Source organism: Mycobacterium sp. smrl_JER01 (assembly GCF_048513595.2).
Taxonomy (GTDB): Bacteria; Actinomycetota; Actinomycetes; order Mycobacteriales; family Mycobacteriaceae; genus Mycobacterium.
The window spans coordinates 1-57,671 of the sequence record NZ_JBLXXK020000005.1; the positions used below are offsets into that span (position 1 = coordinate 1).

The window sequence follows — 57,671 nt, forward strand, 5'->3', positions numbered from 1 at the left end:
CGTTTGATCGGTACAGCGTTTGATCGGTACAGCGTTTGATCGGTACAGCGTTTGATCGGTATCTCAATGCTTCGATAGAAAGACACAACAAATGGCGAAGATTCTCGTCACCCACTCGCGAAAAGGTGGCGTCGGAAAAAGCACGAGCGCATACGAGGTGGCGTACTCGCTCGATGCCGTCTTGGTGGACCTCGAACACGACATCGCCGGCGTCACGTCGATATGGGGGGACCGGCCACTGGACCGAGCCAAGGTCCCGATCCTGGATGCCCTTGCGACGGGGCGCACTCCGAAACCTCTTAAGGGGTACCGCAAGCCTCGGCTAGTGCCAGGGCATCCGCATCTCGACAAGGAAGCGCCTAGCCGCGAACAGATGTCCGAAGCACTGCTGAAATGGGCAGCCGAGTGGGACACCGAGTGGGTCGTTGTCGACACGCACCCTGGAGCCGGCGAGCATACGCATGGTGCTCTTGCCGTGGCTGATGTTGTCCTGGCGCCCACGACCCTGGATCTGCTCGATCTGCGAGGGTTGGAGCAGCTGGTGGACGAAATGGTCGACTACCCGATTGTGGTCTTGCCGACCAAGGTCCGCGCAGTCCCGGCCGCCGTCGGGCTGAAAAAGCTTGAGCAGATCACCGCCGGAACTCCCGTGCAGATCGCACCGCCGATTCCATTGGTCGCTGACCTGCCCAAACGAACCAAGCGGATTGCTATCACCTCGGAAGACCCGCCGGCTAAGCCCTTCCGGCTCCTGGCTGAGCGCTACAAACTGGTGTGCGAGTTCGTGAAGGAGTACGTGAATGGGTAACGGGATGGACATGCTCAAGGCGCAGCGCGACAAACGCAAGCCAGTGGGCAACGAAATGCCCAAGCCGCTGCACGGCCCGCGCGCTACGCCGGTCAGCATCCCGGCCGCCACTGAGGGGGCGGGGGAGTCGGAGCCGTCCTCTGCGCCAGCGGCCACCGACACGCGTACCTCGTCAGCGGCGCCAGCGGCTGAGCCCGCCGTGACGCCGAGCACCAAGGCGAAACGTCCAGCGGTAGGCAAGAAATCGGACAAGGCTGAGGCGAGTCAACCCGCTGGCAGCAGCTCCGAGCTGTACCCGACAACGGCGTACCTGGAACTGGAAGAGGACAAGTACATTCGCCGCGCACTCGAAGCCGGTCGATACGGCAAGCCCAAGGTCACCTCGGCAAGCGCGGTCATCCGCTACGCGGTGCGTCACTTGGCCGAGCACATGACTCCCGAACAGGTTGTCGCCGCGATCCGCGAAGCTGCGCCCGAAACGTCCAACCAGGGGAGAATCCGCCTTTAATCGCTCTACCGTTCTATCGATAGAACGAACCCCCGGGTGATAGGCGTGCCCCGACACGCCACGATCATCCATTGTGCGATGTTGACCTATATGTATGCCAACAGTGCATGTAAACTCTGCGGCAACGTGGCCGGGCGTAGTCGCTCACCGCCACGTCAGTAAGTGACCACCGCACGAGGGGACTGGGAGGCGATCATTACGGCCGTCGTGGACCAGGAGCACCCCGGCGACCCCGATGTCGCCCTCCTCGCCCGCCACGTTAAGGCACGCCTACGTCGGCTGGGAATGTCGGTGCTTGCTGCATCCGAGTACGGAATTCTGTCGCGCTCGACGCTGACCGCGATCACTCAGGGTGCCGACCGGGTACCGAGCTACCGAACTCTGGCCAAGCTCGATGACCTGCTGAGCTGGGAGCCTGGATCAGCAGAACGGGCGCTGCATGGCGGTGACCCGGTACCGCGCGAGGATGGCGTCTACGGCAAATTGCCGGCCCCACCGGCCGACGCACCAGAAGAGGACGTCGCTGCGGCGACGGCAGCGCTCAACGATGTCTTTGATACGGCGTTCGAAGATCCTGCAGGCTGGGACTACGACCATCTCCTTCGGTGGATTGATAAGCGCCTGCGCGAGCTCAACATGACCAAATCGAAGTTCGCCGCCATTGGGGGACCGGCCCGCGCGACGCTGGCGACTCTGGGTAAGCGAGGCTTCGGCCCGAGCGCAGAGACCCTCGATCGCATCGACACCTTTTTGCTGTGGGAGCGTGGATCTGCGCTCACCGCGCTGCGCGGCGGTACCCCAGTGCGCAAAGGCCCCAAAGTGGCGCCCAACCCGGCGCTGGTTCCACTCAACGGTGCCCTGGACACACTCAATGCTGTGAAGGTGCGTCTGACCCGCCAGAGTCAGAGCCTTACTCAGTTACATTCGGATGTAGACGAGGCGCTGGAGCGTGTCAGTGTCGCGATCAGTGAACTTGGTGACAGAGAACGCCTTGATGCGTTGCTGTTGTCGGAGATGGGCGACCCCGAACAGGGTGATGCCGCAGGAACGGGAGAAATCCATGACTAGCGGTATTGCAGTAGGGGAGCGCCGACTATGGCCGACACCGAGGACCAGGGTCTGTTCAGCGTCGAGGAATCGGAGCACAGTCGCAGTGACCGAGTGGATGCGCCAAGCCGTCGACCAGGTGTATCACCGCCAGATCGGTATACCAGCGCAGTGGTCCCCGGAGCAGACAGAGCTGTTCCTGAGCCTGGTGACCCAGCGGCTGGACGATCAAGCCGCGACGCTGGCGCTGGAGCTGGGGGAGCAGGCCGTGCAGAGCTGGACCCAGCAGCACCACGGTCAGCCCGACCACGCGACGACAGTCGGCCTGCACGAGACGGCGTTGCAGAACGCACGCGAAGCGATCGTGCGGCAGAGCCTGTACGACTTGATTCCGCAGCCACCGGAGGGCCACGACAGCCCGCCGCCAACACCGGCCGATATTCCCTGGACTCAACGGTGGCGGCACCTGACGTATCGGGCCGAGCCGAGCGAACAGATCGAGGATCTCGCAGACCATCTGTGGCCGGACCGCAGCGCGATGTTCCGGGTCAAGGCGGCATATCTGCTGGCAACCCGGCTGGAAGAAAACCGGGCGATTCCCACCGCCCCGGGCCATCGCCTGACCCACGACCTGGGAGTCGAAGTCGCCGAAGCGATGACGGCCGAGGGGTACCCGCCCGAGTAGCCCGCAAGCGTAAAGCTCAACCTCTCGCCGAAGACGATCCACAGCTGGCGCTCTTCGCCGAGGACAGCTTTGACCTGCCGACCGATCCTCGCGTCATCGACCCCGGCGGTGCCCCACTGCCGCCGCTCATCCCAGCAGCGCCCGACCACGACAGCGCCCAACCCGACCAGGTGCCTTCGGCAGCTATCGACGCGCTAACCCTCAAGCGACCCCAACGCACCGCACCGAGCCGCGACGACACGACCCAGACTCCACTGGCCGCAACTACCGACGCCACCGCGCCACCGGCCCCGGTCAGGCCACCGCAGTCGATGCCCGACGCAGATACCAGCGATACCGCCCAGCGTGAGAACGAGACCCCGGCAGTGCCCTCACCGCCGGCCATCGACTACCGTCCCGGAACCACCATCGCGGTCCCGTCCGGGGCGAAAGCCCGGCTCACCGCCAACCTCGCCGCCATCGACACGCTCATCGAGCTCCAAGGCCAAGCCCGCCATGCCACCGCCGCTGAACAAGACATCCTGGCCCGCTGGTCGGGATGGGGTGCGATCCCCGAGGTCTTCGACACCCGCAGCGACACCTACGCGGCGCAGCGCGACTACCTCAAGGAGGCCCTGGGCCCCGACCAATACCAAGCCGCGTCCAGAAGCACACTCAACGCCCACTACACCGACCCCGCCATCGCTGAGCAGATGTGGAAAGCGTTGCAGCACGCCGGTTTTACCGGCGGTCGGGTCCTGGAGCCCGGGTGTGGCGCGGGAACGTTCATCGGCCTGGCGCCCGAGGCTGCGCAGATGGTCGGCGTCGAGAAAGACCCCATCAGCGCAGCCATCGCCGCCTACCTCTACCCCTCTGCACAAGTTCGGGCCGAAGGCTACGAAACAACCAACGTCCCCAACGGCTCCTTTGCCGCAGTGATCGGCAACGTCCCGTTCGGAAACTTCGCGCTACGCGACCCCGCCTACAACCCGCGCCGGCTGTCCATCCACAACCACTTCATCGTCAAGTCGTTGGACCTCACAGCACCCGGCGGCTACCAGATCGTTCTCACCAGCCGCTTCACCATGGACAACGCCGACCCGAAGGCTCGCCGCGAAATCCTTTCCCGCGCCGACCTGCTCGGCGCAATACGCCTGCCCTCCAACGCCTTCCGGAGAGTCGCAGGCACCGAAGTGGTCACCGACATTCTCGTGCTGCGCCGCCGCGAAGCCGACCAGGTTATCGAAGCCGGTGCTGACGACTGGCTACACACTGCACCGCTGACTGTGGCTGTCGATGACGGCACCGACACAGAGATCGACATCAACTCCTACTTCCACAATCACCCCGAGAACATCCTCGGACGGCCCAGCCTTGGCCACGGAATCCACGGCCACCAGACCCTCAACGTCACTGCCGACGAATCGAGCCCCTTGGCTCTGCAAGTCGGGCACCGCCTGCGCACCATCATCGACGCTGCCCGGGATCGCGGGCAAGGACTCACGGCCACCGCCGCATCGCTGACCGAGGTTACCGATGTGAGCTTCGATCCCGGCCTCATCACTGCTGTCACCACGAGACTCCCGGCCCGCGACACCCTGCGCTTCGATGAAGCATCCGATGAGTTCCAGACCTGGACCGGGGACACCTGGGCCACCGCGAAGGTCTTCAACACCCGCAAGCAGGAAACCATTCACCTGCTCAAACTGCGTGATGTTGCCAATGCGGTCGTGTCATCACAACGGGCCGGCCAGCCCAGCGATGTCCGTGAACAACTGCGCGGTGAACTCAACCGGCTCTACGACACCTACGTGGCCAAACACGGTCCTATCCAACGCTTCAAGTGGAGCAAGCCCTCCATCATCACCCAAGACCGCCACGACAAGTCCTTGGCGAAATCCATTGAGCGGTGGCGTCTGAAGAACCCAGAGCAGCACACCGTGCCCGCCGAACTCCTCGAAGCGTGGGACGAGCAGGCCTGGGAAACTCCCAGCCAGTACAAGATGCGTCCGCACATCGTAACCGCTCTGCGCAACGATCCCGGCTGGACCACAGTGCTGGCTCTGGAAGGCTACGACGAACTCACCGGGCAGACCCGCAAGGCACCCATCTTCTCGGTAGACCTGCTGAGCCCACCTCAGGTCCGCGATCGTGCTGAGACCGCCGAAGAGGCCCTCGCCATCAGCCTGGACCACAACGGTGGCGTCGACATTGCGCATATCGCCACACTGCTGAACACCGACCCCGCTGACGCACGAGAAAAGATGCGCGGACTGGTTTTCCCGTCGCTACGCGATCCAGACATTCTCATCCCCGCCGCCCAAGCACTGTCGGGCAACGTTCGTCAACAGCTACGACACGCAGAGGTCGCCGCCGAACACGACCCGCGCTACCACGAGTACGCCGCCGCCCTACGCGAAGTCCAGCCCGTCGACCGCGAAGCCAGCCAGATCAGCGCTCGCCCGGGATCGCCCTGGATCGACGCCAAGTACGTCGCGCAGTTCGCCAGTGAGACCTTCAAGGCCGCCGATGCCGCGCCAGTGCACGTGAAAGCTGACCACGTGCAAGGGGTCTGGTCGATCGAGTGCCAGAGCCGCAACACCGCCGCTATGACCGAAACCTGGGGCACGCGTTTCCCCAAGCGCGACGCCATCTCGTTGCTGGAAATGGTCTGCAACAACCAAGAAATTGCCATCCGCTACACCAAAGAGGAGACCGAAACCACCGGCCGGACCGGTGTCAACCGCAACGCCACCGTGGCGGCGCAAGCCAAAGCCACCAAGATCAGTGAGGCATTCCAGAACTGGGTGTTCGCCGACGACACCCGCCGCACGGAACTGGTCGCCACCTACAACGAACGCTTCAACAGCCTGCGCGCCCCCAAATACAGCGGCGCCGCGCTGACGCTGCCCGGCCTGTCGCACCGGTTCACCCCCCACACCCACCAACGCGACGCGGTAGCCCGCATCATCGCAGAACCCAACGTTCTTCTCGATCACGTTGTGGGAGCAGGTAAATCGGGCACCATGTTCATGGCAGCCATGGAACTGCGCCGCCTCGGACTGGCCCGCCAACCCTGGATCGTGGTCCCCAACCACATCATCGAGCAGGTAGGCAAAGAAGCCAAGTGGTGGTACCCCGGCGCAGAAATCCTGCTCGGCACACCCGGCACAGATCCTGCCGGCCGCCGCCGATTCGTGGCCCAATCAGCAACCTCGGACTGGGACATGGTGATCGCCCCGGAATCGTTGTTCATGGGCATTCCCGTCGGCCAGGATGCCCAGCGCGATTACATCGCCCGTGAATCGAAGATGCTACGCGAATCACTGGAGAACATCACCGGAGATAACGCCACCGCCGCCACCGTCAAACGGCTGGAGGCAGCACTGCAACGCTACGAATCGAAGCTGGAAAAGCTCACCGACCAAGACGGCAAAGACACCGGACTTCTGTTCGAACACACCGGGTGTGACTACCTGATGATTGACGAAGCCCACATGTACAAAAACCGGACCCGACTGAGCCCGGTCAAGGAACTGGCCTGCCCGGATGGCTCCGAACGCGCCGACGACCTCGCCATGAAAATGGAAATGCTGCGAGGCCGCCGCCGCGAAGACGCTATCGCGGCCGGCCGCACACCCACACCCGCCGACGAGCGAGTCGCCAGCTTCGCAACAGGAACCCCGATCGCCAACTCACTGGGCGAGCTTTATGTCATGCAACGCTATCTGCGCCCCGATCTGCTCGACGACGCCGGAGTCCTGCATATCAACGACTGGGCGACCACCTTCACCGCCACCGTGAACACCGTCGAAGTCAACGCCACCGGCACACAGCTACGGCCAGTCACCCGAGTCGGCAAATTCTGCAACCTCCAAGAGCTACTTCGCATTTCGTCGGTGTTCACCGATGTCATCACCCGGGATCAGATCGGGCTGAAGCTGCCCGAACTCACCAACAACGGCAAGCGCACCATCGTCAGCATCCCGGCCGATCAAACTCTTCGAGACTTCATCACCGACCTCGGCTACCGGTCCGGCGACCTTGACCCGAAAAACCTTGCCCGCGACAACATCCTGAAAATATCCAACGATGGACGCGAAGCCAGTCTCGACCCGCGCATGGTCCATCTGCCCGAACCCACCCACTCGCGCACCGCGGCGGTCGCTGAGAACATCATGGCCGTGCACCGGCAGTACGCCGACACCATCTACAAAGACCCCCAGTACGGCCACGACATGCCCACCCCCGGCGGCCTGCAAATCGTTTTCTGCGACCGCGGCACACCCAGCAAGGGCGGCAAGAAGAAGAACGACTTCAACATGTACGCCGCGATCCGCGACGACCTGATCGCCCGGGGGATGCCCGCCGAGAAGATCCGCTTCATCCACGACGCCGAGAAAGCCGAAGACAAGTTACGCCTGTTCGATGAATGCAACCGCGGCCAAGTCTCGGTGCTCATCGGCTCCACCGAGAAAATGGGCACCGGAACGAACGTCCAAACCCGCGCTGTCGCACTACACCACGTCGATGTACCGTGGCGGCCAGCCGATCTCGAACAGCGCGAAGGCCGCATCATCCGGCAGGGAAACCAGAACGAGACAGTCAGCATCTTCAACTACGTCGTAGAAGGCTCCTACGACGTCGTGATGTGGCAGAAGATCGAAGCGAAATCACTGTTCATCGCACAGGTCAAACGCGCCGACATCAGTGTCGATGAAGTCGATGACATCGGCGGAAACGAGATGACCGTCGCGGCCGCAGAAACCAAGGCGCTAGCCACCGGAGACCCCCGCTACGTTCGCCAGGTCCAGCTCCAAGACGAGATCGAACACCTCACCGCGCTGGAGCGGGCCTACCACGACGGTATGGCTGCCCGCGACCGCGATATCCGCCAACGCCAGCGCCAACTGGACATCACCACCGCCCAACTCGACACCCTCACCCCAACCGTGGAGGCCATCGCATCCCAGCCCGGCGACGCCCCAGCCGACATCGTGGTCGAAGGACGCCGCTACCCCGAACGCAAAGACTGCGCGGTGCCCTTCGCCGAAGTCTGCCGGCGCGTCTACGGCTCCCTCAGTAACGCCGCGTCCCACGACAGTCGGCCACTGAACACCGCCATCAACGGCATCGCTCTACATGCCCGCCGCGACCACGTAGGAGATCGACTCTGGGTCACCCTCGAAGGACCCTCAGCCGAAATCCCGTTCACCATCCAAGACCTACACGACAGCGCACCCAAAGTGGGGGAGACCAACGGGGCAAGCAGCGCCAAGGCCCGCGGGCTGCTGACCCGAGTGGAAAACCTCTACAAGGACCTTCCTTCCCACCATCAGCGCCTCCAGATCCAGCATGACCACCTCACCCACGCGCTGGCCGACCTGACCAACACCGAGGTCGAGCCATTCGACCGTGGCGAAGAACTAGCAGCCAAACGCGAAGAACACACCACCTTGACCACGCTGCTACAACTGGAAGCCCAGTCCGAAGCGGCCAAAGCCAAAGCCGCCGAAGCACAGCAGAGACTGCTGGCCGCCGGCCGCCAGCCCGGCTGGTCACTGCACCTGAACCCCACCCCATTCCTGATCGAACAATCCGGGCTGGCCACCGCCGACCAATACCGATTCGCCCAAGGCCTCGCCGAACAGGCCCGCGCCAGCGAGTTCCGCGACACCCAACGCGAGGACGAACGCGACCGCGGCGATGACGGGAGGACGCTGTGAGCACCCCAGCAGCGCCCCCAGCCGACCCGTGGTGGAGTTACGCGGTCGGAACCGCCACCGCGCTGCGTTCAGGCAAAGAACCGCCCACCGTGGCCGTCCACGGGCCCTTCCTGGCCTCCAACGAGGTAGCGCGACTGAGCAGCCCCGCAACCTACAGCCGCCTGGCCGCCGGCAACGGGCACTACGAACGCGCTCAAGCCCCCTTCATGGTCAACCCGGTCCTGATGGCTGCGGCCATGGCCGGCCAAGGCGTCGTCAACAACCGCCGCCGCCGCGAGGCCGACCGCAGCAGCCAACCCCAATGGACCAACTACCGCGAAGCCGCTGTCCTGACCACCAATCAGCGGCTGATGTGCAGCCGCCCCCAAGGCGGGTGGACATCGTTCTGGTACAGCGAAATGGCCGAGTTCTACCCCGATCCCCACCAACGGGCAGTCACGATGTCCTTCGCCGACGACCACACACCGCCATTACAACTCGCCGGGCCCGCCGCCCCCGCCATCGCGCTGTGGATCGGCCACTCCGTCTACGGCGACCGATGGCACGAAGACCCTCGCCTGGCCGCCCTGCTGCCCAGCCAAGCATCCCAGGACACCACCACGGGCCGGCAGGCCGCTGAGCACACGACCACCGCCGCCGGTACGGAGGGGCTCACCCCCGAACAACACGCCTGGTGGGAGCGCAACCGCCCCCGTCACAGCCGCCATCACAGCTCCGAGAGCGGGATGGAGCTATGAGCACCCACACCGCGCCGACGCTGGTAACGGCCACTGACCTCACCCACTACGCCCGGTCGCGGCTCGACCACCTCACCGACGGCCGGCCCCTCTATATTCCTGGCTTCGGTACCGAAGCAGATCCCGTGGTGGCCTCTATGCCAACGACGCTCCACCGTCACCCCTATAGCGTCATCCAACTGCCGCTGCTCGCAGTTCAATTAGAGACAATGCTCGACGCCGAGCCCGCCACGACGTGGCTGATCAGCCTTGCCCACCTTGCCCACCACGACTGCCCCGCATGTGTGAGCACCTGGACAGAAGCCGAGCGCTGCGCCCAGGAGTTGCCTGCCAGCAGTCCGCAATTTCACCTCGTCACACTGCGGGCCGCGACGCTCCTGGTGCATTACGAGGACCACCCCTAGTTAGCGGTTCCCACCGTAGGGAAGACCCACCGAATGCGACTCAGGACCAAGCGCCGTGAGCGGCGACATACTGGGCACCGATCTGCTGGTGCGCACCTGGTGACCCTGGTGATGACATCGGCATCACAGCTCGCTTCCCTCGCTGTTCACCGCCAGCACCACATCGATTGGGGTGCGGGGAACGGTCACGCTTCGCGAGGTAGCGGACATCCCGCGATCGTCCACTTCTACGATGCTAGAAATGCACCCCGCCGCGGTCGCAAGCCAGGGATCTGCCTCGATCTGCCGGACGTTGAGCACGGTGTGAATGTCCAGGCTCCGGCCCTGCCGCAGCAGGCGATTGAGCGCGGTCACCGCCTCCTCGTCAGCCGGCCGCGTCGCAGCGGTTTCCCTCTCTTCAACCGGCGATAAACCATCGCGCACATCATCACCGTCGACAATCACGACTACCGCACGGCCGTCGTCACCGAGGTCACGCCTATCGCCAGCACTATTCTTCCTGTGTAGTTCAGCGAAATCCCTGACGCCACAATGCTTTAAGAAACTAATTCGCTCATCTATCAGGCTGCTGATACCTCCAATTCCCCCTCGTACCGTCGCCAGCACCTCAACCCCACGATGAGGCGGCCTCTCGGCCAACGATTTCGTCATCAGGTCGATTACCCGGCTACGTCCAACGGTGGAGGAACCGACGACGGCCATATGTGGGCCCTCGCCTCCGTAGGCAGCTTCCTCGATGTTAAGCCAGTGCGGGCGACCAGCGGCCACGCCGATGACGACCTGTAAGGAATTCTGAGAGTGTGAAACGGCGCGCAACGCAACCGGATACGGTGTACCCGGGAACTGCCGCTGGTAGTCACGCGCGGCCTGCTTGCGCGCATTTGAAGATGCCATGGAAATCACGAGTCCCTTCAAAGACATATGCCCGTAGTCGCCCACATCGACACCGTGCGATCTTTGTTGGGAGCGCGTGACCCGGTGAGCCTGGTCCTCGGAGAGATCTTCGGTAGCAGTATCCCAATGTGGGCGGGAGCTGCAACGCGACCGAGGGAGTCCGCCTTCGCGCAATGGCGTTGCCTACCAGGATACCTCATCGACTGGCCCCTAGTTGGCGCTATGCGATGGAGTTGTTGAGAGTCTGTTCAAGTTCGGCGGCGTAGTCGGTGATCTTGTCGCGTTCGGCGCCCATCGCCCGCATCACGGCGCGAGCTTCCGCGCTCTTAAGAACATCGGGCATCCGTGTCACCACGGCTCCCAACTGTTGGGCAGCGTTGCGCAGTCGGTACGAGCGCATCTGCGGGTCGGTCGCTAGCGGGAATACGAGGCTGTTCACCGGGTCCACCTCGAACTCGATGGGTGTCTCCTCGTGGTGCTGAGGGTCATCGCTACCGGTGATGATCCGTGCGTACGTATGATCGAGGACAATCAGCCGCCGCATCTCGGACTCCATCCGCGCGACGAGGATCAGTAAGGTTCTCGGAATCTGCACGTAGACGTCACTGACGGGATTTCCAGGTGAAAAGCCATATGCCCGAACCGTTTCCGCCGCCTCTCGTACCTCAGCGATCAGGTATCGCACACCAGCGACGTCGCATCGAATGACATTCCCGCCTTCGCGATCTCGGCGGATCTGCTCCACCGTCTCGCGACTCCACCCCTGAAAGCGACCACCGACGACAGCATCCGGGGCAATAAAACTGCCAGCCCTGATCTCCGAGTTGAGCGCATCCCTGCTAATCCCCAGCTCATCAGCTACTTGCGTACTACTCAAATATTCCTGCATGAGACTGAGTGTAGAGCGGAACACATTTGTGTGCCACATTTGTTGGATGGTGTCGGGAGTGTCGCGTCTTGGGTGCACGCCGTCAGTCGACGGCGCATCGCTTCACGGCCGCCACTCACGCACCACCGCCGGGAGGGCGTTAAGGATGACCCGCGAAGGGCTTATCTTTTGTCACAGTGACGTATTGACCGTAACCTATTGTGGGGCAGAGGGTTTTGGAACTGCCCGTTGACAGGCGATCTGGAGGCATTGTCATCGGATCTGAGGAAACCGCAGAACAGACAAGAACTTAGCCGAATGATGCTGACAGGGTTAGCCGGCGTTGGCCAACGGCTCGCAAGCGACCGGCGTTGCGCTGCATGAACAAACTCAGGGCGACTTTTTAACGTGTCTGAGTGCGGTCTGGACCACTAGTGCGGCATACTACGGATAACCGACTATGGCAATTATCTAAGCCGAATCATCTTGTTGCACAAGGCTTTTGCCGATAAGCCCCGTTATGTCAACTAGTCGAGCTAGCGCGACTAGCGCGACTAGCGCGACTTGGGGTACGATGCTGACATGTCGACCCCCACCACGGTTACCAGTACCGAGGCCAAGAACCGGCTCAACGCGCTGCTCGCCGAAGTCGAACGCACCGGAGTAGCCATCACCATCACCAGCCACGGCCGGCCCGTTGCGCGACTTGAACCTGTGAACCCCGTGCGGCGAACCTTTGGTCAACTGCCTGGGCTCACCGTCGCAGACAACTTCGACGACCCGCTGCCCGAGTCGGAACTCCAGCACTGGGAAGCAGCTGGCAGTTGAAAAGAATCCTACTCGACACCCATACCCTCATCTGGCTTGTGACTTCGCCGGAGAAGCTCAAAAGTGCTGCTGTCGAACACCTTTCAGACCCCGGCATCGAACTAAGCGTCTCGGCTGCCTCGGCTTGGGAAATTGGCATCAAGACCCGGCTTGGCCGTCTCGACGGTGACCCGCTGCTAGGTGCCTGGTCCGAAGTCCTTGCAGACATGAGCATCACCGAGCTTCCCATCGATTCCGCGGACGCGATCGTTGCCGCGCGACTGCCATGGGAGCACCGCGACCCCTTCGACCGGATGATTGTCGCCCAAGCGCTACGGCGATCCCTCACGATCGCCACCAGGGACCAGCACGTGCTCGCCGCGGCCCTGTCGCCCACGCTCACCGTCTAAAAACCCGCCGTTCGAAGTGGCCGACAGATCCGGTAGCTCGATGCATCTGGCGGTTTTCGCAAGAGATCTGGCGGTGGGGATCTGGCGGGTTGCTCGACAACGCTCGCGGTCAAGGCCCGGGCGCAACTTCGAGGCGCACGATATACAATCGCACAGGTGTTCGAGTTGTGGCCGGTCGGGATGAACCCGCCAACCCGCCAAGTGGTCGAGCCGCCTCGAGCCGTGCTGGTCGACCTCGGCCGCCTCATTGTCAACCCTGCCGACAAGTTTCGCTCCGATGAAGTATCGATGCGAATCAAAATGGAAGGCTTGGCTTTTCGCGGCCAAGTATCCGGCAGTCTGCACGCATGGGCGCAATCAACCCAAGGCGGTTGGCTGGCACTGGTTACCTGTACCGTGCCCACGGGCAACGGGGCCGGCAGTCTCACCATGACCCAATGGTGCCCCGCCAACGCCGTCACCCCTGATCAGGACGCCAGTCGGTAGATACTGTCCGCCGCCGTCCGGGGCGGGCCGCCGATAGGGTCAACCGCGCGATGCGGGGCATCTGCGCCCCAGTAGTCATCCCCTCGCGGACTGTGAAGGACTCATCGGATACACCCCCGAGTGGAGCTGTGTCCCTGCACGCCGCCGGCCCACAGGCCAACTAGCGTCGTACCTCCACAGGGAAATCCGAAAGGCGGGACGCTGGTGCCGGACACGCAGGCTTGGTTAGCGGAACGCGCGGCAGTCCTGGTTGCCCGCATCAATGACCGCGGCATGGTCCTCTCCCACGACGCGGCCGCCACGCTGCTTGCCGAACGGCACGCCACCGTGGCCCGGCAACTGGGTGTCAGCGAGCGGTCCGCTGCGCCTCTGCTCGATGACGCCGCCCTCGATGGGCTGGCCGACGAGATCGTTGCCTCCTTCACCGATGAAGAACCGGGCGAGAACCTGTTCGACCTTGCCCGCACGGCGCACATCAGCGTGTCGGTGTTCGGCCGCTTGATCAGCGGCCTGGCCGAGACACTGCTCTTCTACCAGAGCACAACAGCCACCAACGCCGCAGAACGCGCCGCCCGCCAACGTGAGACGGCGCAACTCCTGTCCACCGCGGGCATGATTCAAGCCGAGCACACCCAAGGGCCGATTGCGGCTCCCCCAGCGCTGTTCGCCCGCATCGCGCGGACGCTGACCACCGCCGCCGATCTGACCGACAACGACGCATTGACCCAGGCCCTGCGCCGCGATGCCACCCGAGCACGCACGGCGGCCACCGCAGCGCCTCCCCCGCACTGAGCGTGCAGGAGACCATTGTCGAGGAGAAGCCGTGCAACGTAGACCGGGCTTCCGGCGGGTCGCTGTGCACAACCGAGCCCTATGGAAGAGTCGCCTGACATGAGCCAGCCACGCGTGGGCCACAGCGACGACCACACGCCCGTCGATCCACCCGAGCTGGCCCGACGCATCAACCGGCTCTTCGACGTCATGCACGCGCGAACGGCACCACCTACATCAACCTCTGCGGCCGCCGCAGCCATCACCGCCCGTGGCGCCGTTCCCATGAGCCCGAGCACCCTGGAACGGCTCCGCTCGGACTGTGGGGCTACCTCCAGCCACGCTGAACTCACCGCAATCGCCGAATTCTTCGGCGTTTCTACGAGCTACCTCACCGATGCCGCCGCCGGCACTGGGATCGACGCCCAGCTCGATACCCTTCGCGCTCTGCGCGATGCAGGCGTAGGCGGCCCGATCAGGACCATTCATGCCTGTAGCAGGCCACCTGCTGCATCGATCTGATTCGGACAACCTCAGCCTGCTCTCCCCGGCCACACCGGGTTTGACGCGAAGAAACCGTTAGGGGTCCCACCGCGGCCCTCTGGGTCCGTCCCTGCGCCTCTTTGCCCCCGGCCAGCCGGGCGCCTGCGTGGTGGCTACCGAAGCCCCCTTTCCTGGCGCAACGGCACATCGTGTTTTGTTACGTTTCGTTATGTTTCGTCTTTCGTCATAACGCCGACCGTTGGTGACGAAAGTAGTAGACTGGAGCCATGACTGAAGAGAGCGCCGCCGCGGTGACGGCCGTGGACCACTGCCACTACCCGGGCTGTTCGCGTCCTCGCCGCCCAGACCCGGCCACTGGCCGCCCTTCCCGCTACTGCGAACGGGCCGACGACGGTGGCGGACCAGTTCATAACCGCGCCAACGCCTGGAAAGCACGTCGCGCGAACACACCAACGGCTGACGCGCGGCCCGGCGCCGAGCAGGCGGCGGATGCACCTGTCTCGATGGCACGGGCGACCCTGGAACAACGTCTGGACGAGCTGCCGCAGAGGGTCTCGGAGTTCCGCCAGTATTTCGATGACCTGCTGGCCGGAATCCGCGCGGCCGGAGACGTCGAAGCCGCCGGCGCGGAGGTCGAGGACGCCCACCGCGACGCCCTTGCCAAAATCACCGAAGCCGAACGCCGTGCCAGCACCGCCGAGCGCTCAGCACGGGCCGCCGATGAGCGAGCAGCTCAGGCACGCCAGGAACGCGAGGAAGCCGACGCACTCGCCGAAGAAGCCCTTGCCGAGGTGGAGCGCATGCGCACCACCACCGAAGCGGACATGGCCGAACTGCGCTCTCGGACCGAGGCTGCCGTCACGGCGGCAGAAGCACGCCTTGCCGATGCGCGCACCCGGTTCGGTGAGCAACTTGCCGAACGGGACCGCCACGTCGAAGCCGCCCGCGAAGCCGCCAATGCCGCGCACATCGAGGCCAGCGCCGCCCAAGCCGCTCTGGCCGCGGCCAATGACTCTGCCGAGCGTGAACGGCAGACCACGGCCCAGTTGCGCGGCCAACTCGACCACGCCCGAACGGATTCCGAGGAAAAGCAGGCCGCGCTGCACAGCCAGATCGACACCGCGCGCGAGGAAGCTCGCGCCGCCACGGCCGACGCCGCGGCACTGCGCGTCGACCTCGCCACCGCGCATGCGCGAGCCGAATCGGCGCAACAATCAGCCGAGGCCGAGCGGGCCACCGTGGCCACACTCACCGCCGAGCTTGAGCGTGTACGCACCGATCAACGATCAGAACGTGAGCGCCTGGAGTCGGCCCACGCGCAGCAGCTCGCACTCGTGCAGCGCAACGCGGACGAACGCGTGCAAGCCCTTAACGACGCACTGACCCATGCGCGACAGACGGCTGGGACTGACCGCAGCGATAGCCCCGTCCCCGGCGAGAAGGCGACCCGGAAACGTCCTGCGAGCAAGAGGTCCACCACCGCGGAGCCCCCGAGCCGGTAGTGACGCCCGGCCCCCTACCGCAGGAAAGGTGCGTGACCCGGCACATGATCCCGAATCAGTTGCCTAGCATTTGGCTCGGCGAGGCCCGCGCACACCTGCACGCGGCGGTGCGAGTAATGGCTCAACCGCGGCTGCGGATCGTCCATGCCCGTAAAGCCTGGACCTTCGCCATGGGCGTCCTGATCAACGAGGCCGACGACGCCCAACCCTCCGAACTCGACGCAGCCGCTGTTTTTGCTGACGAAGCGGTCGGCCACATCACCGCCGCGCGTGCAGAACTGAACGGTTCGCAGCCTTCGTTCCCGCAGTGACGGACCCATGGACCCACAGCCGTGCCAGCGGTTCTCTCAGCTCCGCGCCTGTGAGTGGTTGATGGGTACAGCTAATCAGCTTCTGGTCGGCCCCGAGACCGCCTGCGGGCCGCGGCAAGTGCGCGATCACGGACCCACGCGGACACGGCCTGTCCATCAGCCTCGGCAGCGGCCTCAATGATGTCGCGCTCATCCTCGGTGAACCGGACCGGCACCACGGCGTTGCGGCGCTGCCCCGCCTTGAAAGGCGGTCTTCCGGGAGGCATACCGACGATGATAATCGACTACAACAATTCGTGATCCCACAACTCAATTAATCGACTACACTAAAAGGTATGAACGCAGCCGACCAAGACGACCGTGCCGTGGGTCGACTCACCGTGACCGACCTTGCTGGCGTGGTCTATTCGTCGGGCAGAGTGTTCGACGGCCTGTCCACCGGTCGTCTGGACACCGAGAACTTCCTGCGCACCGGCAGCCTGGAGGGAGTGGCATCGCGGGCCGATCTGGCGCTGCTCGAAGACCTGCGTGACGCGGCCCAATTCGTGATTGACCACGCCGCCCATCGCATCGACGCCGGCTTCGTGCGGGCCATCAACGCCACCATCACCCGCAGCGGAGCCCTGCATCCCGGGCAGCTGCGCACTCAGGACCAGGCCATCGGCGTCACGACACCGTACGGTCGGCACTCCCCCGATGCCGTCACCGAAGACCAGCTCCAAACCCTGCTCGACAACGCGACCCGTAGCCCTGAGCCCGACGAAAACGCACTCGACCTGTTCATCAACCTCGCCAAAGCGCAACCGTTCGAGGACGGCAACAAGCGCACCGCCGTCTTCGTCGCCAACAGCCTGCTCATCGGCGCCGATGCCGGTGTTTTGCTCACCATCCCGGTCGATGACAACGACCCCGGTGTCGCGAGAACGTTCAACGATCTGCTGGCCAGGGCCTACCTCTATGACGAACACGAGGCAGTGAAAACACTGCTACGGCGTGCCGGGCTCACCCGGATCAGTCGATAACCCAGCTCGAAGCGTTCCTTCGCCACGCCGATAGCCGACGCAGCGACTCACACACCAACGGAGACAAGGACACTCACGACAATGCGAACCGACCAAGCCACGTCACTACTGACCTTTGAAATCGAGGGGCCGGGATATCCCGGCGGCTACTACACCCCGGCCGAGGAATGGGTGCGAGCAGAGCACGCCGCACGGTGGCTCGCGCTGGCACTTTATGACTTCGGCGCCATTAGAGGTGACCGTGAGGCTGAAACGAAGCGAAAGGCGCAGGAGTTTGCGCCGCTGATCGAGCAGGTGAGCACGACCCATTCCTGGGTTGAGGGTGGCCACACGGTCACCGTGATCCGCATGGATGCCGCAGCGAGCGACCCCACCAATATGGGGACCATGGACGTTCGCCGACGGATTCGTCAGCGACAACGAGATCTGACCAGCGCAGCCGCCGCAGAAAAGGGTGCCGGCAATGGCTAGTAATGCGATCACGCGCGGGTTGGACCAAGCAGAACGCTGGACGCAGCGCTGGCTCTCTACCCGCATCGGAATGCTCGTTTTCGTCGCGATCGTTACGGCATGGGCGATTACGTATGCCGGCACGCTCAAAGGCAACTGGAGTCCAGCGCTCATGATCGCCGCGACGCTGATCGTGATGGCGTTGGGGTGGATAGCCTTCGTGCGGCGCATCTGGCGCTCCACGCGGTGGACGCCCGAACCGCACGAACGTCGATCGTAGGTTCGCACCGCCAGGCTCCCGCATGATCAAACCCATAGCCGAAGACTCGTCGCGCCCGATGGGCGAGCTGATTGAGGACTTCGACGTGATCGCTGACCAACTAATCCCCTACAGCCAGCTCCCACCACGCCTGGCCACCTACAGCGAGGTATATCCCTACTGGCGCGATATCGGTGCGCACACGTCGAAACGCCTTACCGCACAACCAGGCATCGGCCTCAGCGCACTGACCGCGATCACCGACACCGCCCGCCGCGCCATTCGTAGCACAACAGCAAGCCACCCAGACACCGCCGCCGGTGCCGCCGCCAAGCTACTCGACCAGCTCGACACCGAGACCCGCACCATCCTCACTACCCGAGTCCTCCCACTGGACCCCACACCCACCGCCCAGGTGGCAGCGATGCTCGGCTGCGCCAAAGCCAGCGTGTCGCGCGGGACCCGCCGCGCCGAACGCAAACTCGCCGGCCTGCTTGCCCACCCCGAACACGAGGCCCTGCACCGTCACGCCCAGCGGATCGCGCAGCGACTCGGCCCCTACCTACCGGCCCAGGTGGCCGCCGCTGAACTCGCCCAGACCGGTCAGACACTGACCTGTGACACCGCAGCGTTACTGCTGCATACCGCCGGTCCCTACCGTCGCCACCTGCACTGGCTCGAAAACACCGGAACACGCGGCCGCGAACACATCGACACCACCGCCGAACACGCCCTGACCGCGGGTGCGGGAGCACTGCGGACAACCGAACTGACTGCCCTCCTGGCGGCCGCGGGGATGCACCCTGACGCGATCGAGGGCTACCTCACCCAGACCTACCACCACAGCACCATCGCGGGCCAACGCATCACCCACACCGCCGCAACCACAGCCACGATGGCGGCCGCGGTCCTGCACGCCCACCAACGGCCACTGACCCTCGAAGAGGTGCGCGCCGATATCGGCCTTCCTGTCTCACCCGGCACGGTCGCCACCGCGCTCTCAGACCGCAAGGAGATCGCACGGGCCAGCCGCACCACCTGGGCGCTGCGTGCATGGAAGCTGCCCGAGTACACCAGCATCAACGATGCCATCGCCAGCTACATCGATGACCATGGCGGTCGCGTCCGCACCACTGAGCTGCTCAACGACCTCCAAGCCACCTACCCCGACATCAGCGCACGATCGCTGCGCACCTACCTCGCCACACCCCGATACATCACCCGAGATGGCCACAGCCGACGGCGCACCGACGCCGACCCCGCCCCGGCCAGCAGACCCCTCAACCAGGCCCGGGGTGTGTATCGCACCAACACCCAGGTCATCCGGCTATCCCTCCCGGTCACCCCGGAACTGCAACGCGGATCCGGACGCAGCATTGCCGTGGCCCTCGCTCGGGCCGCGCACATCACCCTCGGCGGCCAGCAGAGCTTCACCAATCCCGACCACAGCCCTATCACCGTCACCTGGGTCACCAACGCGAGCAACAACGCACGCCTCGGCTCGCTGCGCACGCACGCCCAACAGCTCAACGCCGCTGTCGGGGACACACTGATCATCGCCTTCAACACGCACCGCCGCACGTACACGATCGCCACACTCGACACGAGAGCACCGGCCACCGAACAACTCGCCCAACTCACCGGCCGCGATACACGAGACCCGCACGCTGCCCTGACCGCCGCACTGGACAACCCGCAGTCAAACCCCGAGGACATCCTTCGTCGGCGCGGCGACACGGACGTGGCCGACCTCCTCAAGCGAGCATGCGTGGAAGCTGGCACTCACGCCCACCGAATCGAGCCCTCATGAGACCTACCTCTGACGACGCGCCCACAGCACCACTTCCCGAACTCACCGGGTTCTTCACCTGGTCTGCCGCCGATGACCCACACCCGTATCCGCCGCCGGCCACCGACCTGGCTGCCAGCGGTGCCGCCCGCAGCGAATCCGTCAGCTCCCAGACATCAGACCTGGGCGCAAGCGTCGACCAGCGGGTCGCGATCACACCGATCCGACGACCACCGCGTGTGCAGCGCCCCCTGGTGATCCTGTGGTCGATCTTCGCCGTTGTCGCGACCATCGCGGTCGTGCTGTGGGTGATCCTGCTGTGGCCCTCACCAGACCCGCCGGAGGCCACGAACACCCCGGAAGCCGCTCCTGACACCACGACAGCCGCAGCGGAACTGCTGCGCCGCAACCTGCCACCTGGATATCGACCATCGGACTGCACTGCGACCACTGAGTCGCCAACGGCCCTCGCTGGCGTGCGCTGCGGGCCACACCCCGCCATCGCTGAGGCAACGACCGCGTACTACACGCTCTATGACGCCGCCGCAGACCTCGATGCCGCATTCGCCGACGTCATCGCCTCCACCACCGCAAGGGTGTGCCCAGGGGCTGACGGCGGCTACCAGTCCCCGGGTGCGTGGCGCCGCAATGCCAGCCCCGAAATCGTCGCCGGAACCCTGCTATGCGGTACCAACCAGGCCAGCCAGCCGATGGTCGCCTGGACCACCACATCGACGCTCATCCTCGGAACAATCCGAGCCGACACACCCCAGACGCCAACCCTGGAACAGCTCTATACCTGGTGGTCGAATCACTCCTGACCAGCGGCAGCGTTACCTCAGACCCGAGCTGTCACCCCGTGTCGCGTCGTCCAGCAGTCCACACCCCAGGTAACCGACCTGCGCGGCGTTGAACACCCCTGACTCGCCCACAACAGGGTCGAGCACCGCCGCAGCGTGCACCGCAAGGTTCTCAATCCCGGACTGCAGAACCTGATTACTGGCCGCTGGAGTCACCACCAGTGCGCTCACGCGCAACGAACTCCCATCCTCGGACAAGAGGGCTTCACTGATATGGCCCCGCTCCGTGGATTCGTCCAGCCTGCACCATATCTCGGCCGCTACTCGGCACAACCAAAACCGACCCGGCAGATCCGAGCGCAACCGTCCGGCCACCGACAGCTCCAGCGGTAGCCGCGCGGCAATATCAGTATGGGGAAATCCCCTCAAACTATGAAGCACCACGGCCACGCTTGTGAGCATACCTCCTGCAACCGTCAGCAGAAGTGGCGTCAGCGCAAACGGATCGGACCACGCCGAGTTTCCGGCTCTGCCCGTGGAAGTGGTATCGAAAGAGTGTTCCCACACCACTATTAACCGACTACCCTAATTCCTATGAGTACATCGGATGTAGCTTCCCTGCAATTGATTTCACCTGAACAAGCCGATGACTGGGCAGGTTTTCGGCTCACGTCAGACCAGCTCGAACGCCTTTCCGCAGCGATCCCCCATTCATCGATACCTGATGCCATAGCAACGATCTTCGAAGGATTCGATATCAGTGACAACGATGCAGCCTGCCGCGACCCGTTCGATGAAGGGTGTCGCGAATCCCTTGATGACGGGCAGGGCTGGGCCGGGTGCTGCGGGGGATGCGCAGACCGCATGGAGGGGTTACACAGCGAGGGCGAGTGGGGCGATGACTGCCAGCCCTCCGAGGACCACCGCCGGTGTATCACGTGCCGCTGAAGGCCCCAAGATCCCCGTGCCCGACAGAACGTACTAGGAGAGAACATGATTGACCGCCCTGCCCAGCCCGTGGAGTCCGTCGTGAGGAACAGTCACCATGGCCTCATGACCGCACTCTCTGCCGCCGGCCGCGCACTTGCTGCACTCCTGGGCGCAGCCGCGATCCTGCTCGCCGGATGCCACAGCCCATCATCGTGGACGGCGCACACTGCCACTACCGCCACCTATCCACCGATGCCGGCCACAGCTGGGATCGACGGCCCTTTTCCAGTGGTACGTGTCATCGACGGTGATACCATCGTGGTCGAAATCGACGGTACGCCAACGACTATCCGTTTGATCGGTGTCGACACGCCTGAGCTCGTTGATCCGCGCAAGCCGGTTCAGTGTTTCTCGCGTGAGGCATCCGACTACACCAAGGCGATGCTCACCGGCCAGTCGGTCTACCTCGAATACGATCCCAGCCAGGACCGCATCGACCGCTACGGCCGCGGCCTGGCGTATGTCTGGACGACCGCCGGGCAACTGGTCAATCTGGACCTCATCGCCGGCGGCTACGCCAACGAGTACACCTTCAACACACCGCACCGCTACCAGGCAGAATTCCAGGCCGCCGAGTTCGCCGCCGCCGACGAGGCCCGCGGCTTGTGGTCACCTGAGACCTGCCCCGCCTAGCTCTCACCAACATGACAACGGAGGCCTATAGCCATCCGCGTTGTGGTAGGCTATAGCAATCCGTATAGCTACGGCTTTTCGCTACCACCACAGCATTCCGAGGAAAGGACTGCACGCCATGGAGACTCAGCCGGCCCCGGCCGAACACACGGATGCCCGCCGCGCCCGCATCCGCGCCAGCCAGCTCGACGCGTTCGAAAGGTCGCTGCGAGACCACCTGGAAAACCCGCCCGAGACGTGGACCGTAGCCAAGAAGTCCGACCGCTGCTGGGCCATAGTCGACGTGCACGGGACGCCACGAACTGCCACCCGCTACACCACGAAACGTGCAGCCATCGAGGCCCACGGCGACCGCCAGCATGACCGGCAATGGCAGGACCGCACGCACTGGTATCTCGGAGAGGCCGACGCCCGGTCCAGGCCGCTGGAGCCCGACGAGACAGCCATCGTTGACCGGGTGATCTCCGAGACCAGCCCTGATCTCGAATGGGTCGATCGCAACGGCCTGGCCTGCCGCGCCGAAATAACGTGCGCTGGCACGGCGGCAATCCACCAATTTGACGAGCACGGATTCGATGTCTGGGGCTACGACCGTGACGGTCGATACTCACCAGCGTATGACCGAGCGCCGTTGCAAGCCAGCCCATTCCCGGTCCGTGACGACACGATGCCCGCTGTAGAACCCGCCAGTCAAGGATAAGTGAGCACCGTGACTCACCCGCGCCCGTTGGTAGCCTTTCACCCACCACCGCGAGTACGCTATCGGCAAGAAGTCGCGGTGGTGATACCGCACATGAAAGGACCGCCGCCCATGTCCCCGACCAAGGCCGTGACCACCACCGCTGAGGAACGCAAGCGCGCCGGTCTAGCCGCCCGTGAGCTGCAAGCGCAGGCCGACCGCGCGCTGCTGGCACGCATCATGCCGGTCGTCGGCCGCAACATCGCCCAGCGCCGCGAGACCCTGGGCTTGTCTCAACGCGCCCTCAGCGACCAGGCCAGCGTCGACCGTATCTTCCTGCGCGGCGTGGAAGCCGGCGAACGCACACCCACCGTCGTCTTTCTGGCCAAGATCGCGCCCCCATTGCAGACCACCGTCGCTGCGCTCACTAGAGGCATCGAGCAGGCCATGGCCACGCCAACCCAAGACTCCTAACCCACCCGCTACTTCCAGGGAGGGCACCACCGCATGGACCCGTTCGACTCTCCCCCACCCGACCGAAACGCCCAGTCACCCACCACCCCAGCCCCCTACGTAGCGGCCGTCCGACCGTTCCACGCCGTCAGCGCCGACGATCAACACCCCGTCGCACGCGTACGCCTCACCAACGGTCTGACCTACCTGAGCTGGCACCACGTGCGACACGACGACCTGGCCGCTGTCACCCACCGCCCGGCAACCTACTGGCTCCACATCGACCGCCACGCCCACGACGTGGTAACGCGTATCCGCACCCTCAGCGCCACTGGAGCGCTGCCACAGATCGCCTGCTTCACCGAGCTGCGCCATCACATCGACCCCAATGCCGGATGGACCCCGGAGATCGCCGCGCTCCCACCCGAGGACTGGACCGCTGTGCAACACCGCGTCACCGACATTCTGCGCAGCAACTAACCACCACCACGACTTCGTAGGATCTGAATTCCCCGCTCGCCGCTACTACGCCGCTGCGCCATTATCTCCGGTCAGTTTCAAACAGGGGGATAGCAGTGCGCCCGCGATCTCTGGCCGACGGGGGACTCGACCCGCGCAGGCACACTGCTACCTGCTCAGAATAGCGAAGGGCTATTGACGTTAGCCCATATACGATCAAATCCTTTGCGCTGCTTATCCTCTACCACGGCGGGGGCAACCACCCGGAAATGCTCGCAACCCGGCCCAGCGGGTAGATGATGACGGACGATGCGGTCAGCCCCCACCACCCTCTGCCCTGGGCTGTCCGCAAGGTATGCGTCCATGGCGCCCTCAGGCCCAGTAGCGAGCCTGCGGACAGACCGTGCCGTTACACCCCGCCGACCGTCCATGCCCGCCGGTGTGACACGACGGACGTCGTACACTGCGAAACCCGACTCGGCGAAGACCCGCCGAAACTCGTCTTCAACCGAGGTCAAGCCCGCCTCCCGGACCATCTGCGCCACACTGCTACCCGCCACCAACGTCTGACGTTCGTTGAGCCGCCGAGCTGTCGCTTCGAGGAGCATCGCCCGCGCCCCGGCCACCGGCTCCCGACGGTACCGCTCCACCATCCCGGCGCGCCCACGTGCACTCGTCAGGGCGAAAACACAGTACGAGCAGCACGACTTTTCCCAAGCCACACCAAGGTTCGCGAACACGTAGTCATGACAGGCTTGTCGGTCAAAGCCAGCCTCTATCAACGGATACCAACCGGTGCGCTGCGTGGTGTTGTACCGGCGGTCCTTTTCAGCCCGACCCTGCTCACCCAATTCGAACCCAATGACATGCCGATACGGTTGCCCTGCCGTAAGTTTGGCAATCACCGGGTCCAAAGCCCACCCTTTGGCATGCATGCTGCACTTCCGCGCTCCACCGAGCTGTGGCAGCGTGCCTGCAGATAGCATCTCGTCCGATAACCGGTAAGCGCCCTCCGCGTACAGTTTCTGCGGATACGTCGAGTCATCCAGCACGACAACACCTTCGCCACCCGCCGTCGTAACCCGCTGACCCCGGGCGCACTGGACGTAGCGAACGCCAAACTCTCGGAACAGCGGAAGCATCAGTGACTCCACCGCAACCGCAGTAGAGCTGAACTCGTCTCCCACCATCGCCGTGACCACCACCATGTCCTCCACGGCGAAGTCGCGGGTCGAGGGTTCCCGCAGCCACCGCAACAGCAGGCACGTTGAATCTAGGCCGAGGCCGTAGGACACCACCACCGAAGGTGGGCGCGAACCGTGTAGGCCGGATAGTTCCAATTCTGGTGTGGCACAGACATTCATTCGTAGACTAACTCTCCGTGAGGGTGTCTATAGACTACCATTGCTGATAGGCTATAGACCACCGTCACTTATGACGGTGAGCCCAATCTCCGACACGAGAGGTGATGCCCCGCATGAACTCCAGCGCTACTACCGACTCCCCGATCGCCTACAGCCTCAACGAGGACCACTGCGACGTACCTATCGCTTACACGCTCACGCCGGCGGGCATGGGGGCGGCGACCCATGCCGCTGCTGGGCTCACTTCTGGAAGGTAGGCCGGGCTCAGGATCGCCTCGATACCCCGCCCACCCCAGGGTGGACTGTCTCGCAGAACCTGCACTCCCACGTTTTCCGTTGACGCAACCCATCGAACGAAAGAAACTACAATGCCTCTCATGAGCCAGCTCCAGCGCCGACCGGTGACCTACACCCCAGAGGAAGCATCATCTCTGGCCATCGCCGCCGCCGGCCTCGCCGGGTTCCCCGACAGCGACTCTGTGCGCGACCTCCTGGCCCGCATGGACCGCGGTGAACTCAACGAAGATCAAGCTGCCGCTGAGGTCGTCGCCCGCTTCACACAGCCGGGATTCAGTGACAGGTGACGTCCTACGACACGTGGGATAGCTACTTCTGGCCTGACGCGCCAGGCGTACTCAAGAACAAATTCGGCATCAAGAACTACCCCGACCTAGCGGTTGCCGAAGCGCATGCCGTCGCGCCCCGCATGCGCGGCATCATCCTCGATGACGCCTCCGCGCTACCCGAGACCATCGACCTCGATTACTACCGCCGCGTGCACTACCGCATCTTCCAGGACGTGTATGCATGGGCCGGAACCACGCGAGTTGTTCCGGAGAACGCTATGGCAAAGCAGTGGCGCGATGTCGTCAATTTCGCCCCCGACGACCGGTCCGCCCCATGGGTCACCTACCGCTACCCAGCGGGGCGTCTCGTGGACGAACAGGCCACAGCTGTATTTTCCCAACTCCAGCACGCATTGAGTGACCCCGCAAACCATGCCCCACAAGCGTTTATCCCGACGATCGCCCGGCACTGGGGACAACTCGATCAGGTCCATCCCTTTCGTGAAGGCAACACGCGCAGCCAAACCATGCTGATGGCCACCGTATGCCGCAAATACGGCTACGCCCTCGATGGCGTGCAGCTGCTCGCACGTCGAGAAGAGTTCATCGGCGCCCGCTACCACGGGCACAGCACCGGGCAGTACGGCCGCCTCACAGCGCTACTGCTGGACACCGTAGAACCTCGCTCAACAGAACAGGTCACTGACCAAGAACGCCGGTGGGCCCAGTCACTCGCCCCGCCCAGCCACGGGCTCAGCCTCTAGGTGTGTTGAAAACATCGCAGGTATCGGGTCAAAGGCCTAAGCCGTCGCGCACCGGGGACTGCGCTCTGCAGCGGCTAAGCCGGTTTTGTAAGTCAATAGCCCGTTGAGCGTTGGTGGACTCACCGTCCAGTTCGACCACTCTCGCCGGAGTTAGAAGGTGAGCACGTCGGATCAGCTCCTCAGCGGCTAGCTCGTCAATGAAATCGCATTCCGGCATGTAGTGCACAACAATGGTCGGCTCGGTGTCCCACAGTCTCTTGCAGAGGTCTGATACTGCCCACCAGTTTCCGGGGCTATAGTGCAGCTCCCCCGGATACCAGTAATTACAGAGCATTTGAACGAAAAGTCTGTCGTCCTTCGGGCTTGACGGGTGGTATTCGGCGTCGCGCTCCACCAGGTAGACATCATCTCTCAGAGCTTCCACGATTTGGTGGCCTTCACCCGAGGAGCCATCGACCGTCAGCACCCTGAGCACCCGATCCATATCGCGAACAGCGTCTAGGACCAGTAGCGCACCTGTACTCACCGTGGCTCCCTCCCATCCGCCTACCTCGTCCCCTCGCGCAATCCACCGCCGGAAAGCTCGCAGGTTCCGTCACCGGCTGCCAGGTGGACCTCCCACCGGGCCAAGTGTCGCACAGCGGCCCGACGCAGGGCGGCGGGATGATGCCCGGCCAGAGCTAGAAATCTAGTCCTGCACGCCAGTGGAGCGGCCACCGACTCCAGAATGCGAGTCACGGGCCGAGGTGGCGTCAGAGCCAGCAGGTTTCGGTTCCTCGCCGGTCGACGCACCGCCGGTGCGGACCGACCCCCTCGGGGTGTTGCTACTGCGATCACTACGACGCTCGATGCGGTTGCTGGTATTGCCAGCACGGTCGGCCGAGGACGCGTCGGATCTACGTGGTGAGACGCCGGCCTCGGCGTCCGGGAGGTCCTGCCGGTCGCGGCTTCTTTGCGTGGCTGCTGGTTTCGGTGTTGCGGCCGTGGACTCCTCTGGCTCAGATGTGGTGGTCGGCTTCTCGTCGTCGTCATCGGCAGTCTCGTTTGTCCGGTCCGCGATCTGATTGCCGTTGGTGGTGGTGGGCGCTGGCCCCTGGGCATCCTTAGCCGTGTCGGGGCTGTTCACCGGTTCGGCAGTCGCGGTGGGTTCGGGCACCGTGGTCTCGGGTGGGGTCTCCAGTGTGATCGTCGTGCTGTTGGCCGCCGGGGTGTCGGTGATCGCGGGAGACTGAATAGTCGTGGTGGATATCGCAGTTCCTCGCTGCTGTGAGCCGTTGGTCAATTCCAGTGCGGGCGGCGACGTGATCGGCTTGAGCCCGAACAGGCCGCGTACGCCGTTGTTGAGACCGTCCCCGACCTGGTTGACGAGCCTGTTGGTGTCGAGCATTGGCCCGTTGAGGTCCACACCGAGGTCTGTTGCCGCGCCCAACACATCATCGACCGCCCGGTTCAGCTGCGCGGTCGCATCATCGAGCGCTCTGGCGAGCGGCTGCATGGCAGCCTGCATGTCGTTCATCACCGGGTTGAGGGCGTCTCGTAGGTGCTCTAGAGCCTGCGAAAGTCCCTGTGCGACAGCCACACTTACTGCATTGCGATAGAGCAGATTGCCGATCTCGGAATTGCCGAAGACCGTGAACTCACCTTTGGCGGGGTCAAGAAGATTGGTCTGCAGACCGGTGATGACCGAGTTGAACACGGTTTGCGGAGTCTCCAGGCCCATCTGCCAACTGACCGGGTTCTGCCAAAACTTTGCCTGGGTTCCGGCCATGTCCCAGCCTCGGGTGAACGTGGCCACGCCGTCGGCGTCGGTGGTCATTGTGACGTCTTGATACCCCTGGGCGACCAGCTGAGTCAGCACATCGGCGAATGAGTCAGACAGCGTGGTGGAGAAGCCGAATCCTGGCAGGTAGCTCAGAGTGCGTGGGATGAACTGGATGGGTTCGAGCAGCGGCAACCGCCCCGAATCATAGGTGACGTAGAGGTTTCCGTCGGCGCCGACGTCGACGTGCAGCAAGCTCATCACGTCCAGCGTGTCGAGCAGCCCGCTGATGGTGCCAGCGCCCACGCTGCCGCCGGTGATGTCGCTGATCACGTTGAAGAACGCATCGACGTTAGGGGGAAGCAGGTAGGTCGGGGCAACCACGCCGACGCCGGTGTTGAGCCATGCCAGTGGATTGAGCAGAGTCGAGGGTGCATCGGAGATGATGTCGTAGGCGGCCCCGAAGTCCCACACCGTGACATTGCCGTCCATGACGGTGATGGGGATACCGAAGCCATTAGTGCTCTCGTGCGACGCGGTTCCGTCAGCGTTCGACAGGTTCAGCCCGACTGTGGAGGACAACGGGTTGAGTAGTGAGAGAATTCCGCCCCCGGTCCGCGAGGGGTTGCGCACCGCAATGGCAAGGATCGCGGTCTTGGCGAACGCTGGGTCGTTCAGCAGTGTCGGAGAGGCCAACGCAAAGTTGGTACCGCCCAAACCGATGGCGGGCACGATCGCCAGCTTGCCGGCGTCGGAGAAGAACGGACCATCCCAGGCCCCGGGCACATTCAACGGTAGTTCGCCGATGAGGGTTTCGAGGATGTCGGTGTCGATACCGGTCAGATCGCCCAGCAGTCCGATGATCACCGCGGCGGCATCTCCGGCGGCCAGCGCCGTTTTCACTGCTGACAGTGTGGCTTGGGTGGCGGTGGACCACTGCAACATGTTGATCTGGTCGATGGTCCCGGCCGGTCCCATCGGTGGGACGGCAATCTCGGGGATCGCGACGTTGCCCAGGATGGGCAGGTTGATGCCGGTTTGTAGGGCGGCGAGTAGGGCCGCCACGTCTTCCACGGCCCGCTTGAGGCCTTGCCCGGCGTCACCGGGGATGACCTGGGCCAGACCGGCGAGTCCGTTCATGAAGTCCTGTGCGGTACCCATACCCAGGCTGCGGAATGCCTGCGGAATTGGACCGATCGGGTACAGGCCGGTCGACGCGGCCAGGGTTACTTGCGCGTCGACCAGGCGTGGTGGGACGGGCGGTGCCGGAACGGCGGCCGCGGTGGTCAGTGCGGTGACTGTTGCCGCGGCGACGACGGTAGCGGCAAATCGAGATACGTTGGTCGACATCAGGTCTCCTGACAGGGATTCGGGATGAAGCTTGGTTGGCTGGCGCGAAGGACTAGATTCCGACGGCGGACATCAGGGCATCGCGCGAGGCGGCAGGTAGATTGGCCAGCATCGAGGTGAGCCGACGAACATCAGGGTTGTGGGCGAGTTCAAGCCAGTCGAGTTCGGCGTCGAGCGCCTCTCGGTACCGGCTCCCAGGGTCAGTGAAATACTCCCTCTCGATTCCGAAGAAAGCTGCGATCAGCTCGACCGTGGACTCAGACGGCCGGCTACGCGCACCTGTGCGGAGCTGCGACAGGTACGGTGCCGAGAGTCGAAGACCCCTGCCCGCCGCCCACTCGACCAGCTCCATGCTGGTGTACGCGTCACGTCCCGGCGGGTAGATGGTGTCGAACAGCCGATTCAGTTGATCAGCAAAGCTTTTAGACCTCACTGTTTCTGGTGCCGTCATGCGGGATCTCCCTTCCTTTCTGTACTGCCGGTGCTGTCGCTGTGACAGTCCGGCTGGTCCGCCGAACCACCACTTCGAGGTCTGCGTCGTCACCAAAGGCGGCGATCATCCGCTGAAGCACGTCGCCCACATGGTTGTATTGCGCTGCATGGCTGCTGAATTCGCCTCCATCGGTCAGATCGCTGTGGTATCTGACGACTCGTGGTGGCTGACCGGGCTTGTCGCCATTCGTGTCGTAGATGAACCGAGTCCGAATCGATATGACGGCAGGTGCAGTGCGGGTGTGTGACACCCGATCCTCGCGTTGTGGTCGGTCGCCGCCCCCGCAGTTAGCCATGGTGTGCTGACCCGGCGCGGTCGGTACCGCGGGCCATCGGAGGGTGCCGACGGCGGTGAGCGACACGGGCAAGGGCGGTGTAGGCGACGGTGGTGACGGTCGCTGCTACCAGGTAGGCGGCGACAGCGCTGATCATGAGCCGTCGCGAGTGTGGGTGGCTCTGTCCGATGTCGAGGACAGATCGACTGGTAGGTACGGCTTTTCGTGTGAACCGGGCTCGAAGGTGTCGATGCAGCGGCGGATATGCGCCGCCCCAGCGCGCAGCCGACGGGACACTTCCCACGCCCCGAACAGGACACCGCCGGTGCCGACTACCCACGCCACCGTGGTCAGGATCATGATGCGTCTCCCGACTCCTTGTTCGAGCTGGGCGCTGCGGTACGCGGTGATAGACCACGGGAGTCACCGGTCCGGCGGTCTGCGTGATCGCGGGCGTCCCTGGTAAGCCGATCCAGGGTGGCACTCGTCGCGGTACGCGGTGTCCGTCGGGCAGCGTCCTCGGTCGGGTCGCTGTCGCGGGCTTCTTCGCTGCGGCCGTCGGCACCGTCGCGCCCCAGCTCGGCGGCCGAGTCCGTAGGTGGGGCTTCTGCGGCGATGCCCGGTCTGTGGGCGCCGTCTTCGTCGGTGGATGCGTCCTGATCCGCCTGGTCGGTCACGCGTGTTGCTGTCTCGGTGTCGGTCTGGTCTATGGAGTCGATTACTCCAGGTTCAGCCGTCTCCACACTGGGCCGTTCGTCGCTGTCGGTCGACTCTGTGGTCACTATGTCTGCGGGTCCGGAGGCATCGGCATCGATGCCCTCGATCGCCCGAACCGGCCCGGCGGGTAGATCCCCCTCCACGGCTGCTGCGCCTGTCTCGGTGGCCGACTGTTTGGACAGATCCGTTGGCTGTTCGGACTGCTCGTCGTCGGCGGTCGTCGGGGATGTCGGCGGTAGTGCACGGATCACCACGCCCAGCATTGCCTCCATGACCGGGGTGGCGGCGACGGCAACCTGGGCAACTACCGCTGACACGGCGTTGGCCACCGCGGTAAACGCGCGCCGCAGCGGGGCCGGCATCAGGCTGTAGATCACCGCGATTGCGGCGTTCGGAATCACCATGGCCTGGTTGGCCAGTCCAAAGCCGACAGAGGCCAGTTGTAGGTAGAGGTCGCGGGCGGCCGACATGCGCGGCGCGGTGTAGTCGGGCAGCTCTCCGAGACCGGCCTGGGCGATAAGATCGGCAAGCACGTGGGCGGCGAGCTTCGGTTTCCCGTTCGACGTGAAGAGACCAAAGTTGAACTCGTGGTTGAGGATTCCTGACTGGGTATCCTGGGCGGTGTACACGAATGCTGGACCGGTGTACGGCAGCCGGGACCACGCGGTGAGGAAATCGCGCAGTAGTGCGGCCTGCTCTGCCTGGGTCACTCCCCAACCCGGGGTGGTCGCGGTGCCGTACTCGGTGGCCCAGATCTTTTTGTCTGCGTCACCGTTGGCAACCATCAGCTCATAGAGCGCCTTGACCTGCTCCAGCGGAGTGTTGAGAGTGCCTGCACCCTGCGAGAACGGCAGCGTGAAGTGGTAGGGATGATAGGACAACGCGTCGAAGTACCCGCCAGCTCCGGCCTCATACATCTGAGCCAGGAATCGCTGCGGTGTCACCGAGATTCCGCTGACATCGGTTGTCGCACCGAGTGATCCGGCAAGTACGACAGCATCGGGGTTCGCGGCTTTGATCGCGGTGTAGGCCGCTTTGAGCATCTGGGTATAGCCCGCCGCGCTGACCGGGGCGTAGAAGATGACTCCATTCGGTTCGTTCCAGACTTCATAGCTGGCGATCTGCGACCCGTAGCGGGCCGCGACCGCACCAGCGAACCCGGCATAGGTATCTGGATTGGGGGCGCCCGCCAGCGGAAACCCAGCCCACGTCGGGGTGGCCGTGACCGCGCCGGTCAGGGTGAATCCCATCTCACGGGCCGTGGACACCAAGGCATCCATCTTCGACCAGTCATAGGTGCCGGCGGCCGGCTCGATGTACACCCAGGGCACGGCGATCCGCAGATCAGACACGCCCAGGCCGCGAAGCTCGGTCAGCCGGGCGGCGAGGTCATCGGGATCGAGGTTGTAAAGGTGTGAGTCGGCTACACCGAATGCTGTTGTGGCGGTGCTTGTTTCCGACAGTAGCGAGATGGCTACCTGCTGGACTGGGCGTGTCTGCTCGACGGTGGTAGCGGTTGCCGGTGCGGTGGTCAGCACCGAGGCCAGCGTGACGGCTGCGACGGTGCCTGCGGCGATCTTGGCCCGCAGCAGCGGAGTCGAAGTGGTCATTGTTGGGTCCCCCGCCCAGAAAGTGATTGTTGACGGGGACGTTAGCAGTGGTGCCAGCATGTTGACAACGCATCATCTGCGAATCGCCCAGATTGGCTACGCCCGCGGCTTAGGCCGGGTTGAGTTCCGCGCGGGTGTCGCCCTGCAGGTCGGCTGCGAGTGTCGAGAGCCCCCGCGAGATCGCGGCCGCATTGCGGCGCTGCCCACGCCCCACCCCTGGCAGGCTCTCCATGGCGACAATGATCTGCCTGGATGCCGTCTCTATACTGCTGATTTGGCGTTCTGACGCACCCGATGCGCTTTCGGTGAACGCCTCATTCGCCACGTGGGCCAGCGCGAGTGCCGCCGCCGCGAGGTCGAGGGCGCGGGCCGCGGCCCGATCGGCTGCTCCATCCTGGGAACGGAATTTGACAGACATGACCACCCCCTTGCTGGCGTCTGACCAGCGGAGTGTATCAAGTGTATTGGCTACACGTCTTTAGATCTTGATGGCGGCATGTAGTTCGGCCAGCTGTCGCACCGCGTCAACGAGGCTGTCCCGTCCGTCCTCATCCGCCAGGTCCCGAACCGCTGCCGACAGGGACTCCATCGAAATCTCCAACTGTTCACGAATGCGAGCGTTCTTCGCGCCCCGAGAGGGACCGGGCATCGCCGCGACAGCCTCGAACGCCACCTCGGCGAAGCGCACCACAGCTTCGGCACATAACACCAGCGCTTCGGTGGGGCCCACTTCGCCGTGGCTCATCGCTGCGTCCAGCTCGGCCTCGGACGCCCCGTACATCTGGGCAAGCATCGGCACAACCGATCGCGGAGGCCGATAACGGCCCGTCTCCCAACCCGACACGGCGGCCGGAGCCACCCCTAGTGCTTCGGCCACCGCGTGCTGGGTGTACCCCGCCACCATGCGAAACAGCTTCAAGGTCCACGCCTGACGCTCGGGCAGATCTAAATAGTCTTCGGGCGTGCCCCCTAGCACCTCAACGATCTTCACCAGAAGCTCTGTGGAGGGTGCACTGCGGCCACTGCGGACCGCGCCCAACGTCGTGCGATGAACCTCAAGCCGCGCGGCGAGCTCTTTCCACATCAGCCCGGTCTGTTCGGCGCGCAGGGTGAACTTGGCCGCTGAGAACACCTCCGCTGTCGAATCGGCCATCCCGAAACGGTAGCAAGGGCGACCCTGGCGCCTCTGTCCACAACGGTGCCACGGTCGGACCTATCGAGGATCACGACTGACTGGCCGGTCATGCACTCAGGGCCCCGGCCCCTGTTTCCGATGATCCGTCCGGCCCCAGCTGTGCCCGCGTCAGTAGAACTACGCCTGGATAAGAAAAAGGACGCGGACATCGCGTGCCTGCCCGCGTCGAGCCCGTCGCCGCTTTAGGCGTAGCGAATGGCCAGTTCAGGACCATTTTTACGTTGACTCCCCCTTATCTTAATGGTAGGCTATAACCATCCACTTAGAAAGGTAGGCGCGTTATGTCCACCCTCACCGTGTACACCAAGCCCAACTGCGTGCAGTGCACCGCGACGTTCAAGGCGCTCGACAAAGCGGGCATCACCTACGCGAAAATCGACATCAGCGTCGATGCCGAGGCCCGCGACTACGTGATGGCCCTGGGCTACCTGCAAGCCCCCGTCGTGGTGGCCGGCGATGAGCACTGGAGCGGCTTCCGACCTGACCGCATCAAGGCCGCCGGCAACCCTGCGGTATCCGCGCCCAATGCAACGGCACTGACCGCATGAGCACCCACCGCCACCGCCTCGTCAGCCCGTGCGCATGCGCCCCACGCTGACACCCGACCAACGCCACCTCCTGGCGTTCGTCGGTAGATCATCGGGCGGCGCGCTCCTGGATGCATTCCTCGAGGAACGCGCACTGCGATCCCTGCTGGCCCGCGCGGGTGGCGCCAGCGGACCGACCGCCCCCCATGGCGCACCCGACTGGATGACCAGCTACTGGACCGTTGGATCAAAGTTCATCAGCCCCGGCTCCGGCCTCCCGCGTATCACCGTCACCGCCACTCAAATTCAGAGACACGGCCAAGCTCTGCCAACCGCGCTGCGCCGCGAGATTGACGAGCTACGCACAGCCACTCGGGAAGAGCAGATGCGCACATGGCAGTGGTGCCGCTGCCCCTACGCCCGCACGGCCCGCAACGCCCACAGTGGACCGTGCCCCCGCTACCACCCCTCAGAAGACGAGGACCGCGAGCATTACCGCCGCACCAAAGAGCTGCGCGAGCAGACCGACGCCCTGCTGCGCCGCGTTCTCGACCTCGATGCCGGTGCTCAGCTCGACCTGTTCGACCAGCTGATCTAACCGCCAAACCCGCCCAAAGTGGATGGCCATCACCATCCACTATGTGGTAGGCTATAGCCATCACCCAATGTTGAGAGGACCACCCCCATGCTGACGATCACCGACCTCTACTGCGGCGCAGGAGGCTCCACCGCTGGCGCTGTGATGATCAACAACGTCGTCGCCACGGTCGCCAGTAACCACTGGGACAGGGCCATCGAAACCCACAGCGCCAATCACCCTGACACCGACCACATTCAGGCCGACCTCTCCCAGATCGACCCGCGCCTGTTCCCCACCACCGACCTGCTGTGGGCCAGCCCGAGCTGCACCAAACACAGCATCGCCCAAGGACGCAAACGTCAAGACGCCCAACCGGATCTGTTCGGCGAGATCCTCCCCGAGGCCGCCGCCGAGCGTTCCCGCGCCACCATGTGGGATGTCGTGCGCTTCTCCGAGTACCACATGTACCGCGCCGTGATCGTGGAGAACGTGGTCGACGTGGTGTTCTGGCCGCCGTTCCAGGCGTGGCGCATGGCAATGGAATCCATCGGCTACGTCGGCCAGATGGTCTACCTCAACAGCATGCATGCGCAGCTGCTCGGTCGCGGCGCCCCCCAGTCGCGAGACCGCTTTTATGCGATCTTCACTCGGGCCGGCGATCCCCGCCCCGACGTCAAGCGGATCGTGTCGCCCTACGCGGTGTGCCCCGACTGCGGACCCGTCCGCGCCGTCCAGAGCTTCAAGCGCACCGACCGCGCACCGTGGGGAAAGTACCGCGCCCAGTACGTCTACCGCTGCCCCAACGTCGCGTGCCGCAACCAGGTGATCGAGCCGACCTACCGCCCGGCCGCCGACATCATCGACTGGTCGCTGACCGGCACACGCATCGGTGAGCGCACCCGCCCCCTGGCCGACAAGACCATGGCCCGCATCGCCGCCGGAATCCAGCGCTACTGGCAGCCCATGCTGGTACCCGTCGAGGGTCGCGACCGCAAGAACGCCGCCCCGGTCGACCAGCCCACACGGACCATGACCACGCGCAGCGAGACCGCGCTGTTGGTCCCGACCGGAGGCACCTGGCGCAACGAAGCTGTCGCGGTCGATCAACCCATCGCCACCCGAACCACCCGCGAGAACGACGGCATCGCCTTCGCGCCCTTCATCGCCGAACTCCGCGGCGGCTCCAGCGATGCCCGCTGCACCACCGAAGCGCTCTCCACGGTCACCGCATCCGGCAACCACCACGGCCTGGTCTACGCCCCCGTCACACGCGGCGACGTGTTCCACGGACGATGGAACCCCACCGAGCCCCGACCCCTGATCACGAGCTACTACGGCAACGGCGGCAGCACCCCTGCCGACGACGCCCTGCCCACCGTCACCACCGTCGAGCGCCACAGCCTGATCACCCGCGGACCCGCCCCCGCACCGCCACAGCACATCGACATCAACGACGTGTTCTTCCGGATGCTGGAGCCCCGCGAAATCACCGCCGCGATGGACTTCCCCACCGACTACCGCATGCTCGGCACCCGACGTGAGCAAGTCCGCCTGGCAGGCAACGCCGTCACCCCACCGGCCGCCCGCGATCTCGTCGGACTCGTCGTGGAAACGCTGACCGGCGAACCCGCCACCGTCACCACCTGACAGGCCCGCACTGCTGGGAGAACGCGCCGTCTCCCGGCAGTGCATCACCCGGCCCCGCCCCGACCCCGACCCCGACCCCGATCGAAAGGAGTGTTCCGATGACCGAACACCACGCCGCCGCCCCTGGGCGCCCCATCGGCCTCCCGCTGACCGCCGCCCGCATCCACGCCTACCGACGTGACGGGATCACCCCCACCCATCATCAGCAGCGGCCTGAGGCCCACAACCCCTTCTACGCAACCGAACTGGGGGACGTGAACCTGTGGACGCCCAGTGGACCCCGCCTGATCGCCTACAGCACCGACTTCGATCCGCTCGACCCTCACGCCCGCGCCCGCGACATCGCCGCCCGCCTCAACCACCACCTGGCGAGCCTTCGCTGACCTCCGCGACCCCGCGCGAACAGAGCACACAGCGGCGGGCTTCACTGCGCCCCGTGCGCGACGGCGTGGTACCCGTTGGCCGCGCGCCTGCGGCGCGGTTGCCCGCCTCGCGGCGGACAGATCCGTAGCCCCTCACCTTCACACCGTCAGCAGGGGGCGCAGCCTAATCGGCCGGGGGCCCCGACCGGTCAACCCACACCAACGCCGACCTACACAGGCCGAGTGACCTTTTCGGCCCTACCAAGCTCGCTGCCGCTCGCAGGCCGAAAACCCTGCTCCACCCGTCGCCGGCTCTTCGGGGTTGACCGCCCACCCTCAACCGATTGACCGCACCCCAGCGCCGACCGGCGCACCACCACGTCACACCACGAAACGGAGAACCATCATGACCATCCCCACCACCACCGCAGCACTGGCCTACGCCCGCGCCGACATCCACGCCGCCGTCGCCGCCGCCGACGATCCCCACCGCCGCCGCCAATACGCCCTCTCGGCCCGTGACTACGCCGTCACCGTCCTCCTGGCCAACGACGCCACCGCCGACCAGACCCGCCACGCCGACTACTACCTCACCGACGCCGAGGCCTTCATCGCCACCACCGCCGACCACTAGGCCAGTCCCACGCCACCGCCTGCGGGACCGCCTACCCAGGGCCGGTCCCGCAGGCCATCGCGCGGGAGTACGACCCTCCGCGGCTCACCACAGACGAGGCTGGCCGCCCAACAGCGCCGCCTCCACCGCTGCGCCATCCCAGCCAGAACGCACCGCCGCACGCAAAGCCAGCGCCTGCTCCCGCCGCGCCTTCACCCCCGCCTGGCGCGCGATCACCGCAGGCGATCCCCCGCCGCGCCGCGCCCGCGCCATTCTCTCCATGTTCTCCCGCTGCGTCCCACCGACCACATGAGGCCGAACCCCACCGCGCAACTCCACGGCAGTGATCACTCGAACACACATCGGCACATCACACTCGTGCAGCGCCCGCACGTACCCATCGAGTGCCGCACCGCCTGCAGCCACTGCAAGGGCATACCGCGGTGGCCGCACCATGCGCAGCCTGCCGTCGCGGCGAATCGCGAAGGCTGGCAAACGGCACATATCGGGAGGCTGCACTATTCCGGCATCCACGGCGCCTTCTCTGCGGAAACACCCTCCAGGACTCAGCTGCTTGTAATGCCTTGTCACGCTACGACTTCGACCTTGCGAGTGAGTAGAGCGTCGAGCAGTGCGGCCCGCACATCCCGAAGTCGGCTTACCTCAGCTTTGAGGCTGGCGACCGCCGTGGTAAGCGGTTCCAGCTCATCGACGATGGCCCGTTGGTCGTCGATGCTCGGCAGCCTGATCCGCATGGCCTTGGCTCTGGTGGCTCCTATGTGCAGGATGTTTACGCCGGGCGGGCAACTGTTGCGGAACGCGCCAGATTCGTAAGCCCACAGGCACCAGTGTCTGACGAATTCCGGCGTGGTTACGTTCTTAATTGCGCGGTATCTCAGGAGAGTGTTCTGGAAACATACCGCTCCTTCGATCTCTCCGTTCCAAGCGGCGGGCATGCCAACCGCGTCAGCACCTGCGCTGCCTTCGGACACTAAGACGTCGCCGACTTCGAGCGACAGTCGCGCGCGCTCGTTTTCGTTGAAGTCCATCTCCATCACGTCGTCGAGGCGCAGCTCGTCGTGTCCGATATTTGCTGAACGCAAGTACTTGGTCATCGATGGCCCCGTGGCGCGTTCTGGGGAGCGCTGACGGCCGAGCCGGATTTCGAAGGCTTTCTCTGCCATCACTTGAGAGTGCCTGGGGTCGTTGGTGAGCACCTCGCGGCGCATGACGAGCAGCGCGGCGAGGCAATTGGCTTCGCGCTCGGTAGCTGCGAGCGCGTCATCGACTGCGGCGACGGTTTCGACGATCCTGGACTGGGTTCCGGGTGGTGGCAGGATCGCGGGTAAGTCCAGAAAGTCTGGAATCCTGAGGCGGTTGCGACTGACAGCCGTGGCTCCGTCTGACTTCATCAGCGCTTCCTGGGCGAACGACGGCGATGAGCAGTACAGCGCGAGGTACTCGGGGGTCGCGAGCTCGCGGTCGACGTCGAACTGGGGGAACTCGTTAGAGGCGATGAGGTGGGCGAACTCGTCGGTGACGACTCCAAACGATTGCTTCCATGCGAATAGCTTGCTGTAGACCACGGTCCCCGGCTTCAGCTGGTAGTAAGACTCCCCTTTAATGTCAGAGCGTCTCCCCGGTTTGGCGAACAGCCCTAGGCCGTACCAACGAATCCCAAGAGTGCTGACCTGGTCCTGGGGAGCGTGGACTGCTCGCGGCGGCTTGTAGAGCCTCAGGACCGCGCGCATGGGTTTCGTTGTCCAGCCGCTTTCACGCATCAAAGCCCCCGATACCTGCGCGGGTGAGCACCTCGGACATCTTCACGACAGCCTCTTCGCGCAGCGTACGGGCCTCCTGGTAGTCGGCGACTGCGGTCTCCCAGTCGTGCTCCTCAGACTTGGGCCAGGGATTCGGCCTAACCCCGCGGCAATTGAGTTGGCCCGCCGCGTCATAGATAAGCGAACGCCAAGATCTGGCAGCCTCGTCCTCGGAACGGTCGCGGATCGCCCGTTCTGCGGTCTCAGCGATGCCCGTCCATCGTCCGGTGTCACGTCGGCCGGCACCTGACCGGACTTGGTGACCGTCGTCCTCCATATCCATGAAGGTGACCAGAGAGTCAGGGGCATGGCCGTTGCTGGTCTTGGTGAACCCAAAGATCGAGGTCTTCACCCCGCGCTGCTGCTCGAAGAACAGCTGCTGCGGCATGTCGATGACGAAGTCCAGCCTTGCTCGGGTCAGGATCTCGCTGGCAGCCTTTGTGTCTTTCGAGAGGGTGTTGACGGGCATGATGATGATGAGCCGGCCGCCTTCCTCAAGATACTCAATCGCCGACATCGTGAACTTGATCGGATTATCGGTCTCGTATGGGGGATTGATGATGCATTTCGAAGGGCCAAGTCCGTTGATGTAGTCCCGGAAGTCCTCATCGGCGTCGGCAATATGGAAGGTCTTGCCACGGGTCACCAATGAGTCACGGAATATCAGGTTGGATCGCCCATCTCCGTGCAGAAACATGTTGCTGCACGCGAGTGCGAATAGCACGGCATCGACTTCGATACCCACAAGTTGAGTGTTGTGGATTTTGTCGATACGCCTCTTCGACCCGCCCGCCTTGGCGACCAATTGCTCCATTGCCTCCATGAGGAAGCCGCCTGAGCCCATGCACGTGTCGAGGACCACGTCGTCGCGGCCAAGTTCGGCGAGGTCCACCATGAGCTTCTTGATGTGGTCGGGGGTGAGGATGATGTTTTTGTTGTCCATTTTCCCTGCACGGGACAGGAAGATCTTGTACGCACGCCCGAGAAGGTCGTGTTTGGTCGACTCCTTCGAAGGCTGGTGCACGCGATCGTCGATGTCGGTAATGATCTGCTTGTACTCAGGAAGTGGAATGTCGATCGTCTTGACGAAAGCAAAGCGATCCTCCCAGTCGATTAGTTTGGACTCGGAGTTCACCTTCCTTATGAGTTGGCGAGTGACTGCCTGGACGATCTCGTCGTTGAGGTAGCGGGCCCTGACCATGCGGGGGTCGTCGGGCGCCACCTGTGACTTGTACACGCTGCGGAACTTGGAGTCGTCGAGCGCGATCATCAACGCCGAAAAGAACAGGGATCTGTCCGTGTCGCGGACACGCGAGTCCTTATGGAAGCGCTCATTGAGGTTCACCAAGAAGCGGCGTAGCTCGGCGTCTGATAGCGGATCACCATGGGCCAAGACGTTGTAGTGGCGGGTCAGGGTTTTTAGGTCAATCAGCCCCCGCAGCCCCTCGATCTCCTCAGTGAGATCGGTGTCACCCTTGCGGAAGAAGTAGGTGGCCTTTAGGGATCGTTTCGTCTGGCCGGAGACGGCGATCCCAATGATATCGGCGTGCGGGACAGCGTTGTCGGCCATGTAGTTTCGAACGTCGACTTCCGCCGCGCCGTGATTGGTCTTCGGACCGGGATCACCGGACTTGGCCTCGACGACAATGAGCCAGCCCCCCTCCATCTCCTTGAAGAAGTCCGGGTACCCGGAGTCGGTCGACCCGTCGCGTTTGGAATGGAATCCGAAGTCCTTGGGGATGTCGCGCTTCTCGACGAACGTCTCGGCTCCGTGGAAACCTCGAAACAGGTTCTCTGTCTTACTCTCGGCCATCCACTGCCCCTTCTGATGCTTAACCCAGCGGCGTGCTCGGTGCCGTCCCCGCTCGATCGGTGACAATATCGGTCGACCGCGGGCTCAGCTGGTAGCCGGTGCTCGATGCTCCCAGATCGCGACGTTCTGGTGGTTCCTGAGGGCCGTTCGCCGCCGCTCTGAGACAGCACGGGCCAGAGGACAAAACTGACCTTAAATGCGTCTCGTCGATCGATCTCCGATAGCTCTTCCAGTTCGGGGCCATCGAGGAGGACGGCGTTGGGGAGCCCGCGGAGGGGTGGCGGGCCGCCCATGATGGCCCACTTCTCCGTGCGCCGCCTCGCCCACCAGCTCTGTAGCGGCGACAGTAGCTCTGAGGTTCGGCGGCGGCCTACGCACACCACGGACCGATCATGGTGGCGGTGCCGCGATCCGGGCGGCGATGTATTCGGCGCTGTCGCGGGCGGCGAGTGCAGTCCATCGGGTGGCTGTGGCGATTGATAGGCCGAGGAGCTCGGCGAGGACGGGGGCCGGTAGGTCGGCGGCGAGTGCGTTGAGTGCGCCGCCCCGCCCCGGGCGCACGTAGATGCCGATCTTGTTGGTCAGCGCAGTCGCGAGTCGGCCGGCGGAGATGTGGCTGCCGGGCCGGGCGCCCGGGAACAACCACGCCGAAGCCTCTGGTCGAGCGCTTGGCTGTCGGCTGGCGCTGAGGTTGGCCAACTCGATGGTCAGCGTGGCAAGTAGGGGCGGCAGGAGGACGGGCTGATCCCGTAGGGCCAAATAGGTGTCGGCGTCGCTGGTAGTGATGCGGTCGACGGTGAGTTCGACGATGCGGGTCGGGATTTGCCCGTAAAGAAGGACAAGCGCGCCCGCCACCCGCAGGTGCAGCGCGAGGTTGTCATCGCGCAGGCACCGGCGCAGTAGAGTCCAGCGGTCGTCGTCACCGAGGACGTGTTCGGCGAGTCCCTCCCGGCCCAGCCAGTGCACGTGCAAAGCGGCACTCAACCCGCGGGCGTGGGTCCACTTGAGGAAGTCCCGAAGCCGGCGGCGCGTGCTGGTCCCCGATTCGATCCACGTTTCGACGTCGTGCTGGGTGGCCTCGGCAAGGGTGCGGTCGTTGTCGCGGAGCCAGGCCAAGAAGTGCGCGGCGGTCTCGATGCGCGTCCTGACGTACTTCGGCGTGTTCGCGGTAGCACCGTGCCGTGCTGCGCGGCGTCTGGTCCGCGGTAGCACCGACCACTGAGCGTACGTACGCAGCGTCTGAAGTTCCTCGCGGGGCACGGTGATGAGGAAGGTACGCAGCCATGCGTCCAGGGAGTCCAGGTCGTTGTCTCGGGGCTCGATTACCCCTGTGTGCTCGAGGACTACTCGGAGGTGGCTCACCGGATTGCCCGGGGGAAGTTTGTCGAGCACCTCGTGGGAAAGTGGACGCTGCGCGGCGATGAGCTCACCGAGTATCCGCATCCATTCTGTACCGCGAATGACTTCGAGGGTTTGTTCCGGTGTGTTGTCGACGACCAGATAGTGCCAGAGCCCCTGAAGTTGATCGTCGATCTGACCGTCGGGGCCGGTTAACGTGTCGGTGACCCGTGCCTTCGCGGTGCAGGCCAAACACTGTGTGCCGCCGAGGAGTAGGTCCACTCGGCCGCAGTCATGACACGTCCAGTTGCGCCCGTCGCCGGAGCAGAGTCCACACACCCCGGCTCCGCTGTCGCCAACTCCGACGAGGGGGCGGACATGCCCGCATACGGTGCAGGGCCGCGGATGTCGTCGCAGCTGCCGCACGCACGGTCCGCAGACCCCTCCCAACGGCAGCACCGCCGCGATGGCCTTCGTGTGTTCGCAGATCGCGCACTGTCGGGGTCGGCGCGGTCCGGCCCGGCAGGTCGAGCAGACCGGCTGGCCGGAGGCACTTCCTCCAGTGCAGGGTCTGAGGCGACCGCACCCACTACACGTCGCGGTCGGCGGTACCCAACAGCGATAGCAGATCCAGGTGCCGGCGGCCCGATTAGCCACACGGGCGTGGTCCGTGACGCGGCCGCACTGATGGCACTGGTGCGTACGGCCACGTCGGTAACAGCGGGGGCAGATGGCCCCTTCGTTGGTGAGCGCGTGGGTGCGTTGATTCTCCCGGCCGCAGGACGAGCAGGTGACTAGCTTGCGCGGTCCACAGGTCTGACAGAACGGTTTCCCGTCGACCCGATAGGCGACCCGTGCCATGGTGCCGCATCGGGTGCACGCGGTGTTGCGTGATGGATCATGACGATCGCAGCGGACACACACGATGCCTGCGCCGTCACGGCGGGCTGGTGAGCCAAGTTCACCGCAGCGCACGCAGACCTTGAGATGAGATTTGCGGTAACAGCTTCCGCAGATGCTCGCACCGTCGCGGCGGTAGGGCAATCGTTTCTGCGCTCCGCAGCCGTGGCACCGGACGGGTTGCACGGCGGGATATTCGGTGGCCAACACATCCAGCAAGGCGCGCAGTGCGGCCGGCCCAGTGGCTGATCCGGAGGTTAACGCGTCCGGGTGCGACTTCAGGTGCCGCAGCAGACCCGTTGCGTGCGCCGCCGTCAGGTTCAAGCTGTCCACGTGGGCGGTCAATCGGGCGCGGCTGGCACCAGGCAGTCGATCAGCCAAAAGGGCCGTGATCTGATCAGAGCTTTTACCGCCGTTTGGTGTCACCTGCTGGGGTCACGATCCTGGTGGGCGCCGGATGATGGTGCGGCGCACCGGCGGCGCGGTCACTGGTGTCTCCCCCACCGTCTTGGGGACCTGTGTGCTGGCAGCGGTGATCTCGATGAGTTCCTCGACGCCGACGTCGAGGATGTCGCACAACGCCGCCAGCGTGTCGAGGCTTAGGCGTTGTGGCACGGTAGTGACGAGGCGGAAGACTTGCTCGCGGGAGAGGTGGATGCCCCGCTCGGCCAGCAGCGGCACCAGGTCGGTGGTCGCATACATCTCGCGGGTTGCCATGAGTTGGCGCAGCTTCCACTGATAGGTCATTTTCCTCACGCATCGTCCCCTTCCCAGAGCGCGGAGTGTCGACTCAGCGATCGGCGGAGCATCCGGTTGCGGTACTCGTCTGAAACGCCGGTGTAGATCGCGGTCGTGGCGGCGAAGGTGTGCCCGACCTGAGTGGAGACGAACTTCTCCGGATAGTCGAATTCGATGAGGTGGGTGATATAGGAATGGCGCAGGCAATGCAGATCCAATGTCGGCTGCAGTCCTGCGGCATCACGCGCAGTGGTGAACGCCTCGTTGATGCGTCGCAGCGAGATACGGCTAGCGCGTTCGGTGACCCATAATGCGGGATGCGCGCCGATGCCGAAAGCTGGTCGAATCTCATCGCGCCACTGCTCCAGTACCGGGACGATCCAGTCCATCTCCGGGACCGTCAGCACGGTGCGCCGCTTGGGTGCACTCCCCCGCGATGACTTGCCCCACCGCACGAACACTGCGCCGTGGCGTCCGAACGAGGGAACCTTCGGGTTGTGCCGCATGTCCGCGAGATCCAGACCCCACGCCTCGCGGCGACGCAGGCCGAACGCGTAGATCGTCTTGATCAGAGCAGCATCTCGCATGGCTGCCAAGCCGCCCTTTCGTCCGTTGGCCCGGATCTGTTCGACGCGCCCGTCGGCTGCGTCGAATAGGGCTTGGATTTCGTCGTAGGTCAGTGGACGTCGACGCGGATCTCCTTCGTAGTCGGTGACGTGCACGATGGTGTTCCACTCGTGGAGCAACTGGGTGGGCGCCACCCCGAAGCGCTGCACGCATTCTGCGGTCCAGCCATAGCGGGGATCAGTCACGTACTGGAGGAACATTCGCAGCGTGGTCTCGTACAGCCGCGCGGTCGACACCACGATCGGCACGGGGCGGTGGCGGCAACTGTCGATGAACGCCTCGACGTCGGAGCACTGCCACTGCCATGGGTACTCGTTGACGAACTCCGCGACACGACGCGCCAACTGAAGACGCGACGCAATCGTCGAGTGCTTGAGAAATCGCGTTCGCTGCTGCAACGCCCAACCCTCCAGCATGGCTTCGAACACCGCGGTCTCCGGGTCCAGATGGGTCACCGCTGGCACCAACACGAGGTGCGCAGCACCCGCCAAATCAGACCCTTCAACCACGTTGCATAGAATGCATCATTAGTACGTCAAATGCAACACCTGTTTCCGCGCTTCAATCTCGTAGTAGTCGTGGACAATAGACAGTGGTACGGCCAAAGTTGTTGCTACTTCACAGTTAGCAGGAAGTTGCCTTAAGTCGAACCGGATGCAACTCCGCTCGGTTCCGACCGTAACCGTCATCGCCAATCGCACCGGTCCAAAGCCAGCAGTCCTGGCGACCCGGACCCGCGACCACGCGGCTGAAAAACCTTGCCACCTCTGCCATGTCGCGTTCCGGATCAACCGCCAACTCCCGCGCCAGCGCGCCCACCCGTCAGACCTCGCTACGCGCTCAAGCTCGCGGCCGCGCCTACCGCCAGCTCCTCAGCATCGGCCGCCTCACCCTCGCCCAGCGCTCCACCAGCACTGCCTGCGGCCACTCCACTGGCCGACACCTCCGCGGCATCCTCAGCGCCGGCTCCCCCGTCCTGCATGGACCCATCCTGCCCTGCCTGCGCCCCGGCCGGGGCCGACGCCACCTCAGCGCCATCCTGCGAGCCGACCGCCAGCTTGCCCAAGTCGCGCACCCGGTTCTGGCTCTGCCCCGTCTGGCTCGCAATGGCCGCCACCGTCTCACCCTGCCCCCGTAGCCGCATCACAGCCTCACCGGCCGCCCGCTCACACCGCGCCGTTTCCTCCCGCGCCGCCTCGGTCAACTTGGCGATCCGTTCCTCGGTCTCCTGTTCAATCCGCTCGACACGCTCGGCGGCCTTCGTGCGCGCCGCCGCCACCTGCTCTTCGAGCTTCATCCCCACCGCCGCCGCACGGTCCACTTCGGCGAGAAACTCCGACAGACCGTCGACAATGGCCGCCTCGCGCGCCTCCCGCGCGGCCTTCTCGGCGCGCCGCGCCTCCAGAACCCGCTGCTTCACTGCATGTTTCGTCGTTGCTTTAGCCATGTTTCCGGATGCTAGCCATCCCTTACGACGCAATCACGCTTCCTTTCCTCCCCCGCCAACCCACTCACCCCTGATTTCACCCTCACCACCGTCTCACCCCTGTTGACCTGCATCGTTGCTTTCCAGCCTGGTTTGGTCCCACACACCTCTTGCACTTAGGTCACGGTTTGGTCACGGCCCGTTCGGGGGTGGGCGGAAAGCGGCCTTGGTTTCGTCGTGAGAAATCGGTGCGCTGGGCAGGTGAATGCGGGCATCCACAAGCTCACTGCTGGCTCCGGGTACTTGTACCTGGTGCGGCAGGTGGCTGCCCACGACCGCACTCATGGCCCGGAATCGTTGGGCGACTACTACTCCTCCAAGGGCGAGACACCGGGCCGCTGGGGCGGACGCGGACTGGCCGGACTGTCGGCCGGATCGCAGAACTGGACTCGCACCGACGCCGGGGACCGCCTGTGGTCAGTGGCCGAAGGCTCCGAGGTCACCGAGGACCAGATGAAGGCCCTGTTCGGGCTGGGGGTGCACCCGAACGCCTCAGCGCTGACCAAGCAGCTCATTGCCCAAGGGGCACGCAAAAACTCAGCGTTGACCGCGACCACCCTCGGTCGCCCGTTCCGGGTCAACGCCGGCGAAACCGAGCTGCAGCAGCGCCTCGCTGAGGCGTATCGGGATCACAACTTGTCCATCGGTGCGCACTGGAACGCCGCCATTGACGAGTCGGTACGGGCGCAGATGCGCACCGACATCGCCACCGAAATGTTCGAAGAACAGCACCGCCGCGCACCCCTGGACGAGCGCGAACTGACCGGCTTCATCGCCCGCGGCACCCGCGACCAAACCACCTCGGTCGCCGGCTATGACATGACCTTCACTCCGGTCAAAAGCGTGTCCGCGTTGTACGCGCTGTGCCCGGAACCGATCGCCAAGCAGATCGAGGAATGCCACAGCAAGGCCGTCCAGGACGCCCTGGACTTCCTGCAAGATCAGGCCGCCTACACCCGCATCGGCGCCCAAGGAATCGCACAAGTCGACACCGAAGGCTTCATCACCGCCGAATTTCTCCACCGAGATACCCGCGCCTCGGACCCCGGCCTGCACACCCACGTCGCGATCTCCAACAAGGTCCGCGCCCGCGGCACCGACGGCATCCCCCGCTGGTACGCCCTCGATGGCCGACCGCTCTACGCGTCCACCGTCGCGGCATCCGAGCTGTACAACTCACGGCTGGAGGCCTACCTGGGCGACGAGCTGGGGATGCGGTTCGCCGCCCGCGGCGATGCCCGCGAAGGCAAACGCGAGGTCCGTGAAGTCGTCGGCGTCAGCCGCGAACTCAACGAACTGTGGTCCTCACGCCGCGCCGCGATCGACGCCGAGTATGCGGTGCTGGCCAAGAAATTTCAGGCCGCCCACGGCCGCGAGCCGACCACCCCGGAGTCGATCGCGATGTTCCAACAAGCCACCCTGGCCACCCGCGACGCCAAACACGAACCCCGCTCGCTGGCCGAGCAACGCGCAGAATGGCGCGCCCAAGCCGTCGGCCTGTTGGGCAGCGACGAAGCGGTCAACGCGATGATCGCGCGCTCCTTGGCCGGGCGCACCACGACACCGGCCGAGGTCACCGCGGGGTGGATCAACGCCCGCGCCGCCCAGGTCATCGCCACCGTCTCCGCAGCGCGGTCCACCTGGAACCGCACCCATGTGTTGGCCGAGGCGTTGCGGGTGGTCCGCGTGACCGGGCACGCCGGGATCGACGGCATCGCCGAACTCATCACCGACGCCGCCCTGGCCGAACCACGCAGCATCCGGCACGCATCCAGCCCTGATACCGACCTCGGTGAGCCCGCGCGATTGCGCCGCCGCGACGGGACCAGCGTGTATCGCCAGGTCGGATCGCAGACCTACACCAGCCCCGAAATCCTCGCCGCTGAGCGGCAGATCCTGGCCGCCGCCGAGCTGCGCGACGGCCGCACCGTGCCCGCCGCCGATGTCGAAATCGAGCTACTCGCCCAGGCCGCGCACCGACGCGAACTCAACGCCGGTCAAGCCCAACTGGTCCGCGAAATGGCGTGCCGCGGGCAGCGCGTAATGCTCGCACTCGCCCCGGCCGGGTCGGGGAAAACCACCGCCATGGCCGCCCTTGCCCGGTCCTGGGAAGGCGCCGGGGGCACCGTCATCGGCTTGTCTCCCAGCGCCAGTGCCGCGCAATTGTTGCGCGAAGAAATCGACGTCGAAGTCGGTGACACCCTCGATAAGTTCAACTGGCTCACCGACAATCCCGACATCTCCCCCGGCGATCCGGCCCGGCAGTGGTACGACGCGATCGATGAGAACACGTTGATCATCGTGGACGAAGCCGGCAAGGCCGGCACGTTGGCGTTGGCCTCAATGATCGCGGTCGCCTTAGCCAAGGGCGCCAGCGTGCGCCTGGTCGGAGATGACAAACAGCTGTCCTCAATCAGCGCCGGAGGTGTGCTGCGCGACCTGGCCCACCGCCACGGTGCGATCACCTTGTCCCAGGTGATGCGGTTCGCCTCGGCAGCTGAGGCCCAAGCCGGACTGGCGCTGCGCGACGGCGACCCGGCCGGGATCGCGTTCTATCTCGATGAGCAGCGCGTGCATGTCGGCACCCAAGCCGCGGCCTCCGATATGGCGTTCGAGGCATGGCAATCCGACATTGCCGCCGATAAGCACTCGCTGCTGCTGGCACCGACCCACGATCTGGTGTCCGAACTCAACGACCGCGCCCGGCTGCACCGACTTACTGAACTCGGTGGCCACGCCCCCGGCATCGAAGCGGTGTTGATGGCCGGTGCCCGCGCCAGCGTCGGGGACCTCGTGTTCACCAAGAAAAACGATCGCACCCTGGCCCTTGGCGCAACGGATTTCGTGCGCAACGGCTACCGGTGGGAAGTCACCGAGGTCGACCCGGATGGCTCGATCACCGTCGTGCACTTGGAGTCGAACGCGCATCTGCGGCTGCCCGCCGAGTACGTACGCTCCCACGTCACGCTGGGCTACGCCCGCACCATCGACGCCACCCAAGGAGCGACCGCTCGCTACCGCTGCCACACCGTGGGCTCCGATCAACTCACCCGCCAACAGGTCTACACCGCGCTGACCCGCGGTGTGCACGGCAACCACATCTACTTCTCCACCGCCGAGCACGACCCCCACCGCGTGCTGTCGCCGAAAGCCACCCACCCCGACACCGCGGTGGACGTGTTGACCCGTGCCCTGGCCCGCGACGCCGCGCAAGTCTCGGCCACCAGCGCCGCCCGCGCCGCCGCCGACCCGGCTTCCCGACTGGCCGCAGCCACCCAGATGTACGCCCACGCCGTCGGCACCGCCGCCGAATCACGCCTGAGCCCCGCCCAGCACGCCGAGCTGGATTCCCACGCTGAAAAACTCGTCCCAGGGCTGACCACCGCCACCGCCTGGCCGGTGCTACGCCAACACCTGGCGTTGATCGCCGCCGCCGGAATCCACCCCCTCAAACGGCTCGACAAAGTGGTCGCCGCCGGCGGATTCGACAATGCCGCCGACCCGGCCGCGGTCATCGACTGGCGCCTCGATCCGACCGGTGCGCACTCCGGTGGCGCCGGACCGCTGCCCTGGCTGCCCGCCATCCCCGACCGCCTCGCCGCCGACCCGCAGTGGAACACCTACCTGTCCGCCCGGGCGCAACGGGTCACCGACCTGGCCGCCGAGGTCGCCGCCACCGCACGGCAATGGAGCGCAGCGACCGCGCCGCGATGGGCACGACCACTGGTCGGGACAGACCTCGAACTGGCTGCCGAGCTGGCCGTGTATCGCGCCGCGACCGCCGTCGAGGACAACGACACCCGCATCGCCGGAGCCGAGCAGTACCCCGCCCGCACCCGCGCCGCCCAACGCCGCCTGGAACATCAGGCCGCCGAACTCATCGGCACCGACGCCACCACCAACCGCTACGACACCCTCATCGACTCCATCAACCCGCACATCCGTCAGGACCCTTACTGGCCGCAACTGGCGCATCACCTGTCCGCCGCCGCACGCACTGGAGTCAACATCACCCAGCTCGTGCGCACAGTCGCCGCCGACCGCCCACTGCCCGACGAACTGCCCGCCGCCGCGCTGTGGTGGCGACTGTGCGGCACCCTCACACCAGCGGCGCTGGAGACCGCCAACGGTGGGTTGCGCCCGGACTGGCTGCCCGATCTGCACACCGTGTTCGGCACCGAACTGGCCGAAACGATCGCCGCCGATCCCGCATTCCCCGCACTGGTGTCCGCGATCGGCAACGCCGACCCCGACCAGTGGACGCCGCGCGATCTGCTGCACGTGGCCGCCGAACACCTCTATGACGCCGACGCCCACCTGACGCATCACCTACGGCCCGACGAGTACGCCCGACTGCTCACCTACTCCATCGAGGTGTTCACCACCGCCGACCCCTACGACCACGACATCCCGCTGCCCGACACCGCGCCCCTGACACCGGAAGAACACGAAGAACTCACCCATCTACACCCCGACATCGAGAACACACCACCGGGGCGCCAGCACTCTCACGACGACGTATTGGCCGACCCCAACAACCTTGCCGCCGCACTCGGACTAGACGACTACGACCTCACCGAGCCCACCGCCCCCGACGAGCAACTTCCCCCACCCGAGCACGCTGAGGACTACTTCGACCCCGATACGGGGATCGACTTCGACAGCCTGAGCACCGTGCGGCCTAGCCCCGCCGCTGCGCTGGCCGCCCACCGCGCCGACGTCCACGCGTTGCGAGACCGCTACGCCGCCGCAGACACCGACCTACGTGCACTCGCTGCACAAGTGACCGCCGGCGGCGGACCCCACGTCTTGGCCGCCACCGACGAACTGCGGCGCATGCGCGCCGCGGCCGACGCCGACCGGCCTTTCCTGGCCCGCGTCGAAGCCGTGCTCGACCAATGGCATCACGCCGAAACCACTTATGCCGAAGCCCTCGAACTCATCAACCACGCCCGCACCGAACTCGACACTCTGCGCGCCGACCCGGATGCCGACCCGCTCGATATCGCCTCGGCCACCCAGAATCTGAACTTCCTGACCAGCTACCAGCTGCCCCCAACCAGCCCCGCAGAACAGTTCCACGCGGTATTCCAAGAAGCGACGGCCGCCCGCGCCGCCGCGGCCGGCGGCAGCGAGCACATCGTCACCCACGCCGATGCCGACGCGCTGCTGCGCCGATGCCGCGCCGACGATGACACACTGCTGGCCCGACATCGCGCCGACCGCGCGGCGCTGCGCGACCAGCTGCACCGCGCCGAGCTCGCCGCAGCACAGGCATTCGCGCGTGCACAGCGCAGCACCGCCGAACACATCACCGAGCTGCTGCCCCGCATCGACACCGAACTTCGGGTGCTCGACGCTGCCGGCCAACACGCCTTCCAAGAGCGACTGCCGATCAGCGAACACCCCGACATCGACACCGACCGCCTACGGCGGCTTACCGATGCGCCGTTCGTGCTGACCGCCGCGCACGCCTCCGATCGCGCCGCGCTTCTGCCCATGATGAAACACCTTGAACGCGCCGCCCACGACGCCGGCCGCCCGCTGATCTGGGCCGCGCCCGCCACCATCTGTGACAATCCGGACCTGTCCCCGATCGCCAACACAGTCATCGACGCCGACACCCTGGACCTGCACGACAGCGCACCGGGCACCATCGTCGTCATCGACCGTGCCGAACACCTGCCCCCCGAAACGATCGCTAACCTCACCGAGACCGCGGCAACCGCCCACGCCCGAATCATCCTGCTCGACACCAACACCGCCACCTGGCCACCACCACCGGCAGCGCCACTACTGAAACTGCTGCACACCGAACTGCGGTGGTCGCCAGTGCTCACCGCCGCCACCGGCCGCATCAACCACTACGACGCCAGCCCCGACAGCAACGCTGCCCTCACCCAAGCCGCCGGACTACACCCCGACCACCACACACCCGCCATCACCACCGCCCTGCAACGCCACCGAAAAGCCCAGCAGCGCAACACCACCGCCCATGATCTCCACACCCGCATGTGGAACGCCGCTCACCGTGACGAGGGATTCAGCCGAGGTGGGTAGGAACCTGTGAACACGCAGCTCGACGTCGTGAACGTCCCCGGCTGCTACTGCGGAATCACCGCGCCGCGATACGGCTGGTCCAGGCCGTACCGTCCCACCAGCGCCAGTAGCGCGGATTGTGCGGATCGACGTGCCATCCCGCAGGCGGCAGCGCCGCCGCAAGGGTGTCGGTCTCCACACTGAACGCAGTGAGAGGACGGTTCGGTTCACCATCAGCCCGGATCGGGTTACGTTGGTCTACGGCGCGGTACAGGTCGACCGTCTCGTCGGGAGTGAACCGCGTCGCTTGACTGATATCGGGGGTGGTCACCAGATGGAATACCGGCATGGGTTTACCTGTCACTGGCTTACGCCTTATCTGTAGCAAATCGAGGGGAGACGCACATTGCGCCAGTTTCCGACCATTTGCACATGGGTAGGCGGCGTCCCGTTTCCGCGCAGCTCTTTTTACATGTGCACGACGACGAAGTAATCGAACGCGTTAGGAGAAGCGATATGGCTGATCGGTGCACAACGTGCGGCGAAGCAATCCCGGAGGGCGAAGCTGAGTTTGACCTTGATGGAGGTCGAATTGGACTTCCGCATCATCCCGTCTGCTTATCGATGCCCAAGTCTCTGAAAGCCAGGCTGTCTCGATGCCCGGCATGCGGCCATATGGAGGGCTCCCACATGAATGTGACGGCCTTCGATGAGACGACCTGGAAAGTCCGCGCGGTACACGCGGAGTGTCACTGCGGATGCCGGTACTACCTAGTTCCGCACGGCGTCGGCTGATGAGCGTGCACGTCGGTTACACCGTTACGGATAACACCGTTCCTAACAGTCATTCAGGGGCGCCGCCTCTACGTCTTGCACAGTCCTACACACCCCGGAAGTCGTTACAGATAAGCGTGCCGGTCCTGCTCGGGTCGTACTCAACCACATACTGGCCATCGAAATCGGTTGGCGTCCCGTCAACTAAGCCCAGAATGCGAATCACACACCGGTTGCTGTTGTCCTCGTTCATGTACCCCATCGTCCGCTGCGGGTACGACATGTCCGGAAGCCCTATTCCGCGCTGATTGCGGCGCATCGATGTGCACGGACCCGGCATGCTGGCGAGCAGTAGATGCGCCGCCGACCCGTCGCAGCCTGCCGAAGAGTTCCAGCGCAGACCGGGCAGCGCGTTTCGTTACATACGGCTTTGTTGGTGGACGTTTCGTTACGCGCATCGCCCTCACCGGGCCCGACGACCGTCGAACTCGTCCTACGCAGGGGGCGATTGGACCACAGCACTTCAGTGCGGACCTCGTACGCTCCTCCCTGGCTCGTCGCAGTTGCCAGTTCGACCCGGTACCAGTCCCGAAAGAGTTCCTCGTCATACAAGCGTGAGGCGTAGCCCGACAGAACTACGGTGGCAACGCACTCATGCAAGGTGGATGCCAGTTCACGGTGGCCGTCCTCAGACAGCATCTCCCTGCGGTAGTTGCGTTCTCGGACTTCACCAAGATAGGGAGGGTCCACATACATCAGTGTTCGGCGGCCCTTGCCGTATGCCGCAATGACATCGAGTGCCGGTCGGCACTCCAAAGAGACCGAGCGCAGCCGAGCGGTTGCTGCCTCCATCCGACGGATATAGCTATCTAGCCGGCGAGGCATTGACGTGTGCGCAGAGTCCGCCGTGTCGAAGCGCCAGCCTGTCCGGCGAAGGGTGCCTGTCCGGCCTTGCGCCAGACATACCCAGATTCGCCGGGCACGTTCAATATCATCCAAGTCGGACGGACGGTCAAGTGCATCGCTACGCTCAGCTCGTGAGTGCGGAGTTAACGCACATGCCCGAGCCAGCTCCTCGGGACGATTACGTAGCATCCGCCAGAAGTGGACAATGTCTCCGTCGAGGTCGTTGACTGTCTCTAGTCGACTTGGCTTCTTAGCCAACAATACTGAGAGTCCGCCAGCATACGGTTCCACGTAATGGCTATGGCCTGCTAGCAGTGCGGCGATGTCCCCGGCGATCTTCTGCTTACCGCCGAAGTAGGCGAACGGCGGACGTAAGGCATTTTCTGACAATGCGTTTGTTCCAACCTGGTAAGGGGTCATTCCGAACCGTCGAGAGGTGACGGCAAATCCGGCATATCTTCATCGGTACGCCAGTTCCAGACCGGAAGCCCCGCGATCGATTCGTCTTCGTCGTCCTCGCCTCCACAGCGATCGATGAATGCGGCTATCGCCGGCGCGGTGTCGGTGAAGATTAAAGAGGCCAAGGCCGTGGAACTACCGTTGTAAGGCAATACCTTCCGGAAACACCGATCATCTGCGATTGCAGTTGTCAGCAGGGTGCGCTCGGCATCGCTGGTGAAGGGTAGCCAGTTGTGATCGGTCGTCATCAAAGAGAGTTGTTCTACGTTGGCGTAACCAGCCCGAGACACGGAGAAGGTAGCTACCGCCACCAACCGCACGTCACCTGCATCAGCCATCTGCCAAAGTTCCAGCTCTGTGGCGAAGCGCTTGGTCATTTTTCGGTACAGGTCTTCATCGAGAAACCAGGGGTGGCCCGGCTGGTGGCGGACCTGCATCTTGAAGCCGTGGGCGGCTGGCTCAATCGCCTTGATATCGCCCACGCCGATCAGGAATTTGGTGGGCTTCCCCGGCTGTCTACGCGCTGGAGCCCAAGCCTTAATCCGGCGTTGCTCGATCTCGGCCTTGCGGTCGGCCGAGAAGGGCTCCGGGATGAACAACGATGCGGCGAAGGGGCTTTTGCGGACTAGCTTGCCATCGGCGGCATCCCGGAGCCGGCGGTACACCACACCCCACGGCCGCCGCCCCGCAAAGCCCGGGTGCCACGTCGTCAGTTCCGCCTCATCCCAGAGGTAATGCAGCACAGCGCGTAGGGATAACTTGTTGCCGTCCGACTGCACCGCGCTTGCCGGCGATCCGGAAGGCTCTGGAGCGGCACGATTGCCGGACTTTGACAGCGAGAACCCCAGTCGCAGCGTGGTTGTTCCGTCGGCATTCCTGGCTTCGTGACCGACCCCGACTACGACCGCCACGGCGGGTTCCCGATCTTCGAACCCGCCCAGCCCGGTCCCGGGTTCGGCCGCTTCGTGGCGTCGATGCGACGGCTGCAGGACCTCGCGGTGTCCGCCGACCCCGACAGTGCGACGTGGGACGACGCCGCTGATCGCGTCGAGGCGCTGGTGGAACAGCTGGCCCCCTTCGAGGCCGCCGAGGGCGTGGGCCCGGCCAACCGGGTCGTCGAACTGCCCGGCGGCGGCAGCCTGTTGATGCCGCCGTTTCGGCTCAGCAGCTTCGAGCCCGAGGGTGTCGAGTTGACCGTGCAGTTCAGCCGTTTCCACGTGGGCGGTAACCACGCCGTCCACGGTGGGGTGCTGCCGCTGCTGTTCGATTCGGTGTTCGGCATGGTGATCCACGCCGCGGGCCGGCCGATCAGCCGCACCGCCTTCCTGCACGTCGACTACCGCAAGGTCACGCCCATCGACACCACGCTGACCGCGCGCGGCTGGATCCGGGAGACCGACGGCCGTAAGGCGTTCGTCAACGCCGAGCTGCGCGACCCCGACGGCAATGTGCTCGCCGAGGCCAACGGGTTGATGGTGCGTCTGCTCGCCGGCCAGCCCTGACGGGTCGGCGCCGAGACTGCAGGCAGTGCGGCGTTTTACCCTGAAATCCCGCACCCCGCGCAGTTTCGGCGGCACCATGATCACGTGACCACCGAACGTCCCGAGCGCGATGTGCGCCGGCTGTCCACCCCACGCGCGGCTGGCCTGGCCGGCGTGTTGTTCGCCGTGCTGTTCGGCGTCGCGATCGCGCTGATCCACACCGCGCTTCCCGAAGGCGCCCAGCCGGGCGCGCAGTGGGTGGAGGGTTCGGAGGGCAAGGTGCGCGCGGCGGCGGTGCTGATGCCGTTCGCCGGCATCTGCTTCCTGTGGTTCATCGGAGTGGTGCGCGACGGATTGGGCAGGTTCGAGGACAAGTTCTTCGCCTCGGTCTTCCTGGGCAGTGGGCTGCTGTTCCTCGCGATGATCTTCGTGTCGTCTGCCGTGGGGGTGGCGTTGGTGGCCAGCCGCGGCGCCGACTACGGAGCCGATGTGCACGTGTTCGGTCAGGCACTGCTGATCGCGCTGTCGAAGACCTACGCCCTGCGAATGGCAGCGGTGTTCATGATGTCGCTGGCCACCATCTGGCTCAAGACCGGCCTGGTGTCGCGGGGGCTGGTGATCTTCACCTACGTGGTGGCGCTGACGCTGTTGGTGGCCAGTGACGTGACGGTGTGGCTGACGCTGGCGTTCCCGGTCTGGGTGCTGATCGTCAGCGTGCTCGCGCTGAGCAAGGCCGGGCTGATCGACCTGCACCGCGACGGCGACTGATTCCCGCTGTCGGCGAGCAGGTTTGGGTCTTGTCCGCCTACGGATCGTCGTGGTCGATGATCCGTTCGGGGTGGTGGAGGTTGTTGGTGCGGGACTGGCCGCAGTCCAGCTCGGGGGGCGGAATCCATTCGGTGACGCCGTCTGTGGGGCGGTTCCTTGTGGTCCAGCCGGCGGTCTCCACCATGCGATTGTTCGGCCCGCACGCCAACGTCAGGTCCTCGATGTCGGTGCGCCCGCCGTCCTTCCAGTCTTGGTTGGCGTGATGCACCTGGGAGCGGTAGGCACTCGCGCTGCAGCCGGGCATGGTGCAGCCGCGGTGTTTGGCCAGCAGCATCAGCCGCTGAGCCAGGGTGGCGGTCCGGCGGGCCCGGCCCAGGTGCAGGGGCAGGCCCTTGCCGTCGAACAGCGCCAGCCACGGGCGGGAGTGGGCGGCGAACTTGAGCACGTCGGCGATCGGCAGCCTCGTGCCGCCGGCGGTCAGGCCGTGGCCGGTGCCCTTCTCCAGATCAGTCAGACTCACCGTGATCACGACATTCGCGGGCAGGCCGTTGATGGTCCCCGTCGGCTGCGTGGTGAGCATGCGTTTGCACAGGGCCAGCAGCGCGTCGTGGTTGCGTTTGCCCGTGGTGCGGGTGTCGTTGCGTATCTGCTCGTCGGTGGGTTCGCCGTCGAGGCAGGGGTGCTCGTCAGCGGGGTTGCACATCCCCGGGGCGGCGTTGC

General features: G+C 64.7%; 56 protein-coding genes (1 of these 56 running past the window's edge). 33 read left to right on the forward strand and 23 right to left on the reverse strand.

Features of this window, described 5'->3' with window-relative positions; genetic code table 11:
* The first annotated feature begins 91 nt into the window (after nt 1-91).
* The 7 genes from ACNUDN_RS31410 (at nt 92) to ACNUDN_RS31440 (ending at nt 9,894) form a co-directional block, all read left to right on the forward strand.
* Nucleotides 92-808, forward strand: coding sequence for a ParA family protein (locus ACNUDN_RS31410; protein WP_419125637.1), 717 nt, complete (start codon nt 92-94; stop codon nt 806-808).
* Nucleotides 809-812: 4 nt separating this feature from the next.
* Nucleotides 813-1,316, forward strand: coding sequence for a ribbon-helix-helix domain-containing protein (locus tag ACNUDN_RS31415; RefSeq protein WP_419125638.1), 504 nt, complete (start codon nt 813-815; stop codon nt 1,314-1,316).
* A gap of 207 nt (nt 1,317-1,523) precedes the next feature.
* The gene (locus tag ACNUDN_RS31420) at nt 1,524-2,384 is read left to right on the forward strand and encodes a hypothetical protein (protein ID WP_419125639.1); all 861 of its coding nucleotides are present in this window, start codon (nt 1,524-1,526) and stop codon (nt 2,382-2,384) included.
* Between the two features lie 85 nt (nt 2,385-2,469).
* The gene (locus ACNUDN_RS31425; protein WP_419125640.1) at nt 2,470-3,048 is read left to right on the forward strand and encodes a hypothetical protein; all 579 of its coding nucleotides are present in this window, start codon (nt 2,470-2,472) and stop codon (nt 3,046-3,048) included.
* A gap of 170 nt (nt 3,049-3,218) precedes the next feature.
* Nucleotides 3,219-8,753 carry a helicase-like domain-containing protein gene (locus tag ACNUDN_RS31430; protein WP_419125641.1) on the forward strand — a complete coding sequence of 1,845 codons (5,535 nt, stop codon included), beginning with the start codon at nt 3,219-3,221 and terminating at the stop codon, nt 8,751-8,753.
* Entirely contained in the window at nt 8,750-9,490 is a 741-nt protein-coding gene (locus tag ACNUDN_RS31435; protein WP_419125642.1) for a hypothetical protein, read from the forward strand. The genes ACNUDN_RS31430 and ACNUDN_RS31435 overlap by 4 nt, the downstream gene beginning before the upstream one ends.
* Entirely contained in the window at nt 9,487-9,894 is a 408-nt protein-coding gene (locus ACNUDN_RS31440) for a hypothetical protein (RefSeq protein WP_419125643.1), read from the forward strand. Before ACNUDN_RS31435 ends, ACNUDN_RS31440 begins: the two co-directional genes overlap by 4 nt.
* A 123-nt stretch (nt 9,895-10,017) precedes the next feature.
* Here the strand turns inward: ACNUDN_RS31440 and ACNUDN_RS31445 are convergent, their stop codons facing one another.
* Nucleotides 10,018-10,833: a hypothetical protein gene (locus tag ACNUDN_RS31445; RefSeq protein ID WP_419125644.1), complete on the reverse strand. Its 816-nt coding sequence runs from the start codon at nt 10,831-10,833 to the stop codon at nt 10,018-10,020.
* A gap of 175 nt (nt 10,834-11,008) precedes the next feature.
* Nucleotides 11,009-11,677: a hypothetical protein gene (locus tag ACNUDN_RS31450; RefSeq protein WP_419125645.1), complete on the reverse strand. Its 669-nt coding sequence runs from the start codon at nt 11,675-11,677 to the stop codon at nt 11,009-11,011.
* Nucleotides 11,678-12,238: 561 nt separating this feature from the next.
* On the opposite strand from ACNUDN_RS31450, the gene ACNUDN_RS31455 reads away from it, so the two are divergent.
* The 7 genes from ACNUDN_RS31455 to ACNUDN_RS31485 all read left to right on the forward strand — a co-directional run bounded on the left by ACNUDN_RS31455 (nt 12,239) and on the right by ACNUDN_RS31485 (nt 16,447).
* On the forward strand, nt 12,239-12,484 hold the full coding sequence (locus ACNUDN_RS31455) for a type II toxin-antitoxin system Phd/YefM family antitoxin (RefSeq protein WP_419125646.1): 246 nt from the start codon (nt 12,239-12,241) through the stop codon (nt 12,482-12,484).
* A complete protein-coding gene (locus ACNUDN_RS31460) occupies nt 12,481-12,873 on the forward strand; it encodes a type II toxin-antitoxin system VapC family toxin (RefSeq protein ID WP_419125647.1) in 393 nt (130 codons plus the stop codon). Before ACNUDN_RS31455 ends, ACNUDN_RS31460 begins: the two co-directional genes overlap by 4 nt.
* Before the next feature lie 156 nt (nt 12,874-13,029).
* Nucleotides 13,030-13,359 (forward strand): hypothetical protein, encoded by a 330-nt coding sequence (locus ACNUDN_RS31465; RefSeq protein WP_419125648.1) that lies wholly within the window; start codon nt 13,030-13,032, stop codon nt 13,357-13,359.
* Between the two features lie 273 nt (nt 13,360-13,632).
* Nucleotides 13,633-14,151: a hypothetical protein gene (locus tag ACNUDN_RS31470; protein WP_419125649.1), complete on the forward strand. Its 519-nt coding sequence runs from the start codon at nt 13,633-13,635 to the stop codon at nt 14,149-14,151.
* Nucleotides 14,152-14,250: 99 nt separating this feature from the next.
* Entirely contained in the window at nt 14,251-14,652 is a 402-nt protein-coding gene (locus ACNUDN_RS31475; protein ID WP_419125650.1) for a hypothetical protein, read from the forward strand.
* A gap of 248 nt (nt 14,653-14,900) precedes the next feature.
* Nucleotides 14,901-16,136: a coiled-coil domain-containing protein gene (locus tag ACNUDN_RS31480; RefSeq protein ID WP_419125651.1), complete on the forward strand. Its 1,236-nt coding sequence runs from the start codon at nt 14,901-14,903 to the stop codon at nt 16,134-16,136.
* A gap of 32 nt (nt 16,137-16,168) precedes the next feature.
* Nucleotides 16,169-16,447 carry a hypothetical protein gene (locus tag ACNUDN_RS31485; RefSeq protein WP_419125652.1) on the forward strand — a complete coding sequence of 93 codons (279 nt, stop codon included), beginning with the start codon at nt 16,169-16,171 and terminating at the stop codon, nt 16,445-16,447.
* 71 nt (nt 16,448-16,518) lie between these two features.
* On the opposite strand, the gene ACNUDN_RS31490 is transcribed toward ACNUDN_RS31485, so the two are convergent.
* On the reverse strand, nt 16,519-16,713 hold the full coding sequence (locus ACNUDN_RS31490) for a plasmid mobilization protein (protein WP_419125653.1): 195 nt from the start codon (nt 16,711-16,713) through the stop codon (nt 16,519-16,521).
* A 69-nt stretch (nt 16,714-16,782) separates the two neighbouring features.
* Here ACNUDN_RS31490 and ACNUDN_RS31495 point away from each other — a divergent pair, with 69 nt between their 5' ends.
* From ACNUDN_RS31495 to ACNUDN_RS31515, 5 genes are all read left to right on the forward strand, one after another.
* Nucleotides 16,783-17,469, forward strand: coding sequence for a Fic family protein (locus ACNUDN_RS31495; RefSeq protein ID WP_419125654.1), 687 nt, complete (start codon nt 16,783-16,785; stop codon nt 17,467-17,469).
* Nucleotides 17,470-17,550: 81 nt separating this feature from the next.
* Nucleotides 17,551-17,940: a hypothetical protein gene (locus ACNUDN_RS31500; RefSeq protein ID WP_419125655.1), complete on the forward strand. Its 390-nt coding sequence runs from the start codon at nt 17,551-17,553 to the stop codon at nt 17,938-17,940.
* Nucleotides 17,933-18,199 carry a hypothetical protein gene (locus ACNUDN_RS31505; RefSeq protein ID WP_419125656.1) on the forward strand — a complete coding sequence of 89 codons (267 nt, stop codon included), beginning with the start codon at nt 17,933-17,935 and terminating at the stop codon, nt 18,197-18,199. Before ACNUDN_RS31500 ends, ACNUDN_RS31505 begins: the two co-directional genes overlap by 8 nt.
* A gap of 22 nt (nt 18,200-18,221) precedes the next feature.
* Nucleotides 18,222-19,988 carry a hypothetical protein gene (locus ACNUDN_RS31510; protein ID WP_419125657.1) on the forward strand — a complete coding sequence of 589 codons (1,767 nt, stop codon included), beginning with the start codon at nt 18,222-18,224 and terminating at the stop codon, nt 19,986-19,988.
* Nucleotides 19,985-20,788: a hypothetical protein gene (locus ACNUDN_RS31515; protein WP_419125658.1), complete on the forward strand. Its 804-nt coding sequence runs from the start codon at nt 19,985-19,987 to the stop codon at nt 20,786-20,788. Before ACNUDN_RS31510 ends, ACNUDN_RS31515 begins: the two co-directional genes overlap by 4 nt.
* Before the next feature lie 12 nt (nt 20,789-20,800).
* Here ACNUDN_RS31515 and ACNUDN_RS31520 read toward each other — a convergent pair whose 3' ends face one another.
* The gene (locus ACNUDN_RS31520; protein WP_419125659.1) at nt 20,801-21,217 is read right to left on the reverse strand and encodes a hypothetical protein; all 417 of its coding nucleotides are present in this window, start codon (nt 21,215-21,217) and stop codon (nt 20,801-20,803) included.
* 603 nt (nt 21,218-21,820) lie between these two features.
* Between ACNUDN_RS31520 and ACNUDN_RS31525 the strand changes: the two genes are divergently transcribed.
* The 4 genes from ACNUDN_RS31525 to ACNUDN_RS31540 all read left to right on the forward strand — a co-directional run bounded on the left by ACNUDN_RS31525 (nt 21,821) and on the right by ACNUDN_RS31540 (nt 24,002).
* Nucleotides 21,821-22,390 carry a thermonuclease family protein gene (locus tag ACNUDN_RS31525; protein WP_419125660.1) on the forward strand — a complete coding sequence of 190 codons (570 nt, stop codon included), beginning with the start codon at nt 21,821-21,823 and terminating at the stop codon, nt 22,388-22,390.
* 118 nt (nt 22,391-22,508) lie between these two features.
* A complete protein-coding gene (locus ACNUDN_RS31530; protein WP_419125661.1) occupies nt 22,509-23,090 on the forward strand; it encodes a hypothetical protein in 582 nt (193 codons plus the stop codon).
* 111 nt (nt 23,091-23,201) lie between these two features.
* The gene (locus tag ACNUDN_RS31535; protein WP_419125662.1) at nt 23,202-23,543 is read left to right on the forward strand and encodes a helix-turn-helix domain-containing protein; all 342 of its coding nucleotides are present in this window, start codon (nt 23,202-23,204) and stop codon (nt 23,541-23,543) included.
* 33 nt (nt 23,544-23,576) lie between these two features.
* The gene (locus ACNUDN_RS31540) at nt 23,577-24,002 is read left to right on the forward strand and encodes a hypothetical protein (RefSeq protein ID WP_419125663.1); all 426 of its coding nucleotides are present in this window, start codon (nt 23,577-23,579) and stop codon (nt 24,000-24,002) included.
* Nucleotides 24,003-24,157: 155 nt separating this feature from the next.
* On the opposite strand, the gene ACNUDN_RS31545 is transcribed toward ACNUDN_RS31540, so the two are convergent.
* Complete coding sequence (locus tag ACNUDN_RS31545) at nt 24,158-25,276, reverse strand: hypothetical protein (RefSeq protein ID WP_419125664.1); 1,119 nt, start codon at nt 25,274-25,276, stop codon at nt 24,158-24,160.
* Nucleotides 25,277-25,722: 446 nt separating this feature from the next.
* Here ACNUDN_RS31545 and ACNUDN_RS31550 point away from each other — a divergent pair, with 446 nt between their 5' ends.
* Complete coding sequence (locus ACNUDN_RS31550) at nt 25,723-25,929, forward strand: hypothetical protein (RefSeq protein ID WP_260758477.1); 207 nt, start codon at nt 25,723-25,725, stop codon at nt 25,927-25,929.
* Nucleotides 25,926-26,675 (forward strand): Fic/DOC family protein, encoded by a 750-nt coding sequence (locus ACNUDN_RS31555; RefSeq protein WP_419125665.1) that lies wholly within the window; start codon nt 25,926-25,928, stop codon nt 26,673-26,675. Before ACNUDN_RS31550 ends, ACNUDN_RS31555 begins: the two co-directional genes overlap by 4 nt.
* 28 nt (nt 26,676-26,703) lie before the next feature.
* On the opposite strand, the gene ACNUDN_RS31560 is transcribed toward ACNUDN_RS31555, so the two are convergent.
* The 7 genes from ACNUDN_RS31560 to ACNUDN_RS31590 form a co-directional block, all read right to left on the reverse strand.
* Nucleotides 26,704-27,201, reverse strand: coding sequence for a hypothetical protein (locus tag ACNUDN_RS31560; RefSeq protein WP_419125666.1), 498 nt, complete (start codon nt 27,199-27,201; stop codon nt 26,704-26,706).
* 162 nt (nt 27,202-27,363) lie between these two features.
* Complete coding sequence (locus tag ACNUDN_RS31565; RefSeq protein ID WP_419125667.1) at nt 27,364-29,784, reverse strand: hypothetical protein; 2,421 nt, start codon at nt 29,782-29,784, stop codon at nt 27,364-27,366.
* A 52-nt stretch (nt 29,785-29,836) separates the two neighbouring features.
* Nucleotides 29,837-30,235: a transcriptional regulator gene (locus ACNUDN_RS31570; protein WP_419125668.1), complete on the reverse strand. Its 399-nt coding sequence runs from the start codon at nt 30,233-30,235 to the stop codon at nt 29,837-29,839.
* A gap of 469 nt (nt 30,236-30,704) precedes the next feature.
* On the reverse strand, nt 30,705-30,911 hold the full coding sequence (locus ACNUDN_RS31575; protein WP_419125669.1) for a hypothetical protein: 207 nt from the start codon (nt 30,909-30,911) through the stop codon (nt 30,705-30,707).
* The gene (locus ACNUDN_RS31580; RefSeq protein ID WP_419125670.1) at nt 30,908-32,878 is read right to left on the reverse strand and encodes a cellulase family glycosylhydrolase; all 1,971 of its coding nucleotides are present in this window, start codon (nt 32,876-32,878) and stop codon (nt 30,908-30,910) included. The genes ACNUDN_RS31575 and ACNUDN_RS31580 overlap by 4 nt, the downstream gene beginning before the upstream one ends.
* 109 nt (nt 32,879-32,987) lie before the next feature.
* Nucleotides 32,988-33,296, reverse strand: coding sequence for a hypothetical protein (locus ACNUDN_RS31585; RefSeq protein WP_419125671.1), 309 nt, complete (start codon nt 33,294-33,296; stop codon nt 32,988-32,990).
* 60 nt (nt 33,297-33,356) lie between these two features.
* A complete protein-coding gene (locus ACNUDN_RS31590; RefSeq protein ID WP_419125672.1) occupies nt 33,357-34,031 on the reverse strand; it encodes a helix-turn-helix domain-containing protein in 675 nt (224 codons plus the stop codon).
* Nucleotides 34,032-34,354: 323 nt separating this feature from the next.
* Between ACNUDN_RS31590 and nrdH the strand changes: the two genes are divergently transcribed.
* The 5 genes from nrdH (at nt 34,355) to ACNUDN_RS31615 (ending at nt 37,823) form a co-directional block, all read left to right on the forward strand.
* Nucleotides 34,355-34,621 carry a glutaredoxin-like protein NrdH gene (gene nrdH, locus ACNUDN_RS31595; protein ID WP_419125673.1) on the forward strand — a complete coding sequence of 89 codons (267 nt, stop codon included), beginning with the start codon at nt 34,355-34,357 and terminating at the stop codon, nt 34,619-34,621.
* 34 nt (nt 34,622-34,655) lie between these two features.
* The gene (locus ACNUDN_RS31600) at nt 34,656-35,198 is read left to right on the forward strand and encodes a hypothetical protein (protein ID WP_419125674.1); all 543 of its coding nucleotides are present in this window, start codon (nt 34,656-34,658) and stop codon (nt 35,196-35,198) included.
* Between the two features lie 87 nt (nt 35,199-35,285).
* Nucleotides 35,286-36,827 carry a DNA cytosine methyltransferase gene (locus ACNUDN_RS31605; protein ID WP_419125675.1) on the forward strand — a complete coding sequence of 514 codons (1,542 nt, stop codon included), beginning with the start codon at nt 35,286-35,288 and terminating at the stop codon, nt 36,825-36,827.
* Nucleotides 36,828-36,925: 98 nt separating this feature from the next.
* A complete protein-coding gene (locus ACNUDN_RS31610) occupies nt 36,926-37,210 on the forward strand; it encodes a hypothetical protein (protein ID WP_419125676.1) in 285 nt (94 codons plus the stop codon).
* Nucleotides 37,211-37,595: 385 nt separating this feature from the next.
* The gene (locus ACNUDN_RS31615) at nt 37,596-37,823 is read left to right on the forward strand and encodes a hypothetical protein (protein ID WP_419125677.1); all 228 of its coding nucleotides are present in this window, start codon (nt 37,596-37,598) and stop codon (nt 37,821-37,823) included.
* Nucleotides 37,824-37,907: 84 nt separating this feature from the next.
* Here the strand turns inward: ACNUDN_RS31615 and ACNUDN_RS31620 are convergent, their stop codons facing one another.
* From ACNUDN_RS31620 to ACNUDN_RS31650, 7 genes are all read right to left on the reverse strand, one after another.
* Entirely contained in the window at nt 37,908-38,153 is a 246-nt protein-coding gene (locus ACNUDN_RS31620; RefSeq protein ID WP_419125678.1) for a hypothetical protein, read from the reverse strand.
* A gap of 236 nt (nt 38,154-38,389) precedes the next feature.
* Complete coding sequence (locus tag ACNUDN_RS31625) at nt 38,390-39,388, reverse strand: restriction endonuclease subunit S domain-containing protein (protein ID WP_419125679.1); 999 nt, start codon at nt 39,386-39,388, stop codon at nt 38,390-38,392.
* A 187-nt stretch (nt 39,389-39,575) separates the two neighbouring features.
* Nucleotides 39,576-41,435, reverse strand: coding sequence for an HsdM family class I SAM-dependent methyltransferase (locus tag ACNUDN_RS31630; RefSeq protein WP_419125680.1), 1,860 nt, complete (start codon nt 41,433-41,435; stop codon nt 39,576-39,578).
* A 390-nt stretch (nt 41,436-41,825) separates the two neighbouring features.
* Entirely contained in the window at nt 41,826-43,055 is a 1,230-nt protein-coding gene (locus tag ACNUDN_RS31635) for a hypothetical protein (RefSeq protein WP_419125681.1), read from the reverse strand.
* A gap of 1,053 nt (nt 43,056-44,108) precedes the next feature.
* Nucleotides 44,109-44,420: a helix-turn-helix domain-containing protein gene (locus ACNUDN_RS31640; protein WP_419125714.1), complete on the reverse strand. Its 312-nt coding sequence runs from the start codon at nt 44,418-44,420 to the stop codon at nt 44,109-44,111.
* Nucleotides 44,421-44,425: 5 nt separating this feature from the next.
* Nucleotides 44,426-45,484 (reverse strand): tyrosine-type recombinase/integrase, encoded by a 1,059-nt coding sequence (locus ACNUDN_RS31645; protein ID WP_233717034.1) that lies wholly within the window; start codon nt 45,482-45,484, stop codon nt 44,426-44,428.
* Between the two features lie 386 nt (nt 45,485-45,870).
* Nucleotides 45,871-46,485: a hypothetical protein gene (locus tag ACNUDN_RS31650; RefSeq protein ID WP_419125682.1), complete on the reverse strand. Its 615-nt coding sequence runs from the start codon at nt 46,483-46,485 to the stop codon at nt 45,871-45,873.
* Nucleotides 46,486-46,725: 240 nt separating this feature from the next.
* Here ACNUDN_RS31650 and mobF point away from each other — a divergent pair, with 240 nt between their 5' ends.
* Nucleotides 46,726-52,584, forward strand: a complete 5,859-nt coding sequence (gene mobF / locus ACNUDN_RS31655; protein WP_419125683.1) for a MobF family relaxase — start codon at nt 46,726-46,728, stop codon at nt 52,582-52,584.
* A 55-nt stretch (nt 52,585-52,639) separates the two neighbouring features.
* Here the strand turns inward: mobF and ACNUDN_RS31660 are convergent, their stop codons facing one another.
* The 3 genes from ACNUDN_RS31660 to ACNUDN_RS31670 form a co-directional block, all read right to left on the reverse strand.
* Nucleotides 52,640-52,912 (reverse strand): DUF2510 domain-containing protein, encoded by a 273-nt coding sequence (locus ACNUDN_RS31660; protein ID WP_419125684.1) that lies wholly within the window; start codon nt 52,910-52,912, stop codon nt 52,640-52,642.
* A 719-nt stretch (nt 52,913-53,631) separates the two neighbouring features.
* Nucleotides 53,632-54,663, reverse strand: a complete 1,032-nt coding sequence (locus ACNUDN_RS31665) for a DNA adenine methylase (protein ID WP_419125685.1) — start codon at nt 54,661-54,663, stop codon at nt 53,632-53,634.
* Nucleotides 54,660-55,613, reverse strand: a complete 954-nt coding sequence (locus ACNUDN_RS31670; RefSeq protein WP_419125686.1) for a DUF1173 family protein — start codon at nt 55,611-55,613, stop codon at nt 54,660-54,662. Before ACNUDN_RS31670 ends, ACNUDN_RS31665 begins: the two co-directional genes overlap by 4 nt.
* Here ACNUDN_RS31670 and ACNUDN_RS31675 point away from each other — a divergent pair.
* Together ACNUDN_RS31675 and ACNUDN_RS31680 are read left to right on the forward strand one after the other, a co-directional pair.
* Complete coding sequence (locus ACNUDN_RS31675; protein WP_068918664.1) at nt 55,587-56,204, forward strand: PaaI family thioesterase; 618 nt, start codon at nt 55,587-55,589, stop codon at nt 56,202-56,204. The two genes, ACNUDN_RS31670 and ACNUDN_RS31675, sit on opposite strands and share 27 nt — an antisense overlap.
* Before the next feature lie 84 nt (nt 56,205-56,288).
* Nucleotides 56,289-56,951, forward strand: a complete 663-nt coding sequence (locus ACNUDN_RS31680; RefSeq protein ID WP_246243713.1) for a hypothetical protein — start codon at nt 56,289-56,291, stop codon at nt 56,949-56,951.
* Nucleotides 56,952-56,988: 37 nt separating this feature from the next.
* On the opposite strand, the gene ACNUDN_RS31685 is transcribed toward ACNUDN_RS31680, so the two are convergent.
* Nucleotides 56,989-57,671: the end of an HNH endonuclease signature motif containing protein gene (locus ACNUDN_RS31685; RefSeq protein ID WP_419125687.1), read on the reverse strand. The gene runs 694 nt beyond the window's last position; the window shows 683 of its 1,377 coding nt (coding positions 695-1,377); the start codon falls outside the window, past its right edge — the gene reads right to left on this strand; the stop codon is at nt 56,989-56,991.

Coding starts and splice junctions, on each gene's coding strand:
- ACNUDN_RS31410 (WP_419125637.1), top strand. CDS start 92: ATGGCGAAGATTCTCGTCACCCACTCGCGAAAAGGTGGCGTCGGAAAA.
- ACNUDN_RS31415 (WP_419125638.1), top strand. CDS start 813: ATGGACATGCTCAAGGCGCAGCGCGACAAACGCAAGCCAGTGGGCAAC.
- ACNUDN_RS31440 (WP_419125643.1), top strand. CDS start 9,487: ATGAGCACCCACACCGCGCCGACGCTGGTAACGGCCACTGACCTCACC.
- ACNUDN_RS31450 (WP_419125645.1), bottom strand. CDS start 11,677: ATGCAGGAATATTTGAGTAGTACGCAAGTAGCTGATGAGCTGGGGATT.
- ACNUDN_RS31455 (WP_419125646.1), top strand. CDS start 12,239: ATGTCGACCCCCACCACGGTTACCAGTACCGAGGCCAAGAACCGGCTC.
- ACNUDN_RS31470 (WP_419125649.1), top strand. CDS start 13,633: ATGGTCCTCTCCCACGACGCGGCCGCCACGCTGCTTGCCGAACGGCAC.
- ACNUDN_RS31475 (WP_419125650.1), top strand. CDS start 14,251: ATGAGCCAGCCACGCGTGGGCCACAGCGACGACCACACGCCCGTCGAT.
- ACNUDN_RS31480 (WP_419125651.1), top strand. CDS start 14,901: ATGACTGAAGAGAGCGCCGCCGCGGTGACGGCCGTGGACCACTGCCAC.
- ACNUDN_RS31490 (WP_419125653.1), bottom strand. CDS start 16,713: ATGCCTCCCGGAAGACCGCCTTTCAAGGCGGGGCAGCGCCGCAACGCC.
- ACNUDN_RS31495 (WP_419125654.1), top strand. CDS start 16,783: ATGAACGCAGCCGACCAAGACGACCGTGCCGTGGGTCGACTCACCGTG.
- ACNUDN_RS31500 (WP_419125655.1), top strand. CDS start 17,551: ATGCGAACCGACCAAGCCACGTCACTACTGACCTTTGAAATCGAGGGG.
- ACNUDN_RS31505 (WP_419125656.1), top strand. CDS start 17,933: ATGGCTAGTAATGCGATCACGCGCGGGTTGGACCAAGCAGAACGCTGG.
- ACNUDN_RS31510 (WP_419125657.1), top strand. CDS start 18,222: ATGATCAAACCCATAGCCGAAGACTCGTCGCGCCCGATGGGCGAGCTG.
- ACNUDN_RS31515 (WP_419125658.1), top strand. CDS start 19,985: ATGAGACCTACCTCTGACGACGCGCCCACAGCACCACTTCCCGAACTC.
- ACNUDN_RS31525 (WP_419125660.1), top strand. CDS start 21,821: ATGACCGCACTCTCTGCCGCCGGCCGCGCACTTGCTGCACTCCTGGGC.
- ACNUDN_RS31530 (WP_419125661.1), top strand. CDS start 22,509: ATGGAGACTCAGCCGGCCCCGGCCGAACACACGGATGCCCGCCGCGCC.
- ACNUDN_RS31535 (WP_419125662.1), top strand. CDS start 23,202: ATGTCCCCGACCAAGGCCGTGACCACCACCGCTGAGGAACGCAAGCGC.
- ACNUDN_RS31540 (WP_419125663.1), top strand. CDS start 23,577: ATGGACCCGTTCGACTCTCCCCCACCCGACCGAAACGCCCAGTCACCC.
- ACNUDN_RS31550 (WP_260758477.1), top strand. CDS start 25,723: ATGAGCCAGCTCCAGCGCCGACCGGTGACCTACACCCCAGAGGAAGCA.
- ACNUDN_RS31565 (WP_419125667.1), bottom strand. CDS start 29,784: ATGTCGACCAACGTATCTCGATTTGCCGCTACCGTCGTCGCCGCGGCA.
- ACNUDN_RS31570 (WP_419125668.1), bottom strand. CDS start 30,235: ATGACGGCACCAGAAACAGTGAGGTCTAAAAGCTTTGCTGATCAACTG.
- ACNUDN_RS31575 (WP_419125669.1), bottom strand. CDS start 30,911: ATGATCCTGACCACGGTGGCGTGGGTAGTCGGCACCGGCGGTGTCCTG.
- ACNUDN_RS31580 (WP_419125670.1), bottom strand. CDS start 32,878: ATGACCACTTCGACTCCGCTGCTGCGGGCCAAGATCGCCGCAGGCACC.
- ACNUDN_RS31585 (WP_419125671.1), bottom strand. CDS start 33,296: ATGTCTGTCAAATTCCGTTCCCAGGATGGAGCAGCCGATCGGGCCGCG.
- ACNUDN_RS31590 (WP_419125672.1), bottom strand. CDS start 34,031: ATGGCCGATTCGACAGCGGAGGTGTTCTCAGCGGCCAAGTTCACCCTG.
- nrdH (WP_419125673.1), top strand. CDS start 34,355: ATGTCCACCCTCACCGTGTACACCAAGCCCAACTGCGTGCAGTGCACC.
- ACNUDN_RS31600 (WP_419125674.1), top strand. CDS start 34,656: ATGCGCCCCACGCTGACACCCGACCAACGCCACCTCCTGGCGTTCGTC.
- ACNUDN_RS31605 (WP_419125675.1), top strand. CDS start 35,286: ATGCTGACGATCACCGACCTCTACTGCGGCGCAGGAGGCTCCACCGCT.
- ACNUDN_RS31610 (WP_419125676.1), top strand. CDS start 36,926: ATGACCGAACACCACGCCGCCGCCCCTGGGCGCCCCATCGGCCTCCCG.
- ACNUDN_RS31615 (WP_419125677.1), top strand. CDS start 37,596: ATGACCATCCCCACCACCACCGCAGCACTGGCCTACGCCCGCGCCGAC.
- ACNUDN_RS31630 (WP_419125680.1), bottom strand. CDS start 41,435: ATGGCCGAGAGTAAGACAGAGAACCTGTTTCGAGGTTTCCACGGAGCC.
- ACNUDN_RS31640 (WP_419125714.1), bottom strand. CDS start 44,420: ATGACCTATCAGTGGAAGCTGCGCCAACTCATGGCAACCCGCGAGATG.
- ACNUDN_RS31650 (WP_419125682.1), bottom strand. CDS start 46,485: ATGGCTAAAGCAACGACGAAACATGCAGTGAAGCAGCGGGTTCTGGAG.
- ACNUDN_RS31660 (WP_419125684.1), bottom strand. CDS start 52,912: ATGCCGGTATTCCATCTGGTGACCACCCCCGATATCAGTCAAGCGACG.
- ACNUDN_RS31665 (WP_419125685.1), bottom strand. CDS start 54,663: ATGACCCCTTACCAGGTTGGAACAAACGCATTGTCAGAAAATGCCTTA.